Raw genomic sequence first — 56,844 nt, 5'->3', positions numbered from 1 at the left:
CACGGGCGCACGCCAGGTCCGAGTGGACGGGGTCATCGACCTCCCACAGGCCGACTCCCTGTTCCAGAAGGTTGGCGCGCCCACCCAGTCCCAGCCCGTCGCACCGCCCGACAACGTGCTGCTCGTGCCCGCCACGCAGTTCGCCTCCCTGACCCGCGGTGCCACGGCCGTCACCACTCAGATCCACATCGCCCGCCACGCGGAACTGCCCCACGATCCAGCCGCCGCGTTCACCTCGGTGACCCGCGCAGCCCACAACCTGGAAGCCAAGGGCGCGGGTTCGGTGCTCGTGGGCGACAATCTGGGGGCCGCGCTCGACTCGGCCCGCCAGGACGCCCTGTACGCACAGATCCTCTTCCTCTTCCTCGGCGTGCCCGGCGCGGTGCTCGCCGCCTCGCTGACCGCCGCGGTCGCGGGCGCGGGCGGTGAACGGCGCCGCCAGGAACAGGCGTTGCTGCGGCTGCGCGGCCTCGCCCCCCGGCGGATCGTGTCCCTGGCGGGCCTGGAGGCGGGGCTCGTCGGCGTCGTCGGCGGACTCGCCGGCCTCGGCATCGCCGCCCTGACCGGCCAGCTTGTCTTCGGTACGGCCTCGTTCGGCGCGAGCGCCGGCACATGGATCGTCTGGTACGTCATCGCGTTCGTCCTCGGCGCCATGGTCGCCGCCGGCGCGGTGCTCGTCCCGGCCCTGCGCGATCTGCGGACGGTGACGGTCGCCGACACCCGCAGGACCGCACGCCGCACCGGATCCCCCCGGTGGATGCGGATCGGCCTGGACTTCATACTGCTGATCGGCTCGTGGCTGGTCTTCCGTGCCTCGTCCGGCAACCAGTACGCGCTCGTCCTCGCCCCCGAGGGCGTGCCGAGTATCTCCGTGTCGTACTGGGCGTTCCTGGGTCCGGCGCTGCTGTGGATCGGGGCCGCTCTGCTGCTGTGGAGGGTCACGCTCCTGGCGCTGACCCGCGGCCGCCCGGTGCTGGCCCGGCTCGCGCGTCCGCTGACGTCGACGCTGGCCGGGACGACGGCGACCGTCCTCGCCCGCCGCCGCCGTCCGCTGGCCCGCTCGATGGTGCTGCTGGCGCTCGCGGTGTCGTTCGCTGTGTCCACGTCGGTCTTCAACTCCACATACCAGCAGCAGGCGGAGGTGGACGCCCGCCTGACCAACGGCGCCGACGTCACGGTCACCGAGCCGCCCGGCGCGCAGACCCCGCCGAGTGCGGCCGGTGCGCTGAAGGTCTCCGGCGTCCGCCATGTCGAGCCGCTCCAGCACCGGTTCGCCTACGTCGGCTCCGATCTCCAGGACCTGTACGGCGTCCGCCCGGACTCGATCACCTCGGCGACCTCGCTGCAGGACGCGTACTTCTCGGGAGGCACCGCGCGACAGCTCATGCGACGGCTCGCCCAGCGTCCCGACAACCTGCTGGTCAGCGCGGAAACGGTAAGTGACTTCCAGCTCTCGCCCGGCGACACTGTCAATCTGCGCATCCAGGACGCGAAGACCAAGGCGCTGCGCACGGTGCCGTTCCACTACGCCGGAATCGTCAAGGAATTCCCGACCGCGCCGAAGGACAGCTTCTTCGTCGCCAACGCCTCCTACATCGCAAAGGCGACCGGCAGTGACGCGGTCGGCGCCTTCCTGGTCGACACCGGCGGCACAAACCAGAAGGCCGTGGCCGCGCGGCTGCGGGGGCAACTGGGCACGAGTACCACCATCACCGACCTCACCCAGACCCGGGGCACCGTCGGCACCAGCCTGACCTCGGTCGACCTGGCCGGCCTGACCCGGATCGAGCTGGCCTTCGCGGTCCTGCTCGCCGCCGGAGCCGGCGGCCTGGTCCTCGCATTGGGGCTCGCCGAGCGCCGCCGCACCTTCGCGATCACCACCGTGCTGGGCGCCACACGCCGCCATCTGCGCGGCATGGTCCTCACCGAGGCGATCGTGCTCACGGTCGGCGGCCTGGCTGACGGCGTGCTGATTGGCTGGGCACTGTCCGAGATGCTGGTCAAGGTCCTTACCGGCGTCTTCGACCCGCCCCCGGACGCGCTCGCCGTCCCCGGCAGCTATCTGACCCTCACCGCGGCCGCCGCCATGGCCGCCGTACTCGCCGCCGCCCTCAACGGCGTACGCCGGGCCCGGCGCCCCGCCGTCGAGGAACTGCGTGACCTGTGAACACACCGAACGACCCCTGGCCCGTACGCTGCCCAGCATGCGCACACCCCCAGCAGCAGACCGGGGCCGTTTCGGCGTCCTCATCGTGGAGGACGACAACACCATCGGACGCCACCTCGAAACCGGCCTGCGCAGCAACGACTACGCACCCGCCTGGAGCCGCACCGGCGCGGGCGCGCTCACACAGGCATCCCAGGGGTCCTACGACGTGCTGCTCCTGGACCTCGGCCTGCCCGACATGGACGGCCTCGACGTCGCCCGCACCCTGCGCGCCCGCTTCCCCGACCTGCTGATCATCATCCTCACCGCCCGCACCGACGACATCGACGTCATCGCCGGCCTGGACGCCGGAGCCGACGACTACCTCGTCAAACCCTTCAGCCTGACCGTCCTCCTCGCCCGGCTCCGCGCCCACCTGCGCCGCCGGACCACCGCCTCCCCGCCACCCGAACCGGTCACGCTCGGCCACCTCGTCCTCGACGAGACGGCCCGGCGCTGCACCCTCCACGGCGCCGACATCCCCCTGCGCCCCAAGGAATTCGAACTCCTCGCCCTGCTCGGCCGGCACGCAGGCGAGGCCGTCTCCCGAGAAACACTCATGGCAAAGGTCTGGGACGAAAACTGGTTCGGCTCCACCAAGACCCTCGACGTCACCATGGCCGGCCTGCGCCGCCGCCTCACCGCCGCAGCGAAGTCGTCCCTGCGCCCCGCACGCCTGCCGCAGATAACCACCCTGCGGGGCCACGGCTACCGGCTGGAACAGGAGCCCGGGTAGCCCGCGTTTGGCAGCACGGCCCTCTTCTTCCTCCGCTACGACAGCAGCTCCGGCTCGAGTGCCAACTCGCGCACATCCGGCACATCGCCGTACGCCTACTCGCGGCTTGGGCGCGAGTTGGGCGAGAGCGGCCCGCACCATCAGCCAATCAGCCCGGTATCACTGTCCAGCACCTGCCCTGGGCATCAAGCGGCCGTCGGGCCGGAGTGTGCGGGACCCCGGGGCCGGGATGGTCCCGGGGTCTCGTGCGTGAGGCCGCTGTAACACGGTGGTGCAACAGCGGTCCCGGACGGGCATCAAGGCCCGTCACCGCAGGTCAGATTTGCAACGCGGCTCGGGTGTGCAACAAGTGCCCGGGGGCCGGCTGCCGGCGGCGCGGGATGGTCATCCGGGCCTCCGCAAGGACGATGCCGGTCGCCGGGTCACCGTGCACGGGGACGTACAGGCCCCAGTCGGCGTCAGTACCTGTTTCTGAACCTGATGTTTGTGTAGGGCGGTTACCAACAACCGTTGGTGAGGTGACCGCCCTGGACGCGGGTCGGGGGCAGGCTTCAGGTCAAGGGACGAGGACCGTGAGAGAAGTACTGGTGAGCTGGAATCCGAGCTTCTCGTAAAGGTGACGGGCGGGGTTGGCGTCACTCACCACCAGCCCGATCTCCGTGAGGCCGCTGGCTGCGGCGTCTGCCAGCATCCGGCGAAGGAGCGCAGCGCCAAGGCCGACATAGCACGGGCCCGGTTGGCGGAAGACCGTTGCGATCCATGGGAGGCCATCACGGTTCGTGACGATGACTCCGGCGATCACGCGGTCTGTCTCATCAACCGCCAGTGTGCTGCAGGGCATGACCGCGCCAAGCACTTGGCCGGCCAGTAGCGGGGTCAGCTGTGCGTTAAGGGCTTACTCATCGCTTCCGTGGTAGTGATCCGGGTGTTCGGGAGAGAAGGCAGCGCGCCACGCTGGAAACAGGTGGTGGGCCTGACGGGCGCAGGGAGCGAAGTGGAGGCCGTCAGGAAGGCTGACGTTCGACCACTCGGGTGGGGGAGTGTCTGAGGTCAGGTCGCGGTGCATGCTGTGGGCGTGTCGCATGACGCTTGCGCCGTGCCGGATCAGCTGGTCGCCAAGTTCTACGGATCCTGAGACCGCCCATCCGGACATCCTGGTGAGGATGGATGGCACGGGATCGGGACCCACTACCTCCGCCAGGTCTGCCCAGGGATAGCCGTCGCGAGTGCCTTGGATGTAGGTCAGCACTGGCAGCCCATCGGTGCCGGTGAGGGTCTGGCGTTGTTCATCGTGAAGCGTCACTTATGAGTGCCTATCGATAGCAAAATCGTTTCAGTCGGCTCATGCTCCGGCGTCCAACGAGGTTGTGCAAGGGAATATGACTGAGCCTCCGCCAACTTGAAGAGGCAGGTCAAAGGGCTGGTGTGACCGGTTCTCGGGTCGCTCACGCTGGTCGCGGGCGGCAGTCCGCAGAGTAGATCGTCTAGCGGAGCGGTCGGTTCGCCAGTTCCTGCTCACTGTGGCCGGGCCGCCTTCTACGATCCGGTGCATGGATCCCGAGCTGCTGGAGCGGATCACCGCGCGGCGCGCGGAACTGGACGAACTCGAGGAACAGCTGGCCAGGTAGCTGGCGGAAATACGGGCGGAGCGGGACGAACTCGCCGTCGCCGAACGTGTCCTTGAGCGGGTGAGCGAGCAGATCGCCGACGAGCGTGCCTCGGCCGCGCCAGCGCCCGGGCAGGTGGGTGGACGGGCGGTGATACTGATCCCGCACCGCGCGCCGGACGTGGAGGAGACCATGCTTCCGCCGGACTACCAGCGCATCCTTGCCGTCGTACGGCAGGCGGCCGGGCCGGTCATGGCCCGGCAGGTCGGCGAGAGGCTGGGGGTGGACGTCAGCGTGCGGGCCAAGCTGGAGCCGTTGCGCGGGAAGCTGATCAGGCTGGTTGACCGCGGCTGGCTGCGCAAACTGCCCGATGGGCGGTTCACCACCCGCCTGTGAACTGCCTTACCTCCAACTGGGTCGGATCACCTGAAGTCGTTGATCATCGGCACCGCACAGGAGCTGTGGGAAGACAAGGACTCGCTGGGCAAGTTCCTCAACGTCGTCCGGCGCAGCGAGGGGTTCGTCCAGCTCGCCGACACGCTTGAGCGGTCGGAGGTCCGGCCCGCGAAGCCCGCGTTCTACGGCGTGAAGAGCACCGAGTTCGACAGCTGAGAGCTATCAGTAGTCGACGAGGACGACACCACGCCAAGCGGCAGTTCGCTGCTGGATGAGATCGTTCGGGAAGGCGCACGGCGGATGCTGGCCGCCGCGCTGGAGGCCGCTTCGAACGCGGTCAGCTCGTCGAACGAGTCCAGGAGGCAGCATGACAGCTGATGACCACACGGGCTTCGACCCCGCGGCCACCCTCGATCAGATCAATGCCGCGACCGAGCAACTCATTGAGACGGCGGCCCGGTTCACTGACGCCGACGTGCGTGCGCCTTCCCTGTTGCCGGCCTGGTCACGCGGGCACGTGCTGACCCACCTGGCCCGTAATGCCGACGGCGGCCGGAACCTGCTGATCTGGGCCCGGACCGGAGTGGAGACGCCGGAGTATCCGAGTCTGGCCGCCCGTGACGAGCAGATCGAGGCAGGGGCGGGCCGTAGTAGCGCCGAACTCGTGGCCGACCTGCGCAGTGCCGCCGCCCGGTTCGCCACGGAGTACCGCAAGATGCCGCCCGAGGCGTGGAACCAGACGGTTCGCTGGACTCGCGGCCAGGAGCGAGCCGCCGTGCGTGCCGCCGACTCCCGGTTGTGCGAGGTACTGATTCATCACGTCGACCTGAACGCCGACTACACGCCTGCCCAGTGGCCAACCGACTTCGTCCGGGACATGCTCGGCAGGGTAGCGGCGTCCTTCAGCGCTCGCGACGACGCTCCTTCGATACGGCTGCACACCACCGACACCGAGATCAGCTACGACATCGGCACCGCACGACCAGCACCGATCATCCACGGCCCACAGACCTCACTCCTGGCCTGGTTGATGGGACGCGCCCAAGGCGCCGACCTTGTCGTCAACGGAGCTTCGGAGCTACCCAGGCCACCGTTCCTTTACTGATCGACAGCCTCGGGCCACCGAGCACCTCGATCAACTCATCCACAGCTCTTGGCTTTGCTTATCCGCGGACCTGGCCCGGTTTCGAGGACCCAGGCTCCATGGAGGAGGCCCGGGAGGCAGTTCCCTCCTTCCGACCAACTTTCGAGTCGACCTCGCCGCGAGGATCGTCACGCACGCGTACTGGAGCAGCCTCGCCCCGGTCGATGTCCTCACGGCCCGTGGCGCGCTCAAGCACCAGCGCATGTGGCCGTGCCGGGCCTGGCCGTGGTGGAGGTCGCGGCCGCAGATGATGAGACCGCCTTCGGGACCGTCGACGAGCAGCGCCAGGGGAATTCCGGGGCGCCGCACCGTCGGCCGCAGACGGGGCCGCAGAGCCCTTCAGTTACAGGTAGGTGAGATCTTCGGACCGCTGGGGCTGCGCTCGGTCACCTGACGTCGCCCGCGACCTCGACGGGTGTCAGTCGGCGGACTCCCGCAGGCCGTCGCCTTCGGGAACCACCAGGCGGAACCCGACGTCCCGTACGGGCTCGATCATGACCGCGCCCGCCAGCTTGTGGCGCAGCCGCGCCGCGCACACGTCCAGCTCCGTCGCCGGGCCGTACCAGTCCGTGCGCCAGACCTCCTTCAGGAGCCCGCGGCGGGTCTTCACCGTCCCGGGTGCCTCGGCCAGGCAGGCGAGGAAGTCGTACTCCTTGAGCGAGAGCGCGACCTCCTCGCCGTCCACATGGACACGCGCGGTCGCGCGGTCGACCGCGCGAGCACCTCGCTCAGCTCAATCGGCTTCCACCCGTAGTCGTCGGCGCCCAGTTGGTGGGCGAGCTGCTGGACCGCGTGGTCGCCGCGCGCGCACAGCACGATGACCGGTGCCTCGCCGCGCCCCACCAGCTCCCTGAGCAGGGTCAAGCCGTCGCCGTCCGCTGACCAGTTGGCGCCGCTGCCGTTCGAGGAGTTGGAGTGCGGCATCATGCTGACGCCCGAGGTCGACCGCATTAGCCGGATCACCGTGAGGCAGTGCCACTACTCGGTGCCGGCCCGATTCATCGGCCAGAACGTTCGGGTGCTGCTGCGGGGCAACGAACTCCTCGTCTTCGAACGGTGGGAGATCGTCGCCCGCCATCCAAGACTGACCCACCGGGGCGACTTCCGTGACGAACTCGACCACTACGTGGAGGTGGCCAAGCCCGGAGCCATGGCTGGCTCCCCGCGCTGGTCACCGCCCGGCAGAGCGGTTCGTTCACCGAGGTCCACGAAGCCTTCAGGGCCGCCGGCGGAACCAGCCGCGGCCCCTGCCCGGCTCGGGATCGTCCTCCGGTTCCGGCGGCGCGGCGGCCTGGAGGCGGAAGAGGGTGTCGCCGTCGGAATTGTCGAGCGCAGCAGTCAGTGTCGCGTCCCAGGCGCCGCCGCACCGCCGCACCTGGGGACCAGCGGCCGAGCCACGGCGGCAACCCAGGTCTCCCCGGCTGCCGAGCGCGGTCAGATCGTAACGCGCCGGTCACGCGGCTCAGTTCCGGGGGCTGCGCAGGCCGATCAACCGTTGACCTGCTGGGGCTGCCCTGCGGCAGTGGCGGGTGTAGGACGGAAGTATGCCCTTGGAACCACGGCTTCCCGATGGGCATCGCTCATGGAAGGCCAGAGATGCCTTGTTGGCCCTTCCGCTCGGGCTGATCGCAACCGTCATGCTGGTCGACGCGCTGAGCCCGAGCGATGTCGTGCTGCCGCTGGACCCGCTGCTGATCGCGGCGCCCGCGCTCACCGCGTCCTTCGCCAGCAGTCTCGTCACGGGAATCATCGGTGCCATCGACGTGGCGGGAATGGTCGAAACGGGCCTGCTACACCACCTTCTGGGTTCGATGCTCTTCGATGCGGAGGTCATCGCCCTGGTAGCGGTCGCGGTGATCGTCACCGTGTGCCGGCGTCTGCGTGAGCGGCATTGGCGTGTACTGGCGCAGGTGCGGACGGTGTCGGAGGCCACGCAGCGGGTGGTGCTGCGGCCGTTACCGCGGCGGATCGGTCCGCTGCGGGTCGCCTCGGTGTATCTGGCGGCACAGGAGCAGGCCCTGATCGGCGGCGACTTGTACGCGGCCGTCCGCACCTCCACCAGCACTCGGCTGATCATCGGGGATGTGATGGGCAAGGGCCTGACCGCGATCGGTGACGCTGCGCTGCTGCTCGGTGCTTTCCGGGAGGCCGCGCACCGTCAGGCCGCCCTGCCCGACCTCATGGCCTACCTGGAGCACAGCGTCTGCTGGAACCTGGCCGAACCCACCGAATCGGACCAGGCTGCGGAGTGCTTCATCACCGCCGCTGTCATCGACATCCCCGACGTGACGCCGCAGTTGCACATGGTCACCTGCGGACATCCGCCTCCCTTGCTGTTGCACGAGCGGCAGGTCAGCGCGCTGCGCGCCACCCGTCCCGCGCCGCCTCTGGGCCTGGGCGAGCTCACCGCCCCCGACTACCACGTCGATACCTTCACACTCGAACCTGGTGACCTGCTGCTGCTGCACACGGACGGCGTCATCGAGGCCCGCGACCCGCGCGGTGTCTTCTACCCGCTGGCCGAGCGGGCCGGCTCCCGGGTGCACGACAGCCCCCAGTCACTGATCCACCACCTGCGCACCGACCTGCTCGCCCACGTCGGCGGACACCTGGCCGACGACGCCGCCATGGTTGCCCTCCAACGCACCGCCGGCCCTGCATCGACATGCTCCCGTGACAGCCGGGCTCCACCTCGGACCGGCGCCGAGCCGGGGCTCCTGAAAGAGATCCGCCCGCTGTGCAACATGCCGTTCCAGCCGGTGCACGGCCGAAGCCGCCGCTCCGCCCAGTCCGACGTCATTCAGCGGGTGTGGCTCCGGAAGCACCGCTGCCGCGTCTGTGAGGCTTCCCGGCCCCAGGAGTGGAACGAGGTGAGGCAGCCGCACTGACGGCGGCACGGCGCCGAGGCCTCCGCCGACGCGTATGGACGTGTCCTCCTGGTAGTAGTTCCGGGCCCACTGTGGAGGCGCTGGACGCCGACACCGTCCCGGGCCGCGATGCCCTCCCCGCCGATCTCCGGCGGCGCGGCGGCGGACCGGATCGCCGATGCGCTCGGCACCCCGAACGTGATCGGTGAGCGCACGTGACGGCCTTCGTGGTGCGCCGGTTCGTCGACCGCGGCCTCCTGGTCGACCTGAGCGCGAACCCGGACGGGACGCTGCACCACCCCGCCAGGTCGCGGGGGTCTGCCGCCGTGAGGACCTGGCGGACCTGGTCGCCGCCGACATCCCGCTCGGACCCGAGCGGGCCGTCACCCGGCTCCGAGTGCGCCGTGCCGACTTCGACCGCATGGTCCGGCTCGGATGGGTCCGCTCCCCACAGTCGATCGAGGTCTGCTTCGGCACCAGCCGGGCCGGGGCCGTCGACGTCACGCTCTGCACCACGGCCTCCGTCGACGCGGTCGTCTCCCGTCCCGATGGGTTATCCGCAGGCCCCAACGTGGTCGGCGGTTCCTCCGTGACAGTCGATCATCCGCCGGCGATCCCCACCGAGACCGGCGCGAGCGCGCCAACCAACCCTGCCCGTGCCAGCCGTCTCCAGCCCGTTCCCTGGCCAGTGGTGCTGCCGGTCAGGGGTCCTTGGCGAACAGCCGACGTCAGCCGTCGGACTCCGGCGACGGGTTGTGGGCGCCCGACACGTCCTCCGACGCGAAGATCTTGCCCTCACCAGGGGACGGCTTCTTCCGTGACCCTGCCCGACTGCACACGGCCGGGCGACAGCACAGTTCCGGTCAGTTCCGCCGGTGGTGGAGCAGGGCGGCCCGTAGGTCGTGCTCGGTGATGTGGTCGGCGGGGCGGTGGAGTGTCCAGCGGTGGGCCTCGCCGTCCATGGGGAGCACGGTGACGACGGTTTCCAGTGGTGGGTGGCCGGGCTCGGTGTACGTGAATTGGCGGATGACGACGGCGGTGTCGTCGTCAAGGCCGAGTACGGCGCGCACGGTGTCCCTCAGTGTGCGCAGGCGTGGGCTCAGACCGGCGGTTGCTGGTCGCGGTTGCGGTGGCATGGGGGAGATCTCCTTGGTTCGTCACTTTGGTGGTGTGCGGGTGGTGGCCTGGTCCCGGACAGGTGCCTTGAGGGGAGGCCGGGCAGCGCGGTGTTGCCCGGTCACGATTGCCTGCCGGATGGCGAGGAGCAGCAGCGTGGCGGTTTCGGCCAGGATGCTGAGCAGGGCCTGCGGGGCGGGCTGCAGGCCGTGTTCGGTGAATCCGAAGACGCCCACGGTGCGGGAGGCGGCGAAGCCGCCGAGGGCGCCCAGTGCCACTCCCGCGGCGGCGAGCCTGAGCAGCGGTGGCATCCCGATCAGCAGCAGCGCGGCGACCGCGAAGGAGACGCTCGCCTGGAGCAGGAACAGGGGGCCCACGATATGGATGAAGCGGTACTCGTCGATGTAGAGGCGGGCGTGGATGTATCCGCTCCCGGCGAGCGTGGCGGCGATCGCGACTCGCAGGGCCGGGGCGAGGAGTCTTCCGAGGGTCATGTCAGCCTCTCGTCCTTGATCGCCAGGTTTCGGTCGCCCTGCCGGTAGCCCACGGTGCGGATGCCGAGTGCGGCCTTGAGCTGCCGGGCGGGTACGACCTGGGGAGTCGGGGCGGGGGCCCGGCCGGGCTTGGGCAGCGGATAGGCCGTGGTGGTGGCGGAGTGGAAGGTGATGTTGCCGTCCGTCTTGGTGAACAGTTGGTGGACATGCCCGTTGAGACAGGTCACGGAGGAGAAGCGGCGCAGGAGCGCGATGACGCGCAAGGCGTCGTCCGTGCTCCAGCCCCACTGCGGGTACATGGCGAACAGGGGGATGTGGCTGAAGACCACGATGGGTGTGTCCGGCGGCAGTCCCGTGAGGTCCCTGCGGACGAAGTCGATCTGCTCGTTGCCGAGATGGCCGAGCTTCTCCAGGCTCAGGGTGTTGACCAGGGCGATGAAGTGCACGCCGTGGGTGTCGAAGCTGTACCAGCCGTCGCCGAGCGTGCCGTTGCCGAAGGTCTGCCGGTAGGCGCGTCCCGCGTCGCCTATGGAGTCGTGCTCGCCGGGCACGGTGAAGACGCGGTCGGTCCGCATCCCCGTCATCATCTGCCTGACCTGGTCGAACTGCGAGGACGTGGACAGGTGGGTCAGATCGCCGCTGTGCATAACGAAGTCGGGCCGGAAACCCAGTGAGTTGACCTGGCGGATCGCTTCGGAGAAGGAGCCGGCCACGTCCATGTTCGCCGGACCCTGAAAGCCGATGTGGCTGTCGGAGACCTGCACGAACCGCAGTGCGCCGCTCGTCGTCGTGCCGGCTCCCGCGGCCGCGGTTCCGGCGGTGGTCCCGGCGATGCCGCGGCTGTCGGCGATGTGGCTGATCACTTCTCCGCCGGCCACGGTCAGCACCACGGCCCCGCCGAACCACCCCGCGTGCCGGAGGAGTTGGCGCCGGGACATGCCGTGTTCGTCGGGTACGGGCGGTTCGTTGCCACCGATCGGTGATCCCTGGTGAGGGTCGTGGTACTCGGTCATCGGGTCACCTCCACGGTGGCGGTCATGAACGGATGGATGGTGCAGAGGTAGTGGTAGGTGCCGGGCTGTGTGAACCGGTGGCTGTACGTGGCGTGAGTGGCCAGGGCGGCCGAATGCAGCGGGCCGCCCGATCCGGCGCTGGTGACGGTGTGGGCGTCGGTGTCCTGGTTGGTCCAGGTCACCGTGGTGCCCGCTTTGACCTTCAGCGTGGCCGGGGCGAACGCGAAGTTCTTGATCGCCACGGCGTTCCCGGCCACCGGCGCGGTCGGCTTACTGGTGCTCGGAGGGCTCATGGGCATGGTCATGCTGGGCATGGGTGAGGCGCCGGGAGCGGAGCCCGCCGCGTGTCCCGGTCCGGAGGCGCCGGGCATGCCGGCCGTCTGGTGCTGACCCTGTCCCGGTGTAATGGCACCGGCATGGGGGGACGAGGAGTGCGACGACTGGCCGCATGCGCTCAGGAGCCCCAGTGCGCCGACGGCGGCGACGGTGGCGACGGCAAGCCCAGCCGCAGCGCGTGATCGCCGGCCTGGTGTACGAAGGTGTGGGTACATGCTGTTCGTTCCTCACGATCAGGTTGAGATGGGCAGTGCGCCGGCCGAGTGCGCAGACGAAGCGAAGTCGCAGGCGGCTTACGGCAGTTGCCCGTCTGCGGGCCGAGAATGGCTTGGGCGTGGGCGAGAGATGCCGCGTATGTCGGCTCTTGTCTGACTCCACGGGTGGCGAGGGTCGTACGGTTCGGCCGATTCGCACCTTTTCATGACACTTTCTTCAGGCCGCCGCAGATCGGCCAGCCCTCCGGTGTCCCGCGCGCAACCCTGGCGGTGCTCACAGAAAGTGACCATTTCGGTGCGGAGCATCACAAGACAAGCCAGTAAATATGCGCAATGATCGCCTTATGCCCTGGAGTTCCCGAAAACGTGACCCACGGACCGATCCGGATCGCTCCGCGGACCGTGTCTCTGGTAAAGGGACGCTTTCGGACACGGACGAGGAACTGCTGCGCACCCTGTACGCCGAGCACGCGGGCCCCCTGCTCCACTACGTGCTTCGACTGACCTCAGGAGACCGGCAATGGGCGGAGGATGTCGTGCAGGAGACGTTGCTGCGAGCGTGGCAGCATCCCGCCGCCTTCGACCCCGCACGAGGCCCGGCCCGGGCATGGCTGTGCACGGTCGCTCGGCACCTGGTCATCGACGCCCACCGGGCCCGGCAGGCCAGGCCTGCCGAGGCCGGCGGCGAGGCACTGGAGCGGGCCGCCGAGCAGACACCGGGAGAGGACGAGATTGAGCAGGCACTGCAGAGCTGTGCAGTTGCCGACGCCTTCCGGACGCTGTCCCCGGACCACCGCGCGGTCCTGCTGGAGACCTACTACCGGGGCCGGACCATGGCGGAGGCCGCCGATGTGCTGGGCATCCCGCTGGGCACCGTGAAGTCACGGACGTACTACGCCCTGCACGCCCTCAGGCTGGCGCTGCTGGAGCGGGGCATCGAGTCATGACCATGCGATGCAGGAGGTGGCGACCATGAGTGCCGAGCACGACGCCCTCCGGCTGGCGCTGGGAGGATACATCCTGGGCGCGCTGCCCCCGACGGAGATGGAACAGGTGCGTGACCACCTCGCAGGATGCGCCGAGTGTCAGGCGGAACACACGCAGCTGGCGCGACTGCCCGCACTGCTGGCGACGGTGACCGCGGCCGAAGCCGCAGGCCAGACGGTGTCGGCTGCCGACGGGGACCTGGCCGATCGGCTGGTGGCGCGGGCAACCGAGAGCACGCAGGGCTCTCCGCCCGCGCGGCCCGCCGCGGCTGGGGCGCCGCATGCACGCGAGGCGGGGGTACTGGAGAGGCTGCTGCAGCAGGCCGTGGCCCGGCGCCGCAAGACGTGGCGGCTGCAACTGGCGGGCGCCGCCGCCTCCCTGATGCTCCTCGCGGGTGCGGTCGGCGGCACCTGGCTGGCGACCACCGGGGCCGTGGTCAGTGAGGCGACGCCGCCCGGACCGACCGCCCCGGCTCCGTCGCGCACCTTCTCCGGAAGCGATCCCACCACCAACGTCTCCGCCTCGGTGAAGGTCTCGCCCTCTGCCTGGGGCAGCGTCCTGCAGGTCTCCGCCAAGGGGGCGCCCGCCGGGATCACCTGCCGGCTGCAGGCGGTCGGACCCGGCGGGGCCAGGGCGGACGGCGCCACCTGGCGGGCGGGCGAGTACCCTCCCGGCACGACGATCCCAGGGGCGGTTGCCATGTCTCCGGGTGCCATCGAGCATTTCGAGATCGTCGCCGGCAACGGTCAGAAGCTGGTCACCATGCGGGCGTGAGATCGGCAGGGGTCCGCCCGACCCCGCGTCGGGCGGACTCCTGGCACACCGGACCACGGTCGTTTACAAGACTCCGGCCCGCTCCCCTCCTGCGCTTTCCGAACCAGTGGGGCCGGTCGCCCTCGCCGCCGATTCCCGCGAAGAAGGCCGGCCCCTGGCCGACTTGACGCGTGAGTGCCCAGCCCGGGGCGTGCAAGTCCCCCGATCACCGGCCACCCGACGACCGGTGTCCTCGGCTGCCCTGACCGAGGCGAACGAGTCGGCCTTCCACCGACCTTGACCTGACCCACAGAAAGTGGAGCAAAAGGTGTGAATTGCTCGAACCGTTCGGCATGCGCCGTCCGTGGAACTGAATGAACACTCCGATGCAGGATCCGGCATACCGACCCCTCTTCGAATGCCTTGGCAGTCTCCACGTTCCGGTCTCCGCACATCCACAGAAGAGTCAGAAGACCATGTTCGTAACCGATTCCCCCCGCCCGAGCCCACCGCTCTCCCGGCGTTGCCGCCACGAGGCACTGCTCACCCTGCCCGCGCAGGAGGCACACGTCTCCGCCGCTCGTCACCTCGCGGCCGATCTGCTGGAGACCTGGTGTGTTCCCAAGAGCGAGCGCGAGTCCGCCGTTCTCATCGTCGACGAACTCGCAGCCAACGCCGCCCAGTACGGCCGCGAGCACATGACCCTGCGGCTCGTCCTCGACCACGGCACCCTGAACATCGTGGTCAGTGACTCCGGAACGGCCGTGGAGCGCCATCGCCCCGACATCGCCCCGGACGAGCACGGCCGCGGCACCGGCATCGTCCAGCACCTCGCACAGTCGACCGAGGTCCACCAGACACGCAGCGGCCGCGAAGTCCGCGCCTGCCTGAGGTGCTCGCCATGACCCGGCCGGACGTTCGGCACGAGGAGCTGCGACCCCCTGCCGGTGCCGGCACTGCAGCACAGCGACGAGTCACCAGGGGCGGCAGCGCCGGGTCACCCGACGCCCCCACCGAGTGGCCTTCGCCACCCACAGGCCGTGCCCCATCGACGGCTGCCCGGGCCCGGCCCAGGTTCCCATGCAGTCCGCAGCACACCCATCGACCCTCGATCACGGCGACCCCGACCACGACACGGTGCTGTGTCAACGCTGCGGCGCCGGCCCCTACGAACCGGCGGAGGTGTGAGCGTGAACGCCACCCCGAACAGCGGCGAGGGCATCAACGCCCCGCCCCCGCACGAGGCGTACGCGAATGCGCCAAACCTGCGCCGCGAGATGCACCGAGTGCTCGCTCTCGGGGCCGAACGCGACGGCCGCGAGGCCAGGCCCGTCACCGGCCCCCCGGTCGACGCGACGGCCGCCGAACGCGCCTGGCGGCTACGCCGGGCGGTCCTCATGGACCGGATGGCCCTGGATAACCCCGGCCCCGGCCCGGTCGCAGCCGCCGCAGAAACCGCCGAGCAACTCCTCCTGCACGACCGCCGCCATCCCAACCTGGTGGCCGGCCCGCTCCACCCCGACGCGATCACGCTCGCCCCCAGCCGCCGCCTCTACGTCCGCCAGGAGTACGCCGCCTGGACGGCCGCCGGGCGCCCTGCAACCTGAACCGCCCCCGACCTGACAGGAAGACGGACACATGACCCGCAAGGACAACACCCGGCACGCCCCCGCAGCAGCCGGCCAACTCCACTCGCCTCACCTTCCACGCCCGACAGCCACGCGTGAGCATCGCGCCAGTCTGCAACAGGAACGGTCACTCCGGGGAAAGCCGATGAACGCACCGTGGTCGAACGCGAAGACCCATCGGCTGTTCCAGGTACCCGAACGTGGTTGCTCCCAGGGGCAGCGACTGAGCCTCCATCGGGCCCAAACGCCCCCGCACACTCCGCGGGCCAGGCAGCCGGCGCAGGTGGCCATGCAGGTCACAGGCGGACCTCGACGGCGATACGCGCATTTGACCGGCCCCCGGCCGCCAGCCTCGATTTTGCATGAGGGTCCGTCAGCTTGCTGACGGACCCTCATGCAAAATCGAGGTTAAGGAGCAGCCGACCGCCGAGGAGACCGCGGCACAGATCAAGAACCTATCCGACCTCGCGGCCTACAGTGGCGGCACGTTGAAGCGCGTGATCAAGGTGCTGTCCGTCCTCACGAATCGGCCAATCTGAGGCGTGTTCGTGCTCCGCATGCGCGCCCAGGCCCGCTGGGGAACTACTTCCATGCGACGGCCACGACGACTGCGGCCGCCGTGAACGTCCCAACGGCGTAGAAGGCCCACGCCTGCTTGTTGCGCATGCCCACCAGCGCCGCCACCGCTACCAGGACGTCCAGGGCCAGTTTCACCCCCATCTTCGCGTTGTCCACTGGAAGGTCCAGGGACGTCCGGGTCCATATGAGTCCCGCACCGGTGACCAGCTGAACGACCGCACTGATCGGCATGTAGCTGCCGGTCACCGGGTCCTTCCCTCTCAGCTGGTAGAAAAGGCCGCCCATGATCGCAGCAAACCCGAAAAGGTGGAAGACGAGGAACACGTACCGAAGAATCTCCATGGCGGTGATCGTTCCATGGGATCAACGCAAGTTGACCATCTCTTGCACGAAAGCTCGACCACGTCCGCACCACCCTCGCGACCGCCACCGCCATGGTCGACGATCTCAACAAGTGGCACGAGCTACGACCGGGCGGGCGCCTTCCTCAAGGAACGGGTCGGTTCGGCAGTCGCCGCCAGCGGCATGAACGCCGATGCGCAGACGCATTTCCGCCACCCTTCCTCGCCCCGCTTCGGCAGAGCCTTGCCGGCGAGGGGCCTGCGGCTATCGAATCCGGCCACCACTGGAGCACGGCGATCGGCGAGACTCTGACACGGCGGCTATGGCAGCCTGCGGACATGTCAGAGCTGCGTGTTCATGCAGGCCGTCACTACGCCCTCCAGTTCCACTACGCCTTGCCGGACGATGCCTGGTGTGTGGAGCTGAGCGAGGCCGTCCCGGCGCCAGCCTCGTGGGCTGAGGTTCCCAACGCAGAGACACACCTGCCGGGAACTGCCTTCCTGGTGGCCGTGATACCCGACGAGGATCCTGGCCTGGAGCCGACCGTTCACATCCACAGCTACGACGAGCACGTCATCCCCTACGAGATCATGCGCTGGTTCATGGAGCAGGTGGCCGAACAGGTCGAACGCTGCCGCATCGCGTTCGAGCAGAGAGAACCCGAAGCAGTGAAATGATCACGGAGTGACCGGTGTGATCACGGCGTCAGAGCCTTCCTGGATAACCCCGTTCAGCGGACTGAGCCCACGGCAGTTCGGCAAGCTGATCACCGCGCTGCGGCGCGAGGGCGCAGAGCCGGTTCGCAAGGGCCGGCCGTGGAGCCTGCCGTTGGAAGACCGGGTGCTTCTGGTTGCCGCGTACTGGCGGACCAACCTGACGTGGACGGCTCCCTGGTCCCCACCCGCGACCACGCCGTCGCCGAGCAGTCGAAGAACTACCGGTACTCCACCAACCACCAGGTCGTCATCGACGCCGACGCCTGGCTCGTCGTCGCCGTCGGCCGGCCCCTGCCCGGCAACCGCGACGACTGCAAGGCGTGGGAGCTGTCCGGCGCGAAGGACGCCGTCGGCCGCACCACGGTCATCGCCGACGGCGGCTACCGCGGCACCGGCCTGGTCATCCCCCACTGCCGCGAACCCGGTCAGACCGAACTTGCGGCCTGGAAAGAAGAACACCACCGCTCCCACCGAAGGGTCCGCGCCCGCGTCGAGCACACCTTCGCCCGCATGAAGACCTGGAAGATCCTCCGCGACTGCCGCCTGAAAGGCGACGGCGTCCACCATGCCATGCTCGGCATCGCCTGCCTGCACAACCTCACCCTCGCCGGGTGACCGGGAAACGACGCTGGTCATGCATGGCATAGATCATTTACGGGACAGCACTTAGTGATCGTTAACGGATTTGTCAGATGCGGGTCCAGATGCCCGCGCTTCCGGAAAAGGGAAAGCTCATGTGGAGTGCTCAGGACGTGGCGCGGGATCAGGTCCGGCGTCAGGCGAGTGGCCTGGACGTCGCTGCCGTTGCGGAGAAAATCACGGAGGCCGCTGTCCGTGAGCGGGAAACCGCGGAGCAGTTGAGGGGGAACGGTTCCTTCTACGAGTTCGAGATGGATCGGGAGCGGTTGGCTGTCATCTGGCTGGCCAAGCATGCTGAGTGGCGGCGCGTCAGGGACTTGATGACTGCGGTCGGTTGGAGCGTGTACGAGCCGGAACGGGATGCTCAGGGCTCGGTGTGGGCTCGCGAGCGTGAGGAACGGTTTGCTGGTGCTCTTGGGGCACAGGCCGCCTTCGGGGAACGGCGGCGGGAGGAAGCGGATGAGTTGCGAGCGGAGGTCTGGCTGTCCGCCGCGTCCAGTCGGCTGATCCAGGTGATGGCGGACCGGGCGGGGCTGCGCCCCTCTCAGGTCCTGGCCCAGCTTGCCGAGCGGATCGTCGTGGGTGAGGACGGCACGGTGTCCGTCCCGCCCTTCACGCCGTCCCTGTGATTTCCGAAGCGAGGGGAAGAGAAGGCAGAGGAGGAGTGCGGGAATGCTGGGTATTCAGCTTCGGGAACACCAGGTGGCCCAGAAAGCGAGTTTCCGTAAGTGGGTGGGCACGCACCGGTCAGCGGCGGCAGCCCTACGAGGCTCGCCGCCTTCTCGGGCAGCAGCTCAACCGTGCACACCCGGGCGTCGATCCCGCCCCCACTGAGGTGTGCTGAGGTGACGCCAGGAATGCCGCAGGTCTCGCCAACGTCGGCACCCTCTGAGGCCGTAGGGATTTCGTCAAGCCGCCAGCCGCGAGGGTGCCTTGGGCGGTAGGTACCGGCCATGATCCCCTCGTCCTGGTGCCGTCGTCGACCGAGTGGCAACACGCGAAAACCGTCCGCAGGAGCGATGAGTGCCGTGGTGAGGTCCACCGGCAATCACCAGTAGTGACGTCGTCCGCCGACAGCGTGTCCGAGTGCTCCGAGGACCCACAGGATGGCACCGATCACCAGCAGCACGATCCCGATGGTCCACAGGATGGAGATGCCGAACACGAAACCGAGGATGAGGAGGATGACTCCGAGCGCAATCACCGGGGCCTCCGATCTTCCAGGAGGAGGAGTAATACCGTCCATATGCCCGGTTACTTACGATATAGGCCCATCTCGCGCGGAACCCGAGGACCGCCCACGCCTGGCCTGCTGGCGGCGTCCTGCTCCCATCGGTTCACCCTCCGTACGGGGCAGAAGGCCTCAGGCATGACCGTGATGACGTGTGTGGCGCTGCCCTGGGCACCTTGGGGTGGTGGCGTTCGCCGTTGTCGCCACGGTTCTCCTCCGTCACCAGCGCGTCGTCCCTGGTGTACGGGACCCTCGACGGTTGGCGCCGCCAGATGGTCGAACAGGAGTACGACCTCCTGGACGCCGCGCTGCACCGCGCGGAACATATCCGGTCGGCCGTCGGTGACCTGCCCGGTCTGCGGCCCATGGGCCGGGAGGTCGTCCACGCAGAGCGAGCGGCACCGTGCGCGCGGTCTGCCTCGGCGTCAGGCAGGGCCACGCGCTGAGGGCTGACTCCCCCAACCCAGCGCAGCAGCGCAGCAGCGCAGATGAAACGACCTGATCACCCCACCAGCCAACTGACAAAGCCGCAGGTCAGGCCCCCTGCTCCAGCACAGCGCCCACAATCACTGCAGCTACTGGCACACTGCAATCCCCCGCCCCGCCGACGCACCACAAACTGATCAGTGCAGGCCAGACCACCAACTACTGATCAGAAAAACCGCTCCTTCCCTTCCGGACATGTCTGGGTGTATAGATCCGGTTCGCGTGGGTAGGCACCGAATAAGCGCCAAATCGGAGGCCACTCGGGCCGAAGGACGACCCGCCAAGGTGCCCGGCGAGCGAGCCGCGACGAATTCTGTTCCCACGGCGCAGTGCGGCTCTTCGCGTCGGCACCCGGCGCTTTCCGGAGGCCGCTACGTTCGTTTCGCATAGATGCTTTCTCCGTGCGAGGAGTTTGGTTCTGAGGGACTCCGGAGAACGCGCTCGTCTCGAAGTTCGCCCCAGGTGAGGCAGGGAGGGCAGGGGCCTGGCTTCCGGCGGATGAGGAGGACATGATGGCCGGAACCCATGAAGAGCTGCCGGACGAAGGTCTCTCCATTCCGGAGGACCACCAGATGGCTGCCGGCGCTACACCGCCCGCCGAGTCAGGCGTTTCCGAGCTCGGCCCCCCACAGAAAGCCCCGCGGAGGAGCTGGCGCCCGACAGTCCTGACGCCCGTCCTGGCGGTGTTTGTCCTGGTCCTGCTTCTGGTGGTGGCGCTGGCGATCTTCCAGGCCGTGGGGTGAGGACACGCCCCTGAGGAGACCGCGCTGCCCGGGGAGTGGCTGAGGGAGGAGCAGCATGGCGTGCTGTGGCCGGGCTCGTCATGGGCGCTGACGACCTGGCTGCTCACCGCGTGCGCGCTGGCCCTCGCGGCCCTCAGCTGCACGGCCCTCGGCGTCCTCCGCGGCTGCGGGCATGGTGCGCTGGCCGCGTACCTGGGGGCTGGTCGGTGGCCACCCTACGCACGGGCGACTCCGTTTCCACGGTCGAGGCGGTCATCGCGGCCGCGGTGCTGGCCGCCGCCGGGGCCTGGGGACCGCGGCCATGGCCGCCTCCCGCACCTACCGCGGCGCCCGCTGCACGCGGCTGATGCCCCCCGCCTGGCAGGCAGTCCCGACGATAGCTCAACAGCGGCCGGCGACTGCCGGAAAGGCATGCTGCTGATCCAGGAGTTGGTCAAGTACCAAGCGCTCCTGCGACGGATCCAGTGCTGGCGCTGCCAGCCTCACCGTGTCCTCCGGCCGACGACCGAAGGTCAACGGCCAAACCGCACTGGCCTCCAGGCCCCGCAGCCCCGCCCAGGAATCCCACACACGCCGATGCGCCAGGCCGTGTTCGAAAAGGTGCGGTCGGCGGGTGGCCTGCTTACGTGAAAGGTTGGGCGTTTGACGGCGAGCCAGGTGAAGTAGGCGTCGGGGGCTCTCGGTAGACGCCGGAACCGACAGGTTGTGCAACGGCCGTGTTCGGTAGCCAAACGGCCCCGCTCTCCTCCATACAGGCAAGGTGAGCGGGGCCGACGGGCGGCTCTGCTATTGGGCCCCCAGTTCGGCCGGCAGAGCCTTGTACTCATCCGGATACTGGTCGCGGGACGTAGGGTCTTTGCCGGTGTCTTACGCCGTGCGCCCAGTTGCTCGGTCTCGTGAGCGTGGCATGTTTCTTGTGCGGTGCGGTCGTCTCGACGGGTGCGGGCGGCGCTCTCGGCGCACTCCTGGTCTGGAGCCGGCGCGCTCCTCGTGGCCGGCGTGTGCACGGCCGTCGGAGCCCAAACCAAGGAGAGCACTATGAGCGATGGTCGAGTCGTAGTTGCGACGGGCGCGGCGCGGGGGATCGGGCGTGCCACCGCTGTTGCGTTCGCCAGGGCCGGGTACCGGGTGGCTGGAGCCGATATCGCAGCACTGGCGAGTTCGGCGATGGACTACGAGCCCGCGACCGCCGAAGATCTCGCGCAGACCGGGAGGCTCGTGGAGGAGGCCGGTGCCGAGTGGCTTCCGGTCGTTTTCGACCAGCGTGACAAGGCGGCCGTCCGCGACGGGTTCGCCGCGGTCGCTGACCGCTTCGGCGGCGTCGACGTCGTGTTCGCCAACGCCGGCGTGCAGGGCTTCGCCTCCCTGCTGGAGATGAGCGACGAGCTGTGGCAGGACCAGATTGACATCAACCTCACCGGCACCGCCAACGTGCTCCGGGTCGCCGCGCCGCTGCTGGTCGAGCGCGGCGGCGGGCGGATCATCGTCACCTCGTCCACGCAGGGTCAGCACGGCACCCTCGACGGCGCCGGCTATTCGGCGTCGAAGTGGGGGCTGATCGGGCTGATGAAGTCGGCGGCTCTGGATCTCGGGCAGTACGGGATCACGGTCAACGCCGTGATCCCGGGGCTGATCGACACGAAGCTCACTCGGCACGGGGACCGCTACGCACAGATCATCCGCACCGGCGGCAACGAGCCCACCGGTGATGTCGAGAAGGACGAGCGGACCGCGGCGGACGCCGAGCGGAAGAAGCTTCCGCTCGGCGTGTCGTGGGTCGAGCCGGAGGACGTGGCCCCGCTGGTGGTGTTCCTCGCCTCGGAGGAGGCGCGGATGGTCAGCGGTACCAGCTTCGCGGTCACCGGCGGCGACAGCGCCAACATCACCGCATGACTGTGACGCGCGCATGGCAGGTAGCGGCTCGCGGGCCGAGGCCGGGCGTGCGCGCTTCGCCGGGGCGCGGGTCGTGCAGGGCGCGACCGCCGGGGAACTGCGGGTCGCCCTGGTCGTCGGCGACGTCATGGGCACTTCCATGACCTCGGCCGCGATCACGGGCCGGCTGCGTGTCGCCGCACGAGCACTGAGCAAAACCGCCCTCCAGTCGGCAGAGCTCCCAGAGCATCGGCTGGCGGTGTGAGGCGTCGGCCAGAGATCTCACACCAACGAGTGAAGGACCCGCACAGGGCGATCTGCCAGCTGAGATGCGGATTCCTGGCCATCGAGTGGCGGGAAGCGCCGGAACGCGGCCAACGCGCCCTGTGGAGCGGGATACTGGTGTCTTCCGACGACGGGGCGACCAGGGGGCGCATCAGTGAAATCTACGGGAAGGGCGGGTCGTTGGAGTGGGGGCGGCGGGCGGAGCGCGCGGCATGCGGTCGTCGTGGGCGGGAGCCTTGCGGGGCTGCTCGCGGCGCAGGTCCTCGCCAAGCACGCCGACCGGGTGACCGTCGTCGAGCGCGACCGGTTCCCGGACGGCACGATGGCGCGGCCCGGTGTACCGCAGGGCCGGCATCCACATGTCCTGCTGGAGGGTGGGCAGGTGGCCCTGGAGTCGCTGCTGCCGGGCTTCCTGGCACAGCTGCGGGCGGCGGGTGCGCCCCGTGTGGGCATGCCGTCGGACATGGTGCAGAGGCAGGACGGGCGCTGGTTCCGGCGGCTGCCCGCGACGACGCACATCTACACGGGTTCCCGCGCGCAACTGGAGGAGCTGGTGCGTCGGCGCGTCCTCGCCGATCCGGTGATCAGCGTGGTGGAGGGGGCCGATGCCGTCGGGCTCCTCGGTGACGCCTCGCGCGTGCGGGGCGTGCTGCTGCAGGACCGCTCCGGCGATGCCCGAGGGGAGCAACGGGCCCTCGAGGCCGACCTGGTCGTCGACGCCTCCGGCAGGGGCACGAAGGCCCGGCAGTGGCTCACGGCGATCGGGGCCGAGTCCCCACACGAGGAGGCCATCGACACAGGTCTCGCGTACGCCTCCCGCGTCTACCGCGGCAGGAGCGGCGTCCTTGACGGCGACACCTGCGGCTACTACGTCTACCCCAGTCCCGCCCAGGTCCACGGCGGTGGTGCGCTGCCCTTGGAGGACGGCACCCACCTGGTCGTCGTGTCGGGGCTGCGCGGTGACGAGCCGCCCACGGGCGACGACGAGTTCGTGACGTACGCCAAGAAGCGGCTGCCGCATCCGCTCCTGCACCAGTGGCTGGACGAGGCCGAACCTCTCTCGCCGGCGTTCGGCCATCGTCGGACCTCGAACATCCGTCGCCGCTACGACCTGCCCGGCCGCCGCCCTGCCGGATTCCTCGCCACCGGCGACGCCCTGTGCGCCTTCAACCCGATCTACGGGCAGGGCATGGCCGTCGCCGCGATGAGCGCCCTCGCCCTGCGCGACGCACTGGCCGATCCGCGCCGGACCCCCACGACGCGGCGCGTGCAGCGGGCGCTGCTCGCCGCGTCCCGGCAGGCGTGGGACATCTCTGCCGGAGCGGACCGCAACATGCCGGGCGCGGTGGGCACCGCGGCAGCCGCCGGACCGGCGGACCGCGTCGCCGACTGGTACCTGCAGCGTGTCCTGGAGCGCTACCCCGGCGACCCCGTAGTCGGGCCCGCTTTCCGCTCCGTACTGACCCTCCGCACACCCGTCACCATCCTGTTCACCCCGCCCGTGGCCCGGGCCGTCCTCCTCCGCCCGCCCGCCCCGACGCCCACCGAGCCGCCGACGGCACCGGAGGAACCGGGAGTCTGAGCGAAGCCGGTCGCTGACGGCAACCAGCCGATACACGGCTCAGTGCCGATCAGCAGCAGGCTGCCGTCAATGACCGGACCACGCTGCGCGATCTTCGACCCATGGTGAAGGACATGGAGCGGGGTGTGGCCCGTCGAACCAGTCCCTCGCCGGGACGACGGCCAGTGGATCACCTCCCCGGTACCGTCAGACGGCACGGTGACAGACCGTCCGAAACGTGCCCGGTGCCAAACGGCGACCACCGTCAAAGTCCACGACGGCGCCGCCCGTCGCCGATGCCGGCTCTGCCCACCCCCCGAAAGCCTGCGCTGCCGGCCCGGCCTGGGGCGTTTGGTGTCAGGCGAGGTCCCGGCGGCGGCCCACCGGGACCGTGAGCAGGTACAGCGGCGGCAGGAGCGCGGCTGTGCACACCGTCCACAGGGCCGCGTGCGTCCCCGCGTAGGTGGCGAGCAGGCCGGCGACGAGGGCGCCGAGCGGCTGGGCGCCCCAGGAGACGAAGCGGACGGTGGCCATGACACGGGAGAGGAGCTCGGGCGGGGACTCGGCCTGGCGGTGGGTGCGGGTGGTGATCGACCCGATGACGACGCCGAAGGCGAAGCCGGCGTTGCCCAGGGCGAACCAGTACGCGTCGGCTGCGGACGTGGTCAGCGGGGCCAGCAGGGCGGCAGTACCGCCGGCCAGCGCGGTTCCGACGAGTCCCCGGGCGGTGCCGAACCGTCGGGTCAGTCGGACCGCCACGGCGGATCCGGCGAGCGCGCCGATTCCGTCCGTGGCGAGTACGAGGCCGAGTTGTACGGGCGTCAGTCCGGCCTCACGGACCAGGTAGAGGGGCGTGAGGGCGACCAGGGCGGCGCAGACGAAGTTGGTGGCGGTGGCCCAGAGCATGCAGGGCAGCATCACTGGGTGCCGTGTCACGTACGTCCAGCCCTCGCGGATCAGCCGGAGAGCTCCGTCGCCGGTGCGGGAGGCGGGACGGCGCTCGGGCAGGGTACGCAGCAGTACGGCGGAGAGCAGGTAGCTGGCCGCGTCCACGAGGAGCGCGCCGACCGGGCCCGCGGCGTGCACGAGGAGGCCGCCCCCGGAGGGCCCTGCGGTCTCGGTGACGGCGTGCGTGCCGGACATCAGGCTGTTGCGGGCGGCGAGTTGTCGGTTCGGGACGATGGCGGGCAGAAAGGTCGAGTTGCCGATGTCGAAGAGTACGGTCGCGGCGCCGGTGACCAGAGCGGCGAGCAACAGGTGCGGGTAGCTGAGCCGGTCGAGCCACCAGGCGAGCGGGAGGGATCCGACGGCGACGAACCGTACGAGATCGAGGGTGACCTGGAGGCGGCGGAGCGGGACGCGCTGGGCGATCACTCCGGCCGGGAGGCTGAGCAGCAGCCAGGAGATCTGTCCGGCGGCGGCGAGCAGGGCGGCCTGGAGCGCGGTGGCGTCGAGGACGGTGAGGGCGATCAGGGGGAGAGCGAGGGCGGTGACGGCGGTGCCCGCGTTGCTGACGGTGGCGGCGGCCCAGTAGCGCCAGAAGACGACCGGAGGCGAGGTCGCGTGGTGGGTGCTGCGGCGATCGTGCTCCGGGACCGTCGGTGTCTCGCTCATGCGACGCCCACCCTCCAGTGAGTCTCTTATGGGAACTTACCTGGTTGCGATTGAGTTCCTATCGGGAACTGACCGCATGGCGCAAGATGGTTTCGAAGACGGGACGTTGCGTCCGGACGACGGGAGACCCATGGTCAGGTCGGTGCCCGAGCGGGACGCCGCCTGTGCGATCGCGCAGGCGGCGGCGGTGGTCGGCGATTGGTGGAGCCTGCTCCTGGTGCGGGAGACCGCACGCGGGCACCACCGGTTCGACGCGCTCCAGGAGGAGTTGGGGATCTCCCGCAAGGTGCTGACCGAGCGCCTTGCGCACCTGGTGGAGGCGGACGTCCTGGAGAAAGTTCCGTATCACAGCGGCCCGGTGCGGTACGAGTACCGGCTGACGGAGAGGGGGCGGGGGCTGCTGCCCGTGCTGCTCTCGATGCAGGACTGGGCGGACCGCTGGCTGCTCGGCAACGGCTCGCTGAGCGGCACGGCCGACGAGGAGAGCGCCGAGGCGCGGCGGGTGGCGGGCCTGTTGGGCGAGTGGCTGCCGCGCCTCAAGCTGCCGGGGCACCGGGACGGTGAGCCGCTGGACCCGGTGGCCGAGGCTGCGGCCACCGTCCTGTTCTGCTACCCGGCAACCGGTCGCCCGGCCCCGTTGCCGGACGACTGGGCCGACATCCCGGGTGCCATCGGCTGCACACTGGAAAACCGGCTGTTCCGGGACGCGTACGACGACTTCCGCGCGGCGGGCGCCGAGGTGCGCGGCGTGAGTACGCAACGCCCGGATGAGCAGCGGGTGTTCGCAGTCGAGGAGGGCATCCCCTTCGTCCTGCTCTCGGACGTCGACCTGCGCCTCGCCGCCGCTCTGCGGCTACCGGTGTTCCGCGCCGGGCAGGCACTGCGGCTGAAGCGGGCGGTACTGGTGGTGGACCGCAACCGCGTGGTGCGCCAGGCGCGCTTCCCGGTGACGGACATCCCGGGGGCAGTGCGCGAGGCGCTGGCGGTGGTACGGCGGATGGCGGCGGGGGACTGAAGGGCGCGGCGACGGCACATCGCCCACCTTTCCCGGGCCGACCGGGTCAGCGGCTGACCCGTTCCGGGTGATGTTGCCCGCAGGGGTACGGGGATTCGACACCGTTCTCGCCCCACGGCTCGCCACGAACGCCGAGCTCAGGATGTGCCCTCGTCCTCGGCGCCGTTGTCGCTCCCGGCCATTTCGTCCCGTGTCATGCCGAGGAAGCGCCGGACGGCTTCGGCCGGCATGTCGAGTCCCTCGGACGCGGACTGCTCGTCGCCGAAGACCTGCACTGCCTCGGTGACCGCCACGGCCAGTTCGACCTCCGCCTTGCGGACCTTGGCCTCGGCCTTGTCCACGGTGTCGACCACCGCCAATTCACGGCGCTGCCTCTCCTGAAGTCTCTGTTTACGGGAAGGGGGTTTGTCAGGGTTCTGCACAGTCATAGCCAAGATCATAATCAGTTGGGTGCACGCCCATGAAATCGGCAACTCACCCGCATTACCGGGGCGTTCACGGCTCGAAGGCTCAGCACTGGCGGCCCCGTGAAGCTGTTGCTCAAGGCAGGTGCGGTGCCGGGGCGTCGTCACTCGGTCCGGGCTCGCGGGCTGTTCGGGGTGCGGCTGCTACAGGTCGAACTCGAGGTGCTCGATGTCCGTGAAGCGGACCTCCTCCAGCTGGCCTGCGCGGTGGCCGTTGTCCTGGAAGTACACGTCCTTGAGCGCTTCGGCGGCGATCTCCTCGAGGCGCTGCTCGGTGGCGCCCTGCTCCTGGGCATCGAAGAGGCGGGCGGCGTAGCGGGGTGGCAGGGCGACGGTCAGGTGCCGGATGCGGTCCTGGTCCGTGGAGCCGATCGGTGCGGTGTAGCCGAGGCGGGCGCGGGTGTCGATGACGATGCCGTCCGTGGTCGCCGCCTTCTGCCGGGCCTTGGCCCGGATCTGCGGCTGCCACCGGGCCTTCACCTCGCGCTCCAGGCGCGCGGCGAGGTCCGGGCGGGGCTTTTTGATCTGGTCCTTCACGTACCGCTCGACGGTGCGCTGGGAGATCCGCAGCATCTGGGCGACCGGCTTGGTGCCCTTGAGCTGCTTGACCAGGTACCGCATCCGGGCGCCCGCGCTCTTGGGTGCCGGGCGGGTGAACGCCTTTTGCACCGCGGCGTCCAGGCCGTCCCCGAACAGGCTCATCTCCTGCTACTCCCCGCTGTCGATGTCGGTGACGGTGCCGTCCTTGATGTACCGGGCGAGGTTGAGCTCCGGGGCGTTGAACCGCTCGCGGACCTCTTCGCCCCACAGGACGGACTGGGTGCCCTCGTGCTTGACCAGGCCCGGGTTGATGCCGAGCTTGAAACCGCCCGGCAGCGGCTTGCCGTCCCGGTAGGGCAGGAAGTCCAGCGGGCTGGTGCCGCCTGCCGCGTAGACGACGCAGTCGGACAGGATGGCGACGGGGTACTGGCCGGTGAATGCCGCATGCTTCATGATCTTGCGGTGCAGGTTGATCCGGGTGCGGGAGATGACCGCCGCGCGGATGTCCGGCCGCCACGTCGGGCGGGACAGTGCCCGCCACGGCTCGCCGGGGCGCCAGCCTTCCCCGCGCGGGCGCTCGCGCAGCTTGCCCAGGCCGCCCTTCACCGTCGCCTTGACCGCCGCGACGACGATCGCCAGCTGCGGGTCGCGCTCCTTGTAGCAGTCCATCGCCGCGAGGAAGTCGGCCGGCGCCATGTTCGCGTCCACGCCGAGGTCGGCCATCGTGGCGAGGAAGGCGTCACGCAGCCGGTTGTACCAGCCGTCCAGGTAGCGGCCGTTGTCTTGGCGCACGTACGCCTCGAGCGGCGTGACGTCGTAGCCGAGCTCCACCGCGTACGCCACGGTCGGCGTCGCGTACCAGGCCGGCCCCTTTGGGCGCTCGCCCTTCGGCGTGAACGGGCTGGGCAGCAGACTCGCGTCCAGGTCCGCCCACTTGTCCTTGCCGACCTTCACCCTCGACAGATCCACATGGCTGAGGTCCACCAGCCACGAGCCGGGCAGCTTCGCATCGAACACCGGCGCCTTCACGTGTGTCGGCGCGCCGAGGCCGACGACCAGGCCGTTCGCGCCGGCGGCGAAGGCCATGTTCACGTCGATGCCGACCAGGTGCCGCAGGGTGCACTCGGCATCCGTCATCGGCCGCGCCCAGTCGTAGGCCTCCTCGAACAGCTTCTCCGCCGGGCCGCGCACGTGGAACCGCGGCAGGTCCGCCAGGAGCGGGTGCCCGTCGGGGGCCTCGCACGGCGCGCAGTCCACCGGGTCCTTGCCCAGCGAGCCGGGGTTGTGCTCGGAGTGCCGCTTACCGTCGGCGTCCGGCTCCGAGGCGCGGGTCGGCGGGTGCAGGGCGGTCATCAGCTCCAGGCCGGTCACGGCCGTTGAGCCGCGCGGCGTCATCACCCGCGACGCGTACACGCCCAGCACGCGCGCGAGTTCCATCGGCGGTAGCTGACCGGCCTGGCCCCAGTGCCGGGCGTCCAGCGCGTTCCACGAGGGGATGCACAGCTGCACGCAGGCCCGCTCCGAACCCTGCGCGGGGCGGTAGATCCGCGCCCACGGCCCGAACCCGCGCTGGGTCAGTTTCCACTCCGTGCGGGCGAGTTGCTTGACGACCTTGTGGCCCTCCGGAATCCGCCCGGCCAGCCGCTCCTCCTGAGTGAGGGTGGTGGGCAGGCCGTAACGCTTCAGCGCGGCCTCGGTGAGCACCAGCAACGGGTCGGCGTCCTTGCCCGGACCCGACAGCTTCGGCTGCCCGAGCTTCGCTTCCTTAAGAGTCCACTCCACCAGGGACGGGATGGTCTTGGCGGGCACGTTCAGGATCAGGCCGCCGACGCCGTACGCGTGCGCCTGGCCCTCGGCGTCGACGTCGACGACCACGAGCGGACCGTTCTCGAACCGCGTATCGGTGCTACCGGCGGGGGTAGCTTTCCGCGCGGGCGGGCGGCGCGATGTCGGCCTGGTCGCGGCCGCCGGATGCGGTACAGCGGCGGGGCGCAGTGCGGTGTTCTCGGACGCGGGCTCCAGGATCGGGCCTGTGGGTTCGGTGCGGGCTTGGGGCGGTTCGGCTCTCGTTGACGCGGGAGCGGATGGGACGGCAGGTGTCTCGGGGACCGTCGTGTCCGTCGCGGGCGCCGCGGCGTTGGGGTCGGCGGGGTAGAGCTGGGCGAGTTGCTCGAGCATGCGGGCGTAGGCGTCACGCTCCGGCGGCCGCGGCTCGGTCCTGCCTGCCTCCCAGCCGCTGACCGTCGCCCGCCGCACCTGCAGTGCGGCGGCCACCTCGTCCAGCGTCAGGCCATGTGCCTGGCGCAGCCGCCTGCGCTCCGCCGGGGGCGGCAACGGGGAACGGGACGCGATGAGCGCGTCGACCGCGTCGAACAGCTCGGGCATACAGAACCTCCTGTCCCCGACCCTAGCGTGAAGCGCACATTTCGCGTACGGAGCGCGTACGGACAGCGTTCGCGTCGTGATCTTGTGAAGCTGGGCAGTGGCCAGGACCGGCAAGAGCCCGGTGGTGGTTGTTGCTTGGTGAGCCCTGGCTTGGCAGCAGCGTAGAAGACGGGGTGGGCGAGGCTCGCGCAGGCCGGGCGGGAGTGGCTGGGGCCGCCGGCCGGCACCGACTACGGCGGCCCGCTGACCTCCTGGCTGGGCAGCGTCATTCGCCTCCGCCGCGGGGCCGGCGGACCGCCCGGAGCGGGCGCGGTGACGGCGGGCACGGCCGGTGATTCAGTCCTGGAGGGAGGCGAGCCAGGCGGTCAGCAGGCGGTTGACCTCCTCGGGGCGCTCCTGCTGGATCCAGTGCCCGCAGCCGTCCAGGATGTGGGTGGAGGTCAGGCCGGGGAGGGTGGCTGGGTAGGCGTCGATCGCGTCGGCCATCCAGGTCGTGGAGGCATCCAGGGCGCCGCCGATGAACAGGGACGGCTGCTTGATGGGGGCGCCGCGGTACTGGGCGAGGTCCTCCCAGTCGCGGTCCATGGCGCGGTAGCGGTTGAGGGCGCCGGTCATGCCGGTGCGCTCGAACTCCCCGGCGTACACGTCGAGGTCGTCCTCGGTCAGCCAGGTGGGCAGCTTGCCGCCGGGGAAGCGGTCACGCAGCCGGCCGCCGGTGCGGGCCACAAAGTGCGGGTCGGGCTCGCCCTGGGCGGGCATGGTGTCGGCGGACAGGGCCGCGTAGAAGCCCGCGAGCCAGCCCCGGATGTCGGGTTCCATCTCCGCTTCGGCCCGGCCGGGCTCCTGGAAGTAGGAGACGTAGAACTCCTCGTCGCCGCCCATCTGCGCGAAGACGTCGGTGGGGCGGGGGCCGCCGGGCGGCGCGTAGGGGACGCTCAGCAGTCCGACGGCGTGGAAGACCTCGGGGTGGAGCAGGGCGGAGGCCGCCGCGATGTTGGAGCCCCAGTCGTGCCCGACGACCACCGCCCTCTCCTCGCCCAGGGCGCGTACCAGGGCGACGTTGTCCTCCACCAGGTCGAGCATCCGGTAGGCGTCCGTCGCGGCCGGTGTGGAGGAGCGGCCGTAGCCGCGCACGTCGAGCGCCACGGCCCGGTACCCCGCCGCCGCGAGGGCCGGGAGCTGGCGGCGCCAGGAGTACCAGGACTCGGGGAAGCCGTGGACGAGCAGGACCAGCGGTCCGGTGCCCTGCTCGACCAGGTGCAGGCGCCCGGCGGGTGCCTCGATGGTGCGGTGGCGCAGGTCGGTGGACGGCGCGGGCTGGTGCATGGCTTCTCCTCGTTCACGGGTGGCCGCGGTTGTCCACCGATCATGCGGCGCTGTGGCCACCCGACGCGAGTATCCTTGCCATGCTGGCAAACTGGCAGGTCAGGGTGGTGGAAGCGGCACGGCCGGAGGGAGCGGGGCGATGGTGACGGACGACGGCGTAGCCGACACGCTGGCGGCCATGGGCCCCCGGCTGCGGGCCGCGCGTGAGCAGCGCGGCGCCACGCTCACCGGCGTCAGCCGTGCGACCGGGATCTCGCTGAGCACGCTGTCGCGGATCGAGACCGGCCGGCGCAAGCCGACCCTGGAGGTGCTGCTGCACCTCGCGAAGGCGTACGGCATCTCCCTGGACGAGCTGGCCGGCACCGCGCCCGTCGCCGCGGCCGGACCGCGCACCCCGATGCTGCAGCGTCCCGGCGACAAGGCGGTGCTGCCGCTGACCCGGTACGTGGGGGGCCTGCACGCCCACAAGCACGTCCTGCCCGCCGTTGACGCGCCACCGACGCGGCCGCGGCAGGTCTCCCACGACGGGTACGAATGGCTGTGCGTCCTGTACGGGCGGCTGTGGCTGGCGCTCGGGGAGCAGGACCTCGTCCTGAGCGCCGGGGAGGTGGCCGAGTTCGACACCCGTACCGCCCATGGAGTGGCGAACGCCGGACCCGGCGGCCCGGTCGAGTACCTGATCATGTTCGGGCCGCAGGGAGAGCGCCTACGACCGCGCACCCCAGCGCGTCCTTGACGTCGACCACCCCGACATCTCCTGCAGCAGAGCCCGCATGCACAGGACCGAACTCCCTACTCCCTGCTTGGCGTTCGCGCGTCGGGGATCGGTGGTGTTCAGCGCAGGGTGAGCGGGGTCGCGGATGCGACGTGGGACAGTTTCTCCGGGTTGCGGACGTAGTAGAGGCTGGTGATGCGGGCGTCCTCGACGTGGATCGCCATGACGCCGTCGATGTCGCCGTCCAGGCGGACGAGGAGTGCCGGGTTGCCGTTGACCACGGTCGGTTCGGCGGTGAGCGTGCCTTTGAGCTTGCCGATGCCGCCGGCGAACATGCGGGCCACCCGCTCGGCGCCGGTGACCGGCCGCAGCGCGGCGTGTTTGACGCCGCCGCCGTCGCTCATCAGGACGACCTCGGGGGCGAGCACCTCGAGGAGGGTCTGTGGGTCCCCGGTTTCGATCGCGTGCTGGAACGACTTCAGGACCGCCTGGCCCTGGCTCGAGGAGACCAGCCGGCGGGGGCGGCGGGATTCGACGTGCCGGCGGGCGCGGTGGGCGATCTGGCGGACGGCTGCGGGGCTCTTGTCGACGGCGGCCGCGATCTCGTCGTAGTCGATGTCGAAGACCTCGCGCAGCACGAAGACGGCGCGCTCGGTCGGTGACAGCGTCTCGAGGACGAGCATCAGCGCCATCGACACGCTCTCGGCGAGTTCGACGTCCTCGGCCACGTCCGGCGCGGTGAGCAGCGGCTCGGGCAGCCAGGTGCCGACGTATGCCTCCCGGCGGCGCTTCATGGTGCGCAGCCGGTTGAGTGCCTGGCGGGTGGTGATCCGGACCAGGTAGGCGCGCTGGTCGCGTACCTGACCCTGGTCGGCCTTGACCCATCGCAGCCAGGTCTCCTGGAGGACGTCTTCGGCGTCGGCCGCCGATCCGAGTATCTCGTAGGCGACGGTGAAGAGCAGGTTGCGGTGGGCGAGGAACGCCTCGGTCGCCGGGTCGGTGGCGTCGTCGCTCATCTTCGTCCCTCTTCCTCGTCCTTCGCGGTCGGCCCGGGCGGCCGACCGCGTTCGCGTGCGTCCACGGCAGGATCCTGGCAGCACCCGGCGGTCAGGCTGCCCGGTCGGCGACGGCAGGTACCTCGGCGCGGTGGGCACGCAGCAGTTGCCGGCGCTTGCCGGCGCCTCCCGGAACGCGGTGCAGGCTGTACGAACCGGGCTTGTGTGCCTCTTCGGACAGGTGCTTGGGGATGCCCTTGCAGACCGTTTCCTTGATCCTGGCGCCCAGGCCGTCGTCGATGTGCAGCCACACCGCGACGTCGGACCTGTTGGCGAACTGGAAGATGCCCGTGCTTCGGCCCAGGCTGACGCACTGGGCGGAGAACGACTGGTGGAGGTTGTCCGGCTGCTCACCCGCGAGTCGGCTGAGCACGGTGTCGGCGGCCCGCGCGCCCAGCGGTATCGCGTTCAGGCAGCTCATCCGCAGCGGCAGGCCGGACGGTGCCGCACAGTCCCCGGCGGCGACGATGTGCGCGTCGTCCACGCTTGTCAGCGTCTCGTCCGTGAGCAGGCGGCCCACGGCGTCGGTGCTCAGCCCGCTGCGGGCGGCCAGGTCCGGAACGCTGAAGCCGGCGGTCCAGACGGTGACCTCGCTGGGCAGCTCACGGCCGTCGGCGAGCCGCACGGTGTCGCGGGTCACCGCTGTCACCTTCGCGTCGGGGCCGTCGATGACGGTCACTTTGAGCTCGGCCAGCCGCTGCGCGACCGAGCGCCGGCCCCGGGTGTGCAGGTACGGGCCGAGAACGCCGCCGCAGACCAGGGTCACCCGGCGGCCCTGTTCCGCCAGCTCGGCGGCGGTCTCGATGCCGGTGGGACCGGCGCCGACGACCGTCACCGGGGCCGTCGCGGGAGCGGCGTCGACGACCGGGCGCAGCCGCTGTGCCGCTTCCAGGGAGGCGATCGGGTAGGCGAACTCGGCCGCGCCCGGCACGCTCGGTCCGGCACTGCCACTGCCACTGCCACTGCCACTGCCCACGGCGTAGATCAGGTAGTCGTAGTCGAGCGTGCCGCCGGTCGCAGGCGTCACGCTGTGCTCGGCCGCGTCGATCCGGGTCACGGTGTCGACCACCAGCCGGACGCCCTCGGCCAGGACGTCCTGGTAGGCGATGACTGCGTCGTCGGACCCGCCCACCAGCTGGTGCAGGCGGACCCGGTGGACAAAGTCCGGGCGCGGGTTGATCAGTGTCACGGTCACGTCGTCGCGCAGCGTCAGCCGGTTGGCGGCCATCACGCCCGCGTATCCGCCACCGATCACCACCACATGCGTGTTCCTGGTCATTCTGTCTCCTCCGTTTCCACGTGTTCGACCTCAAGACACCGCGCTACCGGCCTCTGTGACAGGGTGTGAGCCAGATCACTTCACTGGGGCTCGACCGGAGCTGTGGCCGCATTGGTTCGCCCGGTGGGGTCGGGCTGCTGTGGTGAGAGGGGGTCCGCCCCAGAGGGTGCTCTTCTCGCTTCGGATGCGGGCTCGTTCCTCGCGTTCGGCGGCCAGGACGTCGCGGTGGCGGGCGTCGTCGACCATCAGCTGGCAGCACGCCACGCCGGAGGCGTCAGCGGGTGCCACCGAGATCCTGGTGGCCGGCCAGACCGAGCTGTTCATCGACTTCTCGCGCACCCTGTCCGACGTACTGCTGCCCTACCTGGGGCTGTTCGTCGGCCTGGCCTTCCTGCTGCTCCTGGTGTTCCGCTCGATCCTGGTGCCGCTCAGGGCCGCCCTCGGATTCCTGCTCTCGGTCAGCGCGGCGCTCGGCGCGGTGGTCGCGGTGTTCCAACTGGGCTGGGGTGCCGACGTCTTCGGTATCGAGCAGCCCGGTCCGATCATGACAACGATGCCGATCTTCATGATCGGTGTGGTCTTCGGCCTCGCCATGGACTACGCCAAGCACCGCGACGGCCCGGTGCGTCAGTTCCCGACCTGCTTCGGTGAGCACAGCGTCGCCGATCCGCCGTACGAGCTCGACGCGCGGTGCGCCTGCGGGCGCGGTCTGCGGGCCTACCGGCGGCGGGGACGGGTGCCGGCGGTCACCGACACCGTGCAGGTGGTGTGCGCCCGCTGCGGCGACGTGGCCAACTCCCTTGCGGACGAGTTCGGTCTGCGGGTGAAGGCGCCGGACGGCATCGCCGCCAGCGGCACGCTGGACGTGGTGGTCGAGGCGGTCGCGCGACGGGCCGGAGCGGTCCATCTGGGTATGGTGCTACCGGTCTACCTGGACGCGAAGGTCGGCCCGGCGCTGCGGCGTGTGGAGGCGATGGCACCGGGAGAGCGGGTGCACGTTTCGTTCACGGTCCGGGTGGCACCGGGCGCGACCCCGCAGGCGTACTACTTCTGCCCGTACGCGGTTCAGGATCTCGGGATTACGGTGGCGCGGGTGCACGTCACGGTGGGCCCGGCACCGGAGACGGGCACACGCACGGACACCAACGCCTCGTTGGCAGCGCCCGGAATGGAGCGCACGACAGCATGAACATCATGGACAGCGCGACGGATACCCCGGGCGGCGGGCGCTCCTGGGCGCCTCTGAGGCACCGGCCGTTCCGGCACCTGGCGGCCGGACGTCTGCTGGTGTACTTCGCCAACGCGATGGCCCCGGTCGCGCTCGCGTTCGCCGTCCTCGACGCCACGGGACGGGCCACCGACCTGCGCACGTGGTGGGGGCGCGTTCGCTGGCGAACGTGGCTCTGCTGCTGCTCGGCGGGGTGGTGGCGGACCGGGTGCGACGCACCCTCGTCCTGCAGGGTTCGGTGCTCGGCGCGTCGGCGGTCCAGGCGGCCATCGCCCTGAGCGTGCTCCTGGACGCCACGTCCATCCCGCTGCTCGTGCTGCTCAGCGTCCTCAACGGCGCGCTCGCCGCCCTGTCCCTGCCCGCCTCCGCCGCGCTCACCCCGCAGACCGTACCGGGCGATCTGATCCGTCCGGCCAACGCCGTGATGCGTATGGGCACCAACCTCGGTGCGATCGCCGGATCGTCGCTCGCGGGCGTCGTCGCCGCCGTGTTCGGCCCCGGCTGGGGACTTTTGGGCAATGCGGTGGCGTTCGTCGGGGCCGCGGTGTGCTTCTTCGGCGTGAAGCCGAAGGACGAGAGGCGCACTCCCCCAGCCGAGCGGACCCGCCCGCTGCGTGAACTGCGGGAGGGCCGGCAGGAGTTCACCGCCCGCCGCTGGGTGTGGATCGTGGTGGCACAGTTCATGGTGGTCAACGCGGTCATCGCGGGCGGTGTGCAGGTGGTCGGGCCGATCGTCGCCGACGCCACGTTCGGGCGCGGCGCGTGGGGCGTGGTGCTGGCCGCGCAGATGGCGGGGGCGGTCGCCGACGGTGTCCTCGCCGCTCGCTCCCGGGCCCGGCACGCGCTGCTCATCGGCGTCGCACTGGTGGCGGTCGAGTCGCTTCCCCTGGTGGTGCTCGCCGAGGCACCGGGCGCCCTGCTGCTGCGCGTCGCGATGTTCGCGAACGGCGCCGCCCTCGAACAGTTCGGCGTGGCCTGGGACGTGTCGCTGCAGGAGAACATCCCGGCGGACCGGCTGGCCCGGGTGTACTCCTACGACGCGCTCGGCTCGTTCGTGGCACTGCCCCTGGGCGAGATGGCCGCGGGCCCGGTCGCCGCGCACTTCGGAGTGCGCGCCACGCTCCTCGCGGGCGCCGTGCTGGTCGTCGAGGCAGTGACCCGTCCCGCGGCGGTTGCCGCGGGACAGGTCCAAGGTGGAGCGCGACGCCCGGTCGCCCACCGCAAAACCTCAGGAGCCCCGGCGAAGTGGGCGTCGATGTCGCCCATGCTGGTGGCCGGGTCGGCCACCAGCGTGGACAGTTCGTCGTCGGTGTGATGGCGGGTGGCGACGGCGGGACACCGGCGGCAGGCGGCGACGCCGGCCTGTCCCCCCGCTTGCCTGCTCCCTCGTGGACCCGCAGTCGTTCCCCCCGGTGAGTGCCTCCACCAGCTTCTGGCGCTACGTCAAATCCCACCGCCCCTGCTGGATCGGCGTCGAACGGGTGGCCTTTGAGAGCGGCAGCTACAGCTTCTTGTGCCACACGACGTTCGCCAACACGCACCGCCTTCACCATCGGAGGTCTACTCGTCGACGGTAGGGCTAGGCACTGACAACCCGACAGGATTGGGATCAGCCAGACGAAATCCGGCAATAGGTTTGTTCTACCTGATTGGTACATGGGCGTGCGTCAGTCCAGGCCGCCGCGGTACTGGACTGCGTGGCGGGCAGCCCATACCGCAAGACCCAGCGCCTCATGGCTGGTCCACACGGCGGGCCCGCCGGCCGTGCGCTCCCCGGACCGTTCGCGCCAGCCCAGATGTCCGGCGATGTCGCCGGCGGCCACAGCGCCGGCCGGACAACACGATGAGGAAGTACCGGGGCGGGCGGTCAGAGAGTTCAGTTCGACGGGCCGCCGCGGTCGCGCCGGCACCGGAGGTGGATCGTCTGGATCCGCCCGTCGGCGATGTCGAGCACCACCACGGCGTGCAGTACCTTGCCGTTCCGGTCGCGGAAGACGGCTCCCGGCCGGCCCTCGACCTCGCGCGGCTCCAGGGTGACGCCGAGCCGGACGAGCGGCGGGACGATCGTGGCAAGGGCCCGGGCCACGTTCTCGACGCCGACGATACGCCGGGGCCATGGCGGGGATTCGGTCCTGCCGTCGGCACCGGCGAGCCGGCGGCACGCTTCTTCCGTACGGCCCAGAGCCGACGCGATCTCCGGGTATCCGCACCGGAACACCTCGCGCAGGACGAAGACCACCCGTTCGACGGGCGACAGCCGCTGGAACAGCGACAGTACGGCCGCCAGCTCCGCATCGGCCGCCCCGGCACGGTCCCTGCTCACACCGGCTCCTCTCGCAACCGTGGCGTCGGGCCGGCCGGGCGCGCCGACGCGCCCGGCCGGCCCCCGAGGGGAAGGAACACGGGCGGGCGCGGACCGGGGAGTTGCGGACTCCACACCAGGGACGGTCGGCGTCCGCGCTCGTGCGCACCGGGGAAGCTCGAGCCCTGTAGCAACGGTCCGTTTCATGCCCCTGTGCCGGGATCCCGTGCGCGCCCCGCTCAGTCGTCCAGACAGTGATCCGCGAAGAATCCGAAGTTCGCTGCCAGACTGCTCGGCATCGACGGAATTCCGATCAGCTTTGAAACGCTCTGGAAGTCTTCGCCCGGGAAGTACACCCAGATCTTCCGGAACCGCCGATGACTCCTAAGTCGACGCCGTAGCCGTCGATGGAGCATCGCTCCTGGATGCCTTAGAGCAGAGACTCCACGGGATGTCCGGTCTCCGTGACAAGACCGTTCAAATCCGGCCGACTCTTCGATGCCCGCGTACAGTTCCGCCAGTTGAGTCGTTCCGGCCATTCTTCCTCCAGGCGTCAGTCGGTCGGCCGGCTTCTGGCACGCGTCGGACCGGGTCCCTTCCGTGTCAGTAGCGGTAGTGGTCCGGCTTGTACGGGCCTTCGACCTCGACACCGATGTACGACGCCTGCTCCGGGCGCAGCGTCGTGAGCTTCACGCCGAGCGAGTCCAGGTGCAGCCGGGCGACCTTCTCGTCCAGGTGCTTGGGCAGGACGTACACGTCGGTCGGGTACTCGGACTGCTTGGTGAACAGCTCGATCTGCGCCAGCGTCTGGTCCGCGAAGCTGTTGGACATCACGAACGACGGGTGACCGGTCGCGTTGCCCAGGTTCAGCAGGCGGCCCTCGGACAGCACGATGATCTTCTTGCCGTCCGGGAAGGTCCAGGTGTGGACCTGCGGCTTGACCTCGTCCTTGACGATGCCGTCGATCTTCGCGAGGCCAGCCATGTCGATCTCGTTGTCGAAGTGGCCGATGTTCCCGACGATCGCCTGGTGCTTCATCTTGGCCATGTCCGAGGCCATGATGATGTCCTTGTTGCCGGTCGTCGTGACGAAGATGTCCGCCTTGTCGACGACCTCGTCCAGCGTCGTGACCTGGAAACCGTCCATCGCCGCCTGCAGCGCGCAGATCGGGTCGATCTCCGTGATGATCACGCGGGCACCCTGGCCGCGCAGCGACTCCGCACAGCCCTTGCCGACGTCGCCGTAACCGCAGACGACCGCCGTCTTACCGCCGATGAGGACGTCCGTGGCGCGGTTGATGCCGTCCAACAGCGAGTGGCGGCAGCCGTACTTGTTGTCGAACTTCGACTTCGTCACCGCGTCGTTGACGTTGATCGCCGGGAACAGCAGGGAGCCGCCGCGCTGCATCTCGTACAGGCGGTGGACACCCGTCGTGGTCTCCTCCGTCACACCACGGATCTCCGAGGCCAACTGGGTCCAGTCGAGCTTGCTGTTCTCCAGCAGGGCGCGGACGACAGCCAGTTCCTCGTTCGTGGCCTCGGGCAGCTTGCCCGTCTTCTGCAGCTCGACGCCGAGGTGGACGAGGAGCGTCGCGTCACCGCCGTCGTCCAGGATCATGTTCGGGCCGCTCTGACCGGGCCAGGTCAGGGCCTGTTCCGTGCACCACCAGTACTCCTCCAGGGTCTCGCCCTTCCAGGCGAAGACCGGGATCCCGGCGGCGGCGATCGCGGCGGCCGCGTGGTCCTGGGTGGAGAAGATGTTGCAGGAGACCCAGCGGACCTCGGCGCCCAGAGCGACCAGGGTCTCGATGAGGACGGCCGTCTGGACCGTCATGTGCAGGGAGCCGGTGACACGTGCGCCGGCGAGCGGCTGCGCGGTGGCGTACTCCTTGCGGATCGCCATCAGACCGGGCATCTCGTGCTCGGCGAGAGTGATCTCCTTGCGGCCGAACTCGGCGAGGGACAGGTCAGCGACCTTGAAATCCGTAAGGTCACCGGTGGTCTGCGAGGGCATGCTGTGCACTCCTTGAGTTCAGTACGTTGTGGTGGATCTCAAGCGCCGCCGTCGAACGGTTGAGCGTGATGTAGTGCAGGCCGGGGGCTCCTTCGGCGAGGAGTCGCTCGGCCATGACGGTGGCATGGTCGACGCCGATGCGATGACCGTCCGCGGGGTTGTCGCGCGCAGCGTCCAGTCGGTGTGCCAGGTCCGCGGGAAACGCGGCGCCGCTCAGCTCGGCGAAGCGGCTGATCTGACGCACATCGGTGGCCGGCATGATCTCCGGGATGATCGGGGTGTCACAACCCGCGGCGGCCACCCGGTCGCGCAGCCGCAGATAGTCCTCCACCTGGAAGAACATCTGGGTGATGGCGTAGTCGGCGCCCGCCCGGCACTTGTCGACGAAGTGCCGGATGTCGCTGTCCCAGTCGGGCGAGCGCGGATGGCGCTCGGGAAATGCCGCGACCCCGATCCTGAAGTCGCCCAGCGAGCACAGCAGTTCGACGAGTTCATACGCGTACCGGAAGCCTTGCGGATGGGCCGTCCACAGTCCTCTCGGATCACCCGGTGGATCCCCGCGCAACGCCAGAACGTCACGGATGCCCGCGTCGGCGTACTGGCCGATGATGTGCCGCAGCTCGGCCATCGAGTGGCCGACCGCGGTCAGATGTGCGACGGGGCGCAGCGTCGTCTCCGCCGCGATGCGCCGGGTGACCGCAACTGTCTTTTCCCGTGAGGATCCACCCGCCCCGTAGGTGACGGACACGAAGTCCGGTCGGAGGGCTTCAACGCGGCGGATCCCCTGCCACAGGATCTTTTCGCCCTTTGCGGTCTTGGGCGGGAAGAACTCGAAGGAGAACATCGTCACGAACGGCCTCCCGCGTTGAAGTAGGACGCCTCGGGGTGGTGGACGACGATGGCGTCGGTGGACTGCTCGGGGTGGAGCTGGAACTCCTCGGAGAGCTGGACGCCGATCCGCTCGGGCTCCAGGAGCTGCGCGATCTTGGCGCGGTCCTGCAGGTCGGGGCAGGCGGGGTATCCCAGGGAGTAGCGGCAGCCCTGGTACTCGGTGCGGAACATGCCTTCCACGGCCGACGGATCGCTGCCGTCGATGCGGAGTTCGGTCCGGACGCGGGCGTGCCAGTACTCGGCGAGGGCCTCGGTCAACTGCACGGACACGCCGTGCAGTTCGAGGTAGTCGCGGTAGGAGTCGGAGGCGAACAGCTCGGCCGCGGCCTCGCCGATCTTCGAGCCGACAGTGACGACCTGGAGGCCGACCACGTCGGTCTCCCTGGACTCCTCCGGACGGAAGAAGTCTGCCAGGCACAGACGGCGGCCACGGCGCTGGCGCGGGAACGTGAACCGGGTCCGCTCGTTGCCCTCGTCGTCCAGGATGATCAGGTCGTCGCCTTTGGACACGCACGGGAAGTAGCCGTGCACCACGGCGGCTTCGAGCAGGTTCTCGGTACGCAGCCGGTCCAGCCACATGCGCAGCCGCGGCCGGCCCTCACTCTCGATCGTGTCGCCCTTCAGGCCCCACTGGCCCTTGAAGAGGGCGCCCTCGTCGAGCCAGGACGCGTACTCCTTGAGCTGGATGCCCTTGATGACGCGGGTGCCCCAGAACGGCGGTTCGGGGACCGGGTTGTCGAGGGCCACGTCGGAACGGCCGACGTCCTGCGGCTCGTCGAGGACCAATTCCCTCTGTGAAGCGCGGCGTTGCTTGAGTTCGGGGAGGGTAGCGCCGGGCACGCCCCGCTTAACCGCGATCAGCGCGTCCATCAGCCGCAGGCCCTCGAACGCGTCGCGGGCGTAGCGGACTTCGCCCTCGTAGATCTCGTGGAGGTCCTGCTCGACATAGGCCCGGGTCAGCGCCGCGCCGCCGAGGATCACCGGGAAGTCGGCCGCCAGCTTGCGCTGGTTGAGCTCCTCCAGGTTCTCCTTCATGATCACCGTCGACTTGACCAGCAGCCCCGACATCCCGATCACATCGGCCTTGTGCTCCTCGGCCGCCTCCAGGATCGCCGACACCGGCTGCTTGATCCCCAGATTGACCACGTTGTAGCCATTGTTCGACAGGATGATGTCGACCAGGTTCTTGCCTATGTCATGAACGTCACCACGCACCGTGGCCAGCACGATGGTGCCCTTGCCCTCCGCGTCGGACTTCTCCATGTGCGGCTCCAGGTAGGCGACCGCGTTCTTCATGACCTCGGCGGACTGGAGGACGAACGGCAGCTGCATCTGGCCGGAGCCGAACAGCTCGCCGACGACCTTCATGCCCTCCAGCAGCGTGTCGTTGACGATGTCCAGCGCCGGCCGGGACTGCAACGCCTCGTCCAGGTCCGCCTCCAGGCCGTTCCTCTCCCCGTCGATGATGCGCCGCCGCAGCCGCTCCTCCAGCGGCAGCGCCGCCAGTTCCTCGGCCTTGGCCGCGTTCAACGACTTCGCGGTGGCCCCCTCGAACAGCGCCATCAGCTTCTGCAGCGGGTCATAACCCTCCGCCCGCCGGTCATAGATCAAATCGAGGGCGGTGGTGACCTGCTCCTCGTCGAACCGGGCGATCGGCAGGATCTTGGACGCGTGCACGATCGCCGAATCCAGGCCGGCCTTCACACACTCGTCCAGGAACACGGAGTTGAGCACGATGCGGGCGGCCGGGTTCAGACCGAAGGAGATGTTCGACAGGCCCAGCGTGGCCTGCACCGCCGGGTGACGCTTCTTCAGCTCCCGGATCGCCTCGATGGTGGCGATGCCGTCGCCCCGGGACTCCTCCTGGCCGGTGCAGATCGTGAAGGTCAGACAGTCGATCAGGATGTCCGACTCCAAGATCCCCCAGTTCGCCGTCAAATCCTCGATCAGCCGCTCGGCGATGGCCACCTTGTGCTCGACCGTGCGGGCCTGGCCCTCCTCGTCGATGGTCAACGCGATCAGCGCCGCACCATGCTCCCGCGCCAGCCGCGTGACCTTCGCGAACCGCGACTCCGGACCGTCCCCGTCCTCGTAGTTCACCGAGTTGATGACCGCCCGGCCGCCCAGCTTCTCCAGCCCGGCCCGGATCACGTCCACCTCGGTCGAGTCCAGCACGATCGGCAGCGTCGACGCGGTCGCGAACCGGCCCGCCAGCTCCTCCATGTCCGCCACGCCGTCCCGGCCCACGTAGTCCACGCACAGATCCAGCATGTGCGCGCCCTCGCGGATCTGGTCCCGGGCCATCTCCACACAGTCGTCCCAGCGACCCTCCAGCATCGCCTCACGGAACTTCTTCGACCCGTTCGCGTTCGTCCGCTCACCGATCGCCATATACGCCGTGTCCTGACGGAACGGCACCGTCTGATACAGCGAGGCGGCCCCCGGCTCCGGACGCGGGGCGCGCTCGGTGGGCTGCATGCCCCGCACCCGCTCCACGACCTGGCGCAGATGCTCGGGCGTGGTGCCGCAGCAGCCGCCCACCAGGGAGAGCCCGTAGTCGCGCACGAACGTCTCCTGTGCGTCCGCCAGCTCCGGCGCCGACAGCGGATAGTGCGCACCGTCCTTGGTCAGCACCGGCAGGCCCGCGTTCGGCATCGCCGAGATCGGGATGCGGGAGTACCGGGAGAGGTAGCGCAGGTGCTCGCTCATCTCCACCGGGCCCGTCGCACAGTTCAGGCCGATCATGTCGATGCCCAGCGGCTCCAGCGCGGTCAACGCCGCACCGATCTCCGAACCCAGCAGCATCGTGCCGGTCGTCTCCACCGTCACCGAACAGATCAACGGCTGGTTGGTGCCCAGCGCGTCCAGGGCGCGACGAGCCCCCAGCAGGGCCGCCTTCGTCTGCAGCAGGTCCTGTGTCGTCTCCACCAGCAGCGCGTCCGCGCCACCGGCGATCAGGCCCTCGGCGTTCTGCTGATAGGCGTCCCGCAACGTCGTGTACGGGGCATGCCCCAACGTCGGCAGCTTCGTACCCGGACCCATCGAACCCAGCACCCAGCGCTGCTGCCCCGTCGACGCGGTGAACTCGTCCGCCACCTCACGTGCCACCCGCGCGCCCGACTCCGACAGCTCGTACACCCGCTCGGCGCTGTCGTACTCGCCCAGCGCCGCGTGGTTCGCACCGAAGGTATTCGTCTCCACACAGTCCACACCGACCGCGTAATACGCCTCGTGCACCGAACGCACCATGTCGGGACGGGTCAGATTGAGGATCTCGTTGCACCCCTCAAGGTTCTGGAAATCCTCGAGCGTGGGGTCCTGCGCCTGCAGCATGGTGCCCATCGCACCGTCGGCCACCACCACACGCGTGGCGAGAGCTTCGCGCAGGGCGGTGCAGCGCTCGCCCTGGACCGCACTCATGACACACCCGCAAGCCGCGGTTCGATGGCACGGGCGGCGTCGTCGCCGTACGTCTGGCCGATGCGGGCGATCAGGTCGGACGCGAGCAACTTGTACTCCTGCGTGCCGACCGACTCCAGAACGGTGGTGGCCATCGCGCAGCCGAGTTGGGCGGCCCGCTCCTGCGGCCACTGCCAAGCCACACCCGCGAGGAACCCGGCCCGGAAGGCGTCACCGGCCCCCGTCGGGTCGGCGACGCTCTCGGTGGCCACGGCCGGGACCACCAGCCGGGGCGCGCCTCGCCCGGCCAGGGACACTCCGTCCCCGGCCAGCGTGGTGATCCAGGTGCCGACTCTGTCGAGGAGATCGTTCTCGCTCCAGCCGGTGCGTTCCTGGAGGAGCGCCGATTCGTACTCGTTGGTGAACAACCATCGTGCGCCGCCGACGAGTTGACGGGCCTGTTCACGGTCGAGCCTGGCCAGCTGCTGGGAGGGGTCGGCCGCGACGGGGATGCCGACGCTGTGGGCCGCGGCGGTGTGCCGCAGCATGGCGTCGGGGTCGTCGGCTCCGACCAGGACGAGCGCGGGATCCTTGACCCGAGCGGCGATCGCGGCCAGATCGATCAGCGGGGCCTCGGCCATGGCACCGGTGTAGAAGGTGGCGATCTGGTTCTGGTCCATGTCGGTGGTGCACACAAAGCGTGCGGTGTGCAGGGTCTCGCTGACCCGCACCTCCGACGTGTCGACACCGTTCGCCCGAAGCCAGCTGCCGTATTCGGCGAAGTCCAGGCCCGCCGCGCCGACGAGCAGCGGGTCCAGGCCCAGTCGGCCGAGGCCGAAGGCGATGTTGGCGGCGACGCCGCCTCGGCGCACGTCGAGCCGGTCGGCGAGGAAGGACAGGGAGACCCGGTCCAGATGCTCCTCGATCAGCTGCTCGGCGAAGCGCCCGGGAAACACCATCAGGTGGTCGGTCGCTATCGATCCAGTCACGGCGAGACGCACGGGAGTACTCCTTGGACCTCGGGGACGTTCGGGGCGGTCTCGGTCGCCGGCGGCACAGCCGCAGGCGAAGGGCGGGAAACGGCAGGCCGGGGGGTGACCTGCCGCTCCCCACTGTTCGGGCGCCGAGGTATCCCCGCGGCGCCGCGCCGTCAGCCCGCGTCCACTGCGGTGCGCAGTGCCTCGGCGCGGTCGGTGCGCTCCCAGGTGAAGTCCGGCAACTCGCGGCCGAAGTGGCCGTAGGCGGCCGTCTGGGAGTAGATCGGGCGGAGCAGGTCGAGGTCGCGGATGATCGCGGCCGGACGCAGGTCGAAGACGGCTCCGACGGCCTCCGTGATCTTGTCCACGGCGACGGTGTTGGTGCCGAAGGTCTCGACGAAGAGGCCGACCGGCTCGGCCTTGCCGATCGCGTACGCGACCTGGACCTCGCAGCGTCCCGCCAGTCCCGCCGCGACGACGTTCTTGGCGACCCACCGCATCGCGTAGGCCGCCGAGCGGTCGACCTTGGACGGGTCCTTGCCGGAGAAGGCGCCACCGCCGTGCCTGGCGTGGCCGCCGTACGTGTCGATGATTATCTTGCGGCCGGTCAGCCCCGCGTCGCCCATCGGGCCGCCGATCTCGAAGCGGCCGGTCGGGTTGACCAGCAGGCGGTAGTTGTCGGTCTCCAGCTTGATGCCCTCGTCGGCGAGCTGCCCCAGCACATGCTCGACGACGTGCTCCCGGATGTCAGGGGTGAGCAGCGAATCCAGGTCGATGTCCGACGCGTGCTGCGAGGAGACCACGACCGTGTCCAGGCGGACCGGGCGGCTGCCCAAGTACTCGATGGTGACCTGGGTCTTGCCGTCGGGCCGCAGGTAGGGCACCGTGCCGTTCTTGCGGACCTCGGTCAGGCGGCGCGAGAGCCGGTGGGCCACCTCGATCGGCAGCGGCATCAACGTCGGTGTCTCGTCGCATGCGTAGCCGAACATCAGGCCCTGGTCGCCCGCACCCTGCTCGTCGAGCTCGTCGTCGTCGCCCTCGACGCGCTTCTCGTACGCCGTGTCCACGCCCTGCGCGATGTCCGGTGACTGTGCGCCGATGGACACCGAGACGCCGCAGGAGGCACCGTCGAAGCCCTTGGCCGATGCGTCGTAGCCGATGTCGACGATCTTTTCCCGTACCAGCGTGGCGATATCGGCGTACGCCGCGGTCGTCACCTCGCCGGCGACATGCACCTGACCGGTGGTGATGAGGGTTTCGACCGCGACGCGCGAGGTGGGGTCCCGCGTCAGCAGCGCGTCGAGAATCGTGTCGCTGATCTGGTCGGCGATCTTGTCGGGGTGGCCTTCGGTCACGGACTCCGAGGTGAACAGACGGCGGGGCATGGCTCTCCAGGACGGTGGTGGGTGGGCACGTGGCAACGGATCGGGGCGGCGCGGAGGGCCGCTGTGTCACACGGCGGCCCCCGCATGAAGGAGCCGGACGCGGCCGGTCAGGCGAGCTTTGTCGCTGACAGGATGGCCTGGACGGGAATGACATCCGGCGGAATCTCGCCGGAGTCCTTGGTCATCGCCTTGGTCACCTTGAACCCGCTCTCCTCCAGCCAGCTCTGATAGGTCGACAGCTTCTGCGGCCCGCCCTGTCCCATGGCGGCACCGATGAAGAAGGCCGGGAAGAAATCGACGTTGTAGTTGTCGGTCTCCTTGATGTCCTCGGGGTACACCGGCACCAGGATGTGCACCTCTCCCCCGACCTCGAGGGACTTGTTGACGCCGTCGAGGATCCGGCCCACGTCGTCCTTGTCGAACATGTCCAGGAAGTGCTTGATCAGGACGACGTCGAACCCCTTGGGTATCTCGTCGAAGACATTGCCGCCGACGAAGGAGAGATGTTCGGAAAGACCGTGGGCCCGGAAGTTCTCCAGGGCCTCGCTCTCCTTCTCCGGCAGGTCGAAGGTGGTCACCCGCAGCCCGGGAGAGGCCTTGTGCTGATAAGTGTGTATCGCCCCGAGCCCCGTGTTGCCGGCGACGTCGAGCACCCGGGCGCCGGAGGGGACATCGACGTTGGCGAAGAACCAGGGGTCGATGTTGGCGGTGACCGTGTTCATCAGCGTGAGCCAGGAGTCGTTCAGGTCCGGGTGTTCGGCCACAGCGTCGTACAAGGTGCCCTCGGCCCCGTAGAGCTCCTTGAGACCGACGACTGTGCCGCTCCGCACGCTCTCGGTGAGGTAGAACAGCTGGCGGAGCGCCGTGACCTTGATCAGGTTCATGTAGGCGAGCGCCCGCTTGAGATCGCTCTCGGCGACGTCCGCGAGCTGGTCGAGCGAGTAACCGCCGAATCCCTCGTCGTAGGCGACAAATCCCTCCTTGACCAGCAGGAACAGGAGTTGTTCCACTGCATCCGGCTTGGCGCCGACCGCCTTGCCGAGATCGGCCGCGGTCAGGCCCGGGGTGTCGCGGAGCCTGTCGACGATGCCGAGCTCGAACACGGACAGCAGGGTCATGAAACGCGAGGGCCCCACCATGAATTCACGAAACCGGGCGAGTATGGCGTCTGACGTCATTGCGGTGGTCCCCTTCGGGTGAGGTCGTCGAACGTGGTGGAGTGGTGCGCAGCCGGGACGTGGGGGGAACGAGAGCACAGGCGTGCCGTGTCAGGGCTGGTCGGACGGTGACCGCACGGCGTGGGCCGGGTCACCGAGCTGTTTCTTGAACCGGTCGGTCAGCGCGTTGCGCTGTACCTTCAGCGTGGCCGTCCGCGGCAGTTCGGCCTGTGGGATCTGGATCGGGTCGGCGAGCTGTGGGAAATCGGCGACGGCAGCGCGCCAGCGGGCACGGTCGAGCGGCTCGTCGTCGACGGTGCAGATCACCGGAATCGGCTCGGAGTTGGGGCCCTGGACCACCACCAGCTCGCTGAGCTCTGTCAGCTTGCCGAGGACGACATCCTCGATCTCCAGGGAGCTGCGCACCCCGGGGATCATGTCGACCTCTCTGTCGAGCATGTGCAGGCAGCCGAGCCTGGTGCGGTAGCCGACGTCGCCGGTGCGCCACCATGCGCCGTTCCGGTTGCTGTCGTAGCGGTCCTGCTCGGCGAAGTAGGTCTTCGCCAGACCGTCCCAGGCGACCTCGATGAAGCCGGGGTTCTTCGCGGACGGGGGCTGACCGTCCCGGCTCACCACACGGACCTTCGCGGCGCCCATGGGCATCGCCCAGCCGACACAACGCCCGTTCGCCTTGTGGGCGGAGCGACGGAAGTAGGCGCGTCCGACGGCCGGTCCGACCTCGCTCTGCCCATAGATCTGGAAGAACAGGGCCCCACGCCGCTCGGACGCCTTGAGCAGCTTGCTCATCGTCCCGGGGTGGATCGCGTCGAACGTACTGCTGAAGATCTTGACCGACCTGAACGGATTGCCCGGACCCTCGGTGAGCTCTTCCCACTCCATGAGCGAATTGGGCAGCGCCTCGATGAATCCCGGCTGGTGCCGGCGGAACTGTTCGGCCACCACGCCGAGGTCGGACTCCCGCATGAGCAGGACCGGGAATTCCTTGAGGAGCGCCAGGGACATCGCGGCGACCATCCGCGAGTGCACGAAGGGCACGTGGATCGCGACGGTCTCCTTCTTCCGCATCAGGGCAAGGAGTCGCCACTGCGGGATGAGGCGCATGCCCTGCGTGCGCGGTGTGTGCACGACGAGTTTGGGAATCCCGGTGGTGCCCGACGTGTGCGTGATCACGGCGGCCTCGTCGATCGGCCGGACCAGCGGCTCGACCCGTGGCGCATCGGCGAGTCCGGCGAGCGCGACGGCCCCGGGCCGGTCGCCGGACGAGGTGATGACCCGCCGGGTGATCGCGGCGAGCGGCACGTCGGCGAGGACCTCGAGCTTGGCCCCGTCGGTGAGCAGGGTCGGCCGGTCGACCCGCTCGATCAGGGCGGCGACGGTCGCGGCATCCAGGGCCGGCGACAGGTTCACGACGACCGCGCCGATGCGGGAGACCGCGGCGGCGAGCATCCAGTGGTCCGCGTTGGCGGTCTTGTAGAGCACGACTCGCTCGTCGGGCCGGACACCGGCCGCCCACAGGCGGGCCGCCAGTTCGTCCACGCACTCGGCGTACTGAGCCACCGTCAGGCGTCGTCCCAGCTCGGGGAAGACATCCAGATCATGGTCGAACGTGATCGGTGTGGACGGGTTCACCGCCGCGGCCATGGCCGGCAGGAGGCCGATGTGAAGTCCGCGTTTGCGTATCAAGTGGTAGGCCGTGGAGCCCTTCATCGGACTGTCTCCTTCACGGTGTTCGCTGTTCATGCGGGCTGTGATCGGCTCGGCCGGTGCGTCACACGGGACCGCCCGGCGTGCGCGAGCGCGACGCCGGGCGGTTCGGAATCGAGGATGAAGCCCTTGTTCGACAGGGCGGTTCAGAACGCGTAGGGACCGAAGCGTCCCCACACCACGACACCCGCCACGACGAGCAGGACCGTGCTGACCACAATCGCCTGGGGCTCGTGGCGGCGTATGTGCAGGACGGCCGCGCCGCCCATCAGGAGCATCAGGCCGACCGCGGCCAGCGGTACCAGAACCGGGGCGATGTCGAGCGCCGCGGGCAGGATCAGCCCCACCCCCACCAGTACTTCGAGGACACCGAGGCTCTTGACGGGGCCGGTGCCGAGGTCTTCGGCCCAGGCGAGGCCGGCGGCGGCCAGTTTCTCCGTGGGCCGGCTCAGCTTCAGGACACCACCGGCCAGGCAGGCCGTGCCCAGCACCGCCGCGATGATCCACAACGCGATGTTCACGAGCGTTCTCCTTACAGGACAGGGCGCCGCCGCTGGCGGGCGACGACCAAGGTGGCGGGCGGCGCGGAATGGAACGAGACGTCTTCGAAGCCGGCCTTGATGAGCCAGTCGTGGTAATCGGCCCGCCGCCAGGTGCCTCCCTGCTTGCTCTTAAGCAGCATCTCCGAGGCGAAGAGCAGCGGGAAGGCCGGGCCACTGCGGTCGTCGTCCACCACGTAGTCGCAGACCACGAGGGCTCCGCCGGGCTTGAGGGCCTTGCGGAGCCGGGTGAAGACCTCCACGTTGCCCTCGGGCCCCTCCTGATGGGCGATGTGGGAGTACAGGGCGACGTCGTACTGCCCGGTGCCGAAATCGGTGGTGTGGAAGTCGCCGTCGATGCAGGTGAACCGGTCGGCCACGCCCCGCTCCTCCAGCAGCCGGCGGGCGATCGCGTTGATCGGCTCCCAGTCGAGCTGGGTCGAGCGGGCGTCAGGATTGGCCTCCAGCCACACTGCGGAGTAGATGCCCGAGCCACCGCCCACGTCGAGGATCGAGATCGCGCCGGCCTCGGGAAGCCGCAGCACATCGGCGGCGATGGTCGCGGCCGGAACCGACTGCGCGGCGATGGCAGGGACGACCTCAGCCCAGTGCGGGTTGTCGGCGACCTCGGTCGCCACCTGTTTCACCGGGCCGCCGGTGCGCACCACTTCGGGCAGGTCCGCCAGAGCGTTCATGTGCGTCAGCTTGAGCTTGGCGAAACTGCTCAGCGAAGCGGGCGTGCCCTCGACCAGGTAGGCGGACGCCTCGGCGGTGTTGCGGTACCTGCCGTCCCGCAGGCCGACCAGGCCCACGCTGACCAATCCGTCGAGGAGCGTCTGGGCACCCCGCTCGGAGATCCCCGCCCGGATCGCCACATCGGCGGCGGTGTCCGCTCCGTTCTCGAGGTGGGTGAAGACGGAGTGGGTCGCCGACGCGCTGACGATGCCGGTGGCCCAATAGCCGTTGATGAGCCGCAGAATGCCGTCCGGTGACGGCTGGTTGTTCGTCATGCTGCCCCTCCCAGGACCCTTGTGTGCGCCGAGTTGGCCCGCAGCGCGGTGCGCACTGCTGCCACGACGCGTTCGACCTGGTTCTCGGTGAGCTCCGCGTGCATGGGTATGCCGAGATTGCGCTGGAAGAGATCCGCCGAGACCGGGCACTTCTGCCGCGCCTCGAAGGCGGGCTGGAGATGACTCGCCCACGTGCCGTGCAAGCAGCCGATTCCCTGGGCGCGCAGGTCGGTGGCGACCCCCGCACGGTCCACGGTCGGATCCAGCGTCACCAGATAGGACTGCCAGGCGTGCGTGCGGTCCAACGGCACGTGCGGCACCGCGAGGAGCTCTTCGTCGGCGAAGAGCTCGGCGTACTGTGCGGCGACGGCGCGTCGGCGTTCGAGCAGCTCGCCGATCCGGTCGATCTGCACCCTCAGGATCGCGGCGGCGATGTCGGACAGCTTGAAGTTGTAGCCGATCTCGGTGAAGCGTGGGATCGGCAGCCCGATGACCTGCGCCTGGTCGTAGATGCTGCCGATCCCGAAGGACGACCGCTGCCGGGCGTCCGCCCCGATGGCCGGGTCGGTGACGATCAGGGCCCCGCCCTCGCCGCTGGTGGCTCCCTTGCGCCCGTGGAAGGACAGACAGGCCACCTCGGCGAGCGCGCCCGCTTCGCGCCCCTGGTACGTCGCACCGACCGCGCAGGCGGCATCTTCGACCAGGAACAACCCGTGGCGGTCCGCGATCGCCTGCAGCTCCGTGTAGTCCGCGGGCAGGCCGACGGTGTCGACGGCGATGATGCCCACGGTGCGGGGGCCGACGAGATCGGCCACCGCCTGCGGGTCCACGGTGCCGGTGTCCGTGCGGACGTCGGCGAAGACCGGGGTCGCACCGACGTAGCGCACCGCATGGGCGGGTGCCGGGAACGTGTAATCGGCGACGATCACCTCGTCTCCGGGCTTGACGCGGAACGCGAGCATCGCGAGGTGCAGCGCGGCTCCGCAGTTGCTGACCGCTACCGCGTCACCGGCCCCGTACCGCTGCTTCAGCTGAGCCTCCAGGGCCTTGCCCTGCGGCCCCTGTCCGGACGGCCAGCCGGAGGCAAAGACCTCGGCGACGGCTGCCAGTTCCTGCTTACCGAGACTCGCGTGAACCAGGGGAATGTTGTCCATGGTGGTGGTCATCTCTGTTGTGCTCCACGCTCTGTTGCCGACGGAGGATCGAGCAGGGTGGGAGGGTCGTAGCGCAGCGGCGTGAGTTGATCGACGTCATAGCGCCGTCGCATGTCCTCCACTGCCGCGGGATCCACCGACGTGCCGGCCGCCCAGATCTTTGCGATCTCCTCGAAGTAGCGCTCGTGGACGGGCGAGGGGAGACACTGGAAGAGCATGCGTGCCGGTTCGTCCGAGGCGTTGCGGAAGGCGTGCGGGGTGCCCGGGGGGACGAACATGCAGGCTCCCTCGGTCGCCCTGACGACGCGGTCTCCGTCGGGAGATTCCCAGTCGTGCCAGTTCTCTTCCGTACGCCGAGTCGGTTCGAATGCCAGGAGCTGCAGCTCCCCCTCCAGTACGTAGAAGAACTCCTGCGCATCGCTGTGCACATGTGCCCCGACGTCGAAGCCGGGCGGCACGACCACCTCGAAGATCGATACGGAGGATCCTTGTGCCTCGGTGGCCTTGAAGGTGACTTCCTGTGCCCTGGTGGTGATCTTTCGCCCCTGGCCGGGCGGAACGATGAGGCCAGTCATGGGATTCGCTTCCTTTGTCCGCGCGGAAACTCGCTCAGGGGAGGGACCGGCGCATCCGGTGCTCGTCAGAGAACGTCGACCGGTGCGTCGACGCTCCACCGGCCGAGTGCCATCTCAGCAGTGATCCCGGGACCGAATCCCGCGATCAGGCCGGTGGTCTCAGGGGCGGGCGCGTCCTCTTCGAACAGCCTGCGGGCCGCTTCGAGCACGACGGCGCTGGCGATGTTGCCGTACTCGTTCAAGGTCGCCCAGCTGTGCCGGAAGACACTGCGGTCGACGTCCAGGAACTTGGCGAGATCGTCCAGGATCCGCGGGCCGCCGGCGTGCACGATGTAGAAGTCGAGCTTTCCGACATCCCAGCTGTGATCCTTCGCGAACTCGCGCAGTACCGGTGCCAGGGGCTCCATCGTTCCGGGCACGCGACGGTCGAGCTGGAAGTGGAAGCCGGTGTCCTTCACTGCGTAGGAGATCCAGTCCTCGGTGTTCGGGATGAGGTAGGAGGCGTTGCGCTCCAGCTCGATGCCGAATCCGCCGTTGCCGCGCACGACGGCGGCCGCGACCGCGTCACCGAACAGGCCGTCGGACAGCAGGGAACCGATGTCGTCGGCATCGGGCTGGTAGCACAGCGAGCACAGCTCGCAGGAGACGATCAGCACATTGCTGCCGGGGTGCGCCACGCAGAAGTCGTGGGCCCGGTTGATCGCCGCGCCGCCCGCGGCACACCCGAGCTGCGCGATGGGTATCTGCCGGGTGTCGGGCCGGAATCCGACCTTGTTGATCAGCCATGCGGTCAGCGACGGCATGAGGAACCCGGTGCACGACACATAGATGATCGCGTCGATGTCACGAGCCGCCACTTCCGCGTTCTGCAGGGCCTGCTCGATGACCTCGGGGCACCGCTTCTTCGATTCGTACTCGTAGATCCGGTTTCGTTCCGTCAGGCCCGGGTGGCGAAGCGTCTCCTCGATGGGCTGAACGATATGCCGCTTCTGCACTCCGGTGTTCCGAATCAGCCGCAGGGCCAGGGGAAGCTGTGGCTTTCCGGCATGGACCCTTTCGGCGAACTCCAGAGTCTCGTCCATCGTGATGACGTGTTCTGGCGCATTCATCGCAGGCTTGCATAGCCTTGGCATATCTGGGGTCTACCTTCTCTAGACTCTGCCTTCTGCACGTGCGGAACTGCGCACAGCCTCGAGGGAACGCATTCGCGAGGTCGCTCCCGTCCAGCGGTGGCTCGTGGCGCGCGGTGGCGGTCGCGGTGACGCCGAACCGGCTTGCGGCGGGCTCGGCCGAGGCTCCGCCAGCCAAGCGGATACGCAAAGCGCCACAGCGCGCAGGGGGTTGAACGACAAAAGGGCCCGTGTCAGAGCGACACGGACCCGAGGGCGTTTCAACCCGCCACACCGAAGCAATTTTGAGCAGGGGTGGCGTGCTGAAATAGTGACACGGGCGGCACCTGCACACCAAGAGAACCTCCATGTGACGTAGGTCACAATAGAGAGAGCCGGCGGCGAACCGGCCGGGCGAGCAGGTCAGGCTCCGTGGACCGGTGCGGGGTGCAGCATGCGCACGGCGCTCTCCGCATGCTCTTTGGCCCGGCCGAGCAGGGCCCTGCTGCGCCGGCCGAGCGTCTCACGCACATTCCGGCGGGCCTGCGCGAGGTCCGCGCGGTCACTCAGAACGGCGGGGATGCCCTCGTCGCGGAGCACGACGCTGTGCTGTGCGACGACGGTGACCCCGGTCTCGTCCGGAACGACGGACCATTCACCGACGTGTGCCGCCAACAGGGCGGGCAGCGCGGTCTGTTTGTGGATGATGCGACCCGCGTGCGGGAAACAGATCCGGATCGAGCCGGTGGTCTGCGGACCGCGCTCGGTCAGCGTCTCCATGGCCATGCGCTGCACGCCGGGCGAGTCCTCGGTGAGATCGACGCGGGCGATGTCCGGCACGGACTCGGGCCAGGCGTCGGCCCGGTACAGGAAGTCGTAGACCAGCTCCGGCGGGCCGTTGACACGTATCGATTCCTCGAAGGACAGCACCAGTTCGTCCAGGTGCCTCCACCGCTCGGCGCATCCCTTCAGGTCCGCGAGCTGGATGTGGCTGCTCTCGTCGGCGAACTGCTCGTGCCACGCCACGGCGTCGGACCGGTCCTGGCCGGCACCGAGGTGATACTCCAGCAGCAGCTCGGTGTCACCCGGCCCCGCGTCACGCATGCTCATGGTCCCGGCCATGAAATCCGGTGGGCAGAGCGGCAGTTCCTGATGGAACTCGACGCGTCGCTCGACCGGATCCAGACGCCGCCACACGGTCCAGGAGGTCAGCCGGCCGTCCATGAGGGACCACGTCCGCAGCCGGTCCCGTTCGCCGTCGAACTCCAAACGCTCCACGTGTATTTTCGAGGAGAGGAACAACGGCCATTTCTCCGCGTCGGCGAGCAGGGCGTAGACCACTCCGGCAGGTGCTGCCACAAGCACCTGGTGCCTCGTCCGGTCCGCAAAATCAACAGACATTCCCACACCTCTCCCCTTCGCACTGCGCATCGCGGCTCGAAAACAACCGCCCCGTGGGCCCGGACGGATCACGACCACGCACGAACAAGAGGTGCCCCGGACGGTACGCAGCCGGGCTCATCCGACAAGACGCCTTCCGCTTCTGGTCGCACGGGGCGCGGTTCGAGAATTGCTGGACCGTCTCGACTGTGGCTCGAGGCCGGGTGGAGGCGCCCTTCCAAGAAGGCCCCTTGAGCACATCTCAAGCCCCTTTCAAGCGCTGTGCGCGATACTCCCGTGGGAGGACTGCCACCACAACTTTCCTGTTCGCCAGTGGAATTGCCACGGCTTCGCTCCCCCTGCCGAACCGACGTCAACCGGATCCGCAAAGGCCTCCACACCACGGGCGAGTGCTCCTCATTGCGCAGCAGACCGATTCGAAGGGAACGGCAATGACACCTGAAGCCACGCTCGCCCGATTCCGCGAGTACATGGTGGGCCCGACGCGATTCATGAACCTGCTGTCCTGCTTCGAACTCGGCATCGTCGACAGGCTGCGGGAGAACCCCGGCTCGACCGCGGCCGAGATCGGCGAGGACGTCGGCGCCCGGCCCGATGCCGTGGAGCAGCTGCTGCATCTGCTGGTCAAGGAGCAGTTCGTCGCGCACGACGAGGGCACTGGCGGCTACCGCCTCGATGCGCTCGCCGACATCGCCGACACCGACCTCCAGCGGGTGCTCGCTTTCATGAACATGGTGAAGATCGTCATCATCAGGCAGATGTTCCATCTCACCGAGAGCGTGCAGACCAGCACCGTCGTCGGCCTGGACAAGCTCTTCGGGTTCAAGGGCAACCTGTTCGGCGCGCTGGCCGAGGTGGGGGAACTGCGCGACGCCTGGCTGCGGTTGGCACAGATCGAGACGGCCAGCGTCTATCCCTGGTACTTCCGGACCATCGACATACCGGTCGGCGCTCGCGTGCTCGACGTGCTCGGCGGCAACGGCCTCGGAGCGATCATGGCCCATCAGCTGAAGGCGTCACCGGGTCTTCACGTGACGACCTTCGATCGGCCCCAGTTCGAGGAAGAGTGCCTGCGCAACTTCAAGGCCCAGGGAATGGAAGACCGCTGCTCGTTCATCGGCGGGAATGTCATCGAGGACATTCCCAAGGGATTCGACGTAGTCATGATCAAGCATTTCCTGGACATGTTCGACAAGGACGAGGTGTTCAAGATCTTCGAGGGCGCCAACAGGGCCCTGGAAGTCGGCGGGAAGATCATCCTGCTGGTTCCGGTCTATCCCGAGGACATCAAGGAGACCGGCGACTATCAGGCCGACTTCTTCCCGACCTTCATACTCGGCAGCGCCCTCGGAAAGGGCGGTGCGCAGAAGGTGTCGACGTACGAAAGCTGGCTTGAGGAGAACGGGTTCGAGGTCACCGAGGTGATCGCCAAGGACCCTGCCGACGTCCCCTCGGACGCCATCATCACCCGGGTCACGATCTGCGCGACGAAGACATCGTGACCGGCACCGGCGAAGAACCACTAGGAAAGGAAGCCGACATGGCATCTGTGAATGTTGCGATTGTGTATTACAGCCAGACGGGGACGGTGTATTCGCTGGCTCGGGCTGTGGCTGAGGGGGCGGAGAAGGCGG

The 56,844-nt window shown here is 69.2% G+C and carries 50 protein-coding genes and 4 pseudogenes (1 of these 54 only partly in view); 25 read left to right on the top strand and 29 right to left on the bottom strand.

The features are described from left to right. Nucleotides 1-2,167 carry the 3' portion of an FtsX-like permease family protein gene (locus tag ACIHCX_RS33700; protein WP_400036365.1) on the top strand. It extends 479 nt beyond the left edge of the window, so the window shows 2,167 of its 2,646 coding nt (coding positions 480-2,646); its start codon lies off the left edge, out of view; the stop codon is at nt 2,165-2,167. Nucleotides 2,168-2,204: 37 nt separating this feature from the next. Next, a complete protein-coding gene (locus ACIHCX_RS33695) occupies nt 2,205-2,942 on the top strand; it encodes a response regulator transcription factor (protein ID WP_400036363.1) in 738 nt (245 codons plus the stop codon). Between the two features lie 556 nt (nt 2,943-3,498). Here the strand turns inward: ACIHCX_RS33695 and ACIHCX_RS33690 are convergent. After that, complete coding sequence (locus ACIHCX_RS33690) at nt 3,499-3,783, bottom strand: N-acetyltransferase (protein WP_237693468.1); 285 nt, start codon at nt 3,781-3,783, stop codon at nt 3,499-3,501. Nucleotides 3,784-4,630: 847 nt separating this feature from the next. On the opposite strand from ACIHCX_RS33690, the gene ACIHCX_RS33685 reads away from it, so the two are divergent. The 4 genes from ACIHCX_RS33685 (at nt 4,631) to ACIHCX_RS33670 (ending at nt 6,446) form a co-directional block, all read left to right on the top strand. Beyond that, a complete protein-coding gene (locus ACIHCX_RS33685; protein ID WP_400036360.1) occupies nt 4,631-4,945 on the top strand; it encodes a hypothetical protein in 315 nt (104 codons plus the stop codon). Nucleotides 4,946-4,984: 39 nt separating this feature from the next. Beyond that, nucleotides 4,985-5,161 (top strand): hypothetical protein, encoded by a 177-nt coding sequence (locus ACIHCX_RS33680; protein WP_400036358.1) that lies wholly within the window; start codon nt 4,985-4,987, stop codon nt 5,159-5,161. 151 nt (nt 5,162-5,312) lie between these two features. Next, entirely contained in the window at nt 5,313-6,050 is a 738-nt protein-coding gene (locus ACIHCX_RS33675) for a maleylpyruvate isomerase family mycothiol-dependent enzyme (protein WP_400036356.1), read from the top strand. 243 nt (nt 6,051-6,293) lie between these two features. Further along, a complete protein-coding gene (locus ACIHCX_RS33670) occupies nt 6,294-6,446 on the top strand; it encodes a DUF6207 family protein (protein WP_400036354.1) in 153 nt (50 codons plus the stop codon). A gap of 61 nt (nt 6,447-6,507) precedes the next feature. Here ACIHCX_RS33670 and ACIHCX_RS33665 read toward each other — a convergent pair whose 3' ends face one another. Then, the gene (locus tag ACIHCX_RS33665) at nt 6,508-6,774 is read right to left on the bottom strand and encodes a helix-turn-helix domain-containing protein (RefSeq protein ID WP_400036352.1); all 267 of its coding nucleotides are present in this window, start codon (nt 6,772-6,774) and stop codon (nt 6,508-6,510) included. A gap of 132 nt (nt 6,775-6,906) precedes the next feature. Here ACIHCX_RS33665 and ACIHCX_RS33660 point away from each other — a divergent pair. Next, nucleotides 6,907-7,179 (top strand): annotated as a pseudogene (locus ACIHCX_RS33660) (Mu transposase domain-containing protein); the annotation flags it as partial. 514 nt (nt 7,180-7,693) lie between these two features. Beyond that, complete coding sequence (locus tag ACIHCX_RS33655; RefSeq protein ID WP_400036350.1) at nt 7,694-8,977, top strand: PP2C family protein-serine/threonine phosphatase; 1,284 nt, start codon at nt 7,694-7,696, stop codon at nt 8,975-8,977. Between the two features lie 842 nt (nt 8,978-9,819). On the opposite strand, the gene ACIHCX_RS33650 is transcribed toward ACIHCX_RS33655, so the two are convergent. From ACIHCX_RS33650 to ACIHCX_RS33635, 4 genes are read right to left on the bottom strand one after another with little or no spacing between them, the layout of a single operon-like run. After that, nucleotides 9,820-10,092 (bottom strand): hypothetical protein, encoded by a 273-nt coding sequence (locus tag ACIHCX_RS33650; RefSeq protein WP_400036348.1) that lies wholly within the window; start codon nt 10,090-10,092, stop codon nt 9,820-9,822. A 21-nt stretch (nt 10,093-10,113) separates the two neighbouring features. Continuing rightward, entirely contained in the window at nt 10,114-10,566 is a 453-nt protein-coding gene (locus ACIHCX_RS33645) for a hypothetical protein (RefSeq protein ID WP_400036346.1), read from the bottom strand. Then, a complete protein-coding gene (locus ACIHCX_RS33640) occupies nt 10,563-11,579 on the bottom strand; it encodes a metallophosphoesterase family protein (protein ID WP_400036344.1) in 1,017 nt (338 codons plus the stop codon). Before ACIHCX_RS33640 ends, ACIHCX_RS33645 begins: the two co-directional genes overlap by 4 nt. Further along, the gene (locus ACIHCX_RS33635; RefSeq protein WP_400036342.1) at nt 11,576-11,872 is read right to left on the bottom strand and encodes a plastocyanin/azurin family copper-binding protein; all 297 of its coding nucleotides are present in this window, start codon (nt 11,870-11,872) and stop codon (nt 11,576-11,578) included. Before ACIHCX_RS33635 ends, ACIHCX_RS33640 begins: the two co-directional genes overlap by 4 nt. Before the next feature lie 584 nt (nt 11,873-12,456). Between ACIHCX_RS33635 and ACIHCX_RS33630 the strand changes: the two genes are divergently transcribed. The 4 genes from ACIHCX_RS33630 to ACIHCX_RS33615 all read left to right on the top strand — a co-directional run bounded on the left by ACIHCX_RS33630 (nt 12,457) and on the right by ACIHCX_RS33615 (nt 15,477). Then, entirely contained in the window at nt 12,457-13,077 is a 621-nt protein-coding gene (locus tag ACIHCX_RS33630) for a sigma-70 family RNA polymerase sigma factor (protein ID WP_400036340.1), read from the top strand. 25 nt (nt 13,078-13,102) lie between these two features. After that, nucleotides 13,103-13,891, top strand: a complete 789-nt coding sequence (locus ACIHCX_RS33625) for an anti-sigma factor family protein (protein ID WP_400036338.1) — start codon at nt 13,103-13,105, stop codon at nt 13,889-13,891. Between the two features lie 455 nt (nt 13,892-14,346). Beyond that, nucleotides 14,347-14,775 carry an ATP-binding protein gene (locus ACIHCX_RS33620; RefSeq protein WP_400036336.1) on the top strand — a complete coding sequence of 143 codons (429 nt, stop codon included), beginning with the start codon at nt 14,347-14,349 and terminating at the stop codon, nt 14,773-14,775. A gap of 285 nt (nt 14,776-15,060) precedes the next feature. Then, nucleotides 15,061-15,477 (top strand): hypothetical protein, encoded by a 417-nt coding sequence (locus ACIHCX_RS33615; protein ID WP_400036334.1) that lies wholly within the window; start codon nt 15,061-15,063, stop codon nt 15,475-15,477. Between the two features lie 603 nt (nt 15,478-16,080). Here ACIHCX_RS33615 and ACIHCX_RS33610 read toward each other — a convergent pair. Next, nucleotides 16,081-16,419, bottom strand: a complete 339-nt coding sequence (locus ACIHCX_RS33610) for a hypothetical protein (protein WP_376653126.1) — start codon at nt 16,417-16,419, stop codon at nt 16,081-16,083. 338 nt (nt 16,420-16,757) lie between these two features. Between ACIHCX_RS33610 and ACIHCX_RS33605 the strand changes: the two genes are divergently transcribed. The 3 genes and pseudogenes from ACIHCX_RS33605 to ACIHCX_RS33595 all read left to right on the top strand — a co-directional run bounded on the left by ACIHCX_RS33605 (nt 16,758) and on the right by ACIHCX_RS33595 (nt 18,403). Further along, nucleotides 16,758-17,096, top strand: coding sequence for a hypothetical protein (locus ACIHCX_RS33605; protein WP_400036331.1), 339 nt, complete (start codon nt 16,758-16,760; stop codon nt 17,094-17,096). A 7-nt stretch (nt 17,097-17,103) separates the two neighbouring features. Then, nucleotides 17,104-17,750, top strand: a pseudogene (locus ACIHCX_RS33600) (transposase). Between the two features lie 77 nt (nt 17,751-17,827). Next, nucleotides 17,828-18,403: a hypothetical protein gene (locus ACIHCX_RS33595; RefSeq protein WP_400036329.1), complete on the top strand. Its 576-nt coding sequence runs from the start codon at nt 17,828-17,830 to the stop codon at nt 18,401-18,403. Nucleotides 18,404-18,822: 419 nt separating this feature from the next. Here the strand turns inward: ACIHCX_RS33595 and ACIHCX_RS33590 are convergent, their stop codons facing one another. Continuing rightward, a complete protein-coding gene (locus ACIHCX_RS33590; RefSeq protein WP_400036327.1) occupies nt 18,823-18,978 on the bottom strand; it encodes a DUF6131 family protein in 156 nt (51 codons plus the stop codon). Between the two features lie 224 nt (nt 18,979-19,202). On the opposite strand from ACIHCX_RS33590, the gene ACIHCX_RS33585 reads away from it, so the two are divergent. The 5 genes and pseudogenes from ACIHCX_RS33585 (at nt 19,203) to ACIHCX_RS33565 (ending at nt 23,973) form a co-directional block, all read left to right on the top strand. Further along, on the top strand, nt 19,203-19,451 hold the full coding sequence (locus ACIHCX_RS33585; protein ID WP_400036325.1) for a hypothetical protein: 249 nt from the start codon (nt 19,203-19,205) through the stop codon (nt 19,449-19,451). Nucleotides 19,452-20,000: 549 nt separating this feature from the next. Further along, the gene (locus ACIHCX_RS33580; RefSeq protein WP_400036323.1) at nt 20,001-20,234 is read left to right on the top strand and encodes a DUF6480 family protein; all 234 of its coding nucleotides are present in this window, start codon (nt 20,001-20,003) and stop codon (nt 20,232-20,234) included. A 1,038-nt stretch (nt 20,235-21,272) separates the two neighbouring features. Next, complete coding sequence (locus ACIHCX_RS33575; RefSeq protein ID WP_400036321.1) at nt 21,273-22,127, top strand: SDR family NAD(P)-dependent oxidoreductase; 855 nt, start codon at nt 21,273-21,275, stop codon at nt 22,125-22,127. Nucleotides 22,128-22,227: 100 nt separating this feature from the next. Further along, nucleotides 22,228-22,309: pseudogene (locus ACIHCX_RS33570) on the top strand (hypothetical protein); the annotation flags it as partial. Nucleotides 22,310-22,614: 305 nt separating this feature from the next. Further along, a complete protein-coding gene (locus tag ACIHCX_RS33565) occupies nt 22,615-23,973 on the top strand; it encodes an FAD-dependent oxidoreductase (protein WP_400036319.1) in 1,359 nt (452 codons plus the stop codon). Between the two features lie 336 nt (nt 23,974-24,309). On the opposite strand, the gene ACIHCX_RS33560 is transcribed toward ACIHCX_RS33565, so the two are convergent. Further along, the gene (locus ACIHCX_RS33560) at nt 24,310-25,566 is read right to left on the bottom strand and encodes an MFS transporter (protein ID WP_400036317.1); all 1,257 of its coding nucleotides are present in this window, start codon (nt 25,564-25,566) and stop codon (nt 24,310-24,312) included. 130 nt (nt 25,567-25,696) lie between these two features. Between ACIHCX_RS33560 and ACIHCX_RS33555 the strand changes: the two genes are divergently transcribed. Then, nucleotides 25,697-26,581 carry a winged helix-turn-helix transcriptional regulator gene (locus tag ACIHCX_RS33555; protein ID WP_400036315.1) on the top strand — a complete coding sequence of 295 codons (885 nt, stop codon included), beginning with the start codon at nt 25,697-25,699 and terminating at the stop codon, nt 26,579-26,581. Nucleotides 26,582-26,718: 137 nt separating this feature from the next. Here ACIHCX_RS33555 and ACIHCX_RS33550 read toward each other — a convergent pair whose 3' ends face one another. The 4 genes from ACIHCX_RS33550 to ACIHCX_RS33535 form a co-directional block, all read right to left on the bottom strand. Beyond that, entirely contained in the window at nt 26,719-27,009 is a 291-nt protein-coding gene (locus ACIHCX_RS33550; protein WP_400036313.1) for a hypothetical protein, read from the bottom strand. Nucleotides 27,010-27,189: 180 nt separating this feature from the next. Then, a complete protein-coding gene (gene tpg, locus ACIHCX_RS33545; protein WP_400036311.1) occupies nt 27,190-27,747 on the bottom strand; it encodes a telomere-protecting terminal protein Tpg in 558 nt (185 codons plus the stop codon). Nucleotides 27,748-27,753: 6 nt separating this feature from the next. Next, a complete protein-coding gene (gene tap / locus ACIHCX_RS33540) occupies nt 27,754-29,970 on the bottom strand; it encodes a telomere-associated protein Tap (RefSeq protein ID WP_400036309.1) in 2,217 nt (738 codons plus the stop codon). Between the two features lie 336 nt (nt 29,971-30,306). Next, nucleotides 30,307-31,296 carry an alpha/beta fold hydrolase gene (locus ACIHCX_RS33535; protein WP_400036307.1) on the bottom strand — a complete coding sequence of 330 codons (990 nt, stop codon included), beginning with the start codon at nt 31,294-31,296 and terminating at the stop codon, nt 30,307-30,309. Between the two features lie 142 nt (nt 31,297-31,438). Between ACIHCX_RS33535 and ACIHCX_RS33530 the strand changes: the two genes are divergently transcribed. Continuing rightward, complete coding sequence (locus ACIHCX_RS33530; RefSeq protein ID WP_400036539.1) at nt 31,439-32,032, top strand: helix-turn-helix domain-containing protein; 594 nt, start codon at nt 31,439-31,441, stop codon at nt 32,030-32,032. Between the two features lie 98 nt (nt 32,033-32,130). Here the strand turns inward: ACIHCX_RS33530 and ACIHCX_RS33525 are convergent, their stop codons facing one another. Then, entirely contained in the window at nt 32,131-33,027 is an 897-nt protein-coding gene (locus ACIHCX_RS33525) for an RNA polymerase sigma-70 factor (RefSeq protein WP_400036305.1), read from the bottom strand. A gap of 91 nt (nt 33,028-33,118) precedes the next feature. After that, complete coding sequence (locus tag ACIHCX_RS33520; protein ID WP_400036303.1) at nt 33,119-34,345, bottom strand: NAD(P)/FAD-dependent oxidoreductase; 1,227 nt, start codon at nt 34,343-34,345, stop codon at nt 33,119-33,121. A gap of 271 nt (nt 34,346-34,616) precedes the next feature. Between ACIHCX_RS33520 and ACIHCX_RS33515 the strand changes: the two are divergent. Further along, nucleotides 34,617-34,946 (top strand): annotated as a pseudogene (locus tag ACIHCX_RS33515) (MMPL family transporter); the annotation flags it as partial. A 796-nt stretch (nt 34,947-35,742) separates the two neighbouring features. Beyond that, on the top strand, nt 35,743-36,888 hold the full coding sequence (locus ACIHCX_RS33510) for an MFS transporter (protein WP_400036301.1): 1,146 nt from the start codon (nt 35,743-35,745) through the stop codon (nt 36,886-36,888). A gap of 561 nt (nt 36,889-37,449) precedes the next feature. Here ACIHCX_RS33510 and ACIHCX_RS33505 read toward each other — a convergent pair. From ACIHCX_RS33505 to ACIHCX_RS33440, 14 genes are all read right to left on the bottom strand, one after another. Continuing rightward, nucleotides 37,450-37,896 carry a sigma factor-like helix-turn-helix DNA-binding protein gene (locus ACIHCX_RS33505; RefSeq protein ID WP_400036299.1) on the bottom strand — a complete coding sequence of 149 codons (447 nt, stop codon included), beginning with the start codon at nt 37,894-37,896 and terminating at the stop codon, nt 37,450-37,452. 582 nt (nt 37,897-38,478) lie between these two features. Beyond that, nucleotides 38,479-39,888, bottom strand: coding sequence for an adenosylhomocysteinase (gene ahcY, locus ACIHCX_RS33500; protein ID WP_400036297.1), 1,410 nt, complete (start codon nt 39,886-39,888; stop codon nt 38,479-38,481). Further along, nucleotides 39,866-40,732 carry a methylenetetrahydrofolate reductase [NAD(P)H] gene (metF, locus tag ACIHCX_RS33495; RefSeq protein ID WP_400036537.1) on the bottom strand — a complete coding sequence of 289 codons (867 nt, stop codon included), beginning with the start codon at nt 40,730-40,732 and terminating at the stop codon, nt 39,866-39,868. Before metF ends, ahcY begins: the two co-directional genes overlap by 23 nt. 2 nt (nt 40,733-40,734) lie before the next feature. Beyond that, nucleotides 40,735-44,199 carry a methionine synthase gene (gene metH, locus ACIHCX_RS33490; protein WP_400036295.1) on the bottom strand — a complete coding sequence of 1,155 codons (3,465 nt, stop codon included), beginning with the start codon at nt 44,197-44,199 and terminating at the stop codon, nt 40,735-40,737. Then, on the bottom strand, nt 44,196-45,179 hold the full coding sequence (locus tag ACIHCX_RS33485; protein WP_400036293.1) for a carbohydrate kinase family protein: 984 nt from the start codon (nt 45,177-45,179) through the stop codon (nt 44,196-44,198). The genes metH and ACIHCX_RS33485 overlap by 4 nt, the downstream gene beginning before the upstream one ends. Nucleotides 45,180-45,328: 149 nt before the next feature. Then, entirely contained in the window at nt 45,329-46,540 is a 1,212-nt protein-coding gene (gene metK, locus ACIHCX_RS33480; protein WP_400036291.1) for a methionine adenosyltransferase, read from the bottom strand. A gap of 107 nt (nt 46,541-46,647) precedes the next feature. After that, nucleotides 46,648-47,718, bottom strand: coding sequence for a methyltransferase (locus tag ACIHCX_RS33475; RefSeq protein WP_400036288.1), 1,071 nt, complete (start codon nt 47,716-47,718; stop codon nt 46,648-46,650). 90 nt (nt 47,719-47,808) lie between these two features. Continuing rightward, nucleotides 47,809-49,425, bottom strand: a complete 1,617-nt coding sequence (locus ACIHCX_RS33470; RefSeq protein WP_400036286.1) for a class I adenylate-forming enzyme family protein — start codon at nt 49,423-49,425, stop codon at nt 47,809-47,811. A gap of 143 nt (nt 49,426-49,568) precedes the next feature. Then, complete coding sequence (locus ACIHCX_RS33465; protein WP_400036284.1) at nt 49,569-49,943, bottom strand: DoxX family protein; 375 nt, start codon at nt 49,941-49,943, stop codon at nt 49,569-49,571. An 11-nt stretch (nt 49,944-49,954) separates the two neighbouring features. Beyond that, nucleotides 49,955-50,971 carry a class I SAM-dependent methyltransferase gene (locus ACIHCX_RS33460; protein WP_400036282.1) on the bottom strand — a complete coding sequence of 339 codons (1,017 nt, stop codon included), beginning with the start codon at nt 50,969-50,971 and terminating at the stop codon, nt 49,955-49,957. Then, complete coding sequence (locus ACIHCX_RS33455; protein WP_400036535.1) at nt 50,968-52,125, bottom strand: DegT/DnrJ/EryC1/StrS family aminotransferase; 1,158 nt, start codon at nt 52,123-52,125, stop codon at nt 50,968-50,970. Before ACIHCX_RS33455 ends, ACIHCX_RS33460 begins: the two co-directional genes overlap by 4 nt. 8 nt (nt 52,126-52,133) lie before the next feature. Continuing rightward, nucleotides 52,134-52,700 carry a cupin domain-containing protein gene (locus ACIHCX_RS33450; RefSeq protein WP_400036280.1) on the bottom strand — a complete coding sequence of 189 codons (567 nt, stop codon included), beginning with the start codon at nt 52,698-52,700 and terminating at the stop codon, nt 52,134-52,136. 65 nt (nt 52,701-52,765) lie between these two features. Then, nucleotides 52,766-53,782 (bottom strand): type III polyketide synthase, encoded by a 1,017-nt coding sequence (locus ACIHCX_RS33445; RefSeq protein WP_400036278.1) that lies wholly within the window; start codon nt 53,780-53,782, stop codon nt 52,766-52,768. Between the two features lie 450 nt (nt 53,783-54,232). Then, complete coding sequence (locus ACIHCX_RS33440; protein WP_400036276.1) at nt 54,233-55,168, bottom strand: aromatase/cyclase; 936 nt, start codon at nt 55,166-55,168, stop codon at nt 54,233-54,235. Nucleotides 55,169-55,599: 431 nt separating this feature from the next. Here ACIHCX_RS33440 and ACIHCX_RS33435 point away from each other — a divergent pair, with 431 nt between their 5' ends. Then, nucleotides 55,600-56,712 carry a methyltransferase gene (locus tag ACIHCX_RS33435; RefSeq protein WP_400036274.1) on the top strand — a complete coding sequence of 371 codons (1,113 nt, stop codon included), beginning with the start codon at nt 55,600-55,602 and terminating at the stop codon, nt 56,710-56,712. Nucleotides 56,713-56,844: the final 132 nt, after the last annotated feature.

The organism is Streptomyces sp. NPDC052043 (assembly GCF_044548235.1).
In the GTDB taxonomy this organism is placed as follows: Bacteria; Actinomycetota; Actinomycetes; order Streptomycetales; family Streptomycetaceae; genus Streptomyces.
The sequence above is the reverse complement of the archived record's forward strand: the minus strand, read 5'-3'. Positions and strand labels throughout refer to the sequence as shown.

Coding starts and splice junctions, on each gene's coding strand:
- ACIHCX_RS33695 (WP_400036363.1), top strand. CDS start 2,205: ATGCGCACACCCCCAGCAGCAGACCGGGGCCGTTTCGGCGTCCTCATC.
- ACIHCX_RS33690 (WP_237693468.1), bottom strand. CDS start 3,783: ATGCCCTGCAGCACACTGGCGGTTGATGAGACAGACCGCGTGATCGCC.
- ACIHCX_RS33675 (WP_400036356.1), top strand. CDS start 5,313: ATGACAGCTGATGACCACACGGGCTTCGACCCCGCGGCCACCCTCGAT.
- ACIHCX_RS33650 (WP_400036348.1), bottom strand. CDS start 10,092: ATGCCACCGCAACCGCGACCAGCAACCGCCGGTCTGAGCCCACGCCTG.
- ACIHCX_RS33645 (WP_400036346.1), bottom strand. CDS start 10,566: ATGACCCTCGGAAGACTCCTCGCCCCGGCCCTGCGAGTCGCGATCGCC.
- ACIHCX_RS33640 (WP_400036344.1), bottom strand. CDS start 11,579: ATGACCGAGTACCACGACCCTCACCAGGGATCACCGATCGGTGGCAAC.
- ACIHCX_RS33635 (WP_400036342.1), bottom strand. CDS start 11,872: ATGAGCCCTCCGAGCACCAGTAAGCCGACCGCGCCGGTGGCCGGGAAC.
- ACIHCX_RS33630 (WP_400036340.1), top strand. CDS start 12,457: ATGCGCAATGATCGCCTTATGCCCTGGAGTTCCCGAAAACGTGACCCA.
- ACIHCX_RS33625 (WP_400036338.1), top strand. CDS start 13,103: ATGAGTGCCGAGCACGACGCCCTCCGGCTGGCGCTGGGAGGATACATC.
- ACIHCX_RS33620 (WP_400036336.1), top strand. CDS start 14,347: ATGTTCGTAACCGATTCCCCCCGCCCGAGCCCACCGCTCTCCCGGCGT.
- ACIHCX_RS33610 (WP_376653126.1), bottom strand. CDS start 16,419: ATGGAGATTCTTCGGTACGTGTTCCTCGTCTTCCACCTTTTCGGGTTT.
- ACIHCX_RS33605 (WP_400036331.1), top strand. CDS start 16,758: ATGTCAGAGCTGCGTGTTCATGCAGGCCGTCACTACGCCCTCCAGTTC.
- ACIHCX_RS33595 (WP_400036329.1), top strand. CDS start 17,828: ATGCGGGTCCAGATGCCCGCGCTTCCGGAAAAGGGAAAGCTCATGTGG.
- ACIHCX_RS33580 (WP_400036323.1), top strand. CDS start 20,001: ATGATGGCCGGAACCCATGAAGAGCTGCCGGACGAAGGTCTCTCCATT.
- ACIHCX_RS33575 (WP_400036321.1), top strand. CDS start 21,273: ATGAGCGATGGTCGAGTCGTAGTTGCGACGGGCGCGGCGCGGGGGATC.
- ACIHCX_RS33560 (WP_400036317.1), bottom strand. CDS start 25,566: ATGAGCGAGACACCGACGGTCCCGGAGCACGATCGCCGCAGCACCCAC.
- ACIHCX_RS33555 (WP_400036315.1), top strand. CDS start 25,697: ATGGTCAGGTCGGTGCCCGAGCGGGACGCCGCCTGTGCGATCGCGCAG.
- ACIHCX_RS33550 (WP_400036313.1), bottom strand. CDS start 27,009: ATGACTGTGCAGAACCCTGACAAACCCCCTTCCCGTAAACAGAGACTT.
- tpg (WP_400036311.1), bottom strand. CDS start 27,747: ATGAGCCTGTTCGGGGACGGCCTGGACGCCGCGGTGCAAAAGGCGTTC.
- tap (WP_400036309.1), bottom strand. CDS start 29,970: ATGCCCGAGCTGTTCGACGCGGTCGACGCGCTCATCGCGTCCCGTTCC.
- ACIHCX_RS33535 (WP_400036307.1), bottom strand. CDS start 31,296: ATGCACCAGCCCGCGCCGTCCACCGACCTGCGCCACCGCACCATCGAG.
- ACIHCX_RS33525 (WP_400036305.1), bottom strand. CDS start 33,027: ATGAGCGACGACGCCACCGACCCGGCGACCGAGGCGTTCCTCGCCCAC.
- ACIHCX_RS33520 (WP_400036303.1), bottom strand. CDS start 34,345: ATGACCAGGAACACGCATGTGGTGGTGATCGGTGGCGGATACGCGGGC.
- ahcY (WP_400036297.1), bottom strand. CDS start 39,888: ATGCCCTCGCAGACCACCGGTGACCTTACGGATTTCAAGGTCGCTGAC.
- metF (WP_400036537.1), bottom strand. CDS start 40,732: ATGTTCTCCTTCGAGTTCTTCCCGCCCAAGACCGCAAAGGGCGAAAAG.
- metH (WP_400036295.1), bottom strand. CDS start 44,199: ATGAGTGCGGTCCAGGGCGAGCGCTGCACCGCCCTGCGCGAAGCTCTC.
- metK (WP_400036291.1), bottom strand. CDS start 46,540: ATGCCCCGCCGTCTGTTCACCTCGGAGTCCGTGACCGAAGGCCACCCC.
- ACIHCX_RS33475 (WP_400036288.1), bottom strand. CDS start 47,718: ATGACGTCAGACGCCATACTCGCCCGGTTTCGTGAATTCATGGTGGGG.
- ACIHCX_RS33470 (WP_400036286.1), bottom strand. CDS start 49,425: ATGAAGGGCTCCACGGCCTACCACTTGATACGCAAACGCGGACTTCAC.
- ACIHCX_RS33460 (WP_400036282.1), bottom strand. CDS start 50,971: ATGACGAACAACCAGCCGTCACCGGACGGCATTCTGCGGCTCATCAAC.
- ACIHCX_RS33455 (WP_400036535.1), bottom strand. CDS start 52,125: ATGGACAACATTCCCCTGGTTCACGCGAGTCTCGGTAAGCAGGAACTG.
- ACIHCX_RS33450 (WP_400036280.1), bottom strand. CDS start 52,700: ATGACTGGCCTCATCGTTCCGCCCGGCCAGGGGCGAAAGATCACCACC.
- ACIHCX_RS33445 (WP_400036278.1), bottom strand. CDS start 53,782: ATGGACGAGACTCTGGAGTTCGCCGAAAGGGTCCATGCCGGAAAGCCA.